47 protein-coding genes and 1 riboswitch (1 of these 48 running past the window's edge) are annotated in these 57,671 nt (G+C 69.7%); of the genes, 25 read left to right on the plus strand and 22 right to left on the minus strand.

Annotated elements, in window-relative coordinates; all coding sequences use genetic code 11:
* Nucleotides 1-712: 712 nt before the first annotated feature.
* From ftsZ to NBRGI_RS06770, 15 genes are all read right to left on the minus strand, one after another.
* Nucleotides 713-1,939: a cell division protein FtsZ gene (ftsZ, locus tag NBRGI_RS06700; protein ID WP_029893579.1), complete on the minus strand. Its 1,227-nt coding sequence runs from the start codon at nucleotides 1,937-1,939 to the stop codon at nucleotides 713-715.
* A 411-nt stretch (nucleotides 1,940-2,350) separates the two neighbouring features.
* A complete protein-coding gene (locus NBRGI_RS06705) occupies nucleotides 2,351-3,097 on the minus strand; it encodes a cell division protein FtsQ/DivIB (protein WP_081877948.1) in 747 nt (248 codons plus the stop codon).
* Nucleotides 3,098-3,152: 55 nt separating this feature from the next.
* Nucleotides 3,153-4,643 (minus strand): UDP-N-acetylmuramate--L-alanine ligase, encoded by a 1,491-nt coding sequence (murC, locus tag NBRGI_RS06710; RefSeq protein ID WP_029893583.1) that lies wholly within the window; start codon nucleotides 4,641-4,643, stop codon nucleotides 3,153-3,155.
* The gene (gene murG, locus NBRGI_RS06715) at nucleotides 4,640-5,737 is read right to left on the minus strand and encodes an undecaprenyldiphospho-muramoylpentapeptide beta-N-acetylglucosaminyltransferase (RefSeq protein WP_029893585.1); all 1,098 of its coding nucleotides are present in this window, start codon (nucleotides 5,735-5,737) and stop codon (nucleotides 4,640-4,642) included. Before murG ends, murC begins: the two co-directional genes overlap by 4 nt.
* Complete coding sequence (gene ftsW, locus NBRGI_RS06720) at nucleotides 5,734-7,197, minus strand: putative lipid II flippase FtsW (protein WP_029893587.1); 1,464 nt, start codon at nucleotides 7,195-7,197, stop codon at nucleotides 5,734-5,736. Before ftsW ends, murG begins: the two co-directional genes overlap by 4 nt.
* Before the next feature lie 58 nt (nucleotides 7,198-7,255).
* Nucleotides 7,256-8,698: a UDP-N-acetylmuramoyl-L-alanine--D-glutamate ligase gene (gene murD / locus NBRGI_RS06725; RefSeq protein ID WP_029893589.1), complete on the minus strand. Its 1,443-nt coding sequence runs from the start codon at nucleotides 8,696-8,698 to the stop codon at nucleotides 7,256-7,258.
* A gap of 49 nt (nucleotides 8,699-8,747) precedes the next feature.
* Entirely contained in the window at nucleotides 8,748-9,824 is a 1,077-nt protein-coding gene (gene mraY, locus NBRGI_RS06730) for a phospho-N-acetylmuramoyl-pentapeptide-transferase (protein WP_029893591.1), read from the minus strand.
* Nucleotides 9,825-9,980: 156 nt separating this feature from the next.
* Nucleotides 9,981-11,486, minus strand: a complete 1,506-nt coding sequence (locus NBRGI_RS06735; RefSeq protein ID WP_029893593.1) for a UDP-N-acetylmuramoyl-tripeptide--D-alanyl-D-alanine ligase — start codon at nucleotides 11,484-11,486, stop codon at nucleotides 9,981-9,983.
* Nucleotides 11,483-13,120 carry a UDP-N-acetylmuramoyl-L-alanyl-D-glutamate--2,6-diaminopimelate ligase gene (locus tag NBRGI_RS06740; RefSeq protein ID WP_029893595.1) on the minus strand — a complete coding sequence of 546 codons (1,638 nt, stop codon included), beginning with the start codon at nucleotides 13,118-13,120 and terminating at the stop codon, nucleotides 11,483-11,485. The genes NBRGI_RS06735 and NBRGI_RS06740 overlap by 4 nt, the downstream gene beginning before the upstream one ends.
* Nucleotides 13,121-13,211: 91 nt before the next feature.
* Complete coding sequence (locus NBRGI_RS06745; RefSeq protein ID WP_370627695.1) at nucleotides 13,212-15,104, minus strand: peptidoglycan D,D-transpeptidase FtsI family protein; 1,893 nt, start codon at nucleotides 15,102-15,104, stop codon at nucleotides 13,212-13,214.
* The gene (locus NBRGI_RS06750) at nucleotides 15,101-15,907 is read right to left on the minus strand and encodes a hypothetical protein (protein WP_029893599.1); all 807 of its coding nucleotides are present in this window, start codon (nucleotides 15,905-15,907) and stop codon (nucleotides 15,101-15,103) included. The genes NBRGI_RS06745 and NBRGI_RS06750 overlap by 4 nt, the downstream gene beginning before the upstream one ends.
* 238 nt (nucleotides 15,908-16,145) lie before the next feature.
* Nucleotides 16,146-17,135 (minus strand): 16S rRNA (cytosine(1402)-N(4))-methyltransferase RsmH, encoded by a 990-nt coding sequence (rsmH, locus tag NBRGI_RS06755; RefSeq protein ID WP_051727541.1) that lies wholly within the window; start codon nucleotides 17,133-17,135, stop codon nucleotides 16,146-16,148.
* A 196-nt stretch (nucleotides 17,136-17,331) separates the two neighbouring features.
* Nucleotides 17,332-17,763 carry a division/cell wall cluster transcriptional repressor MraZ gene (mraZ, locus tag NBRGI_RS06760; protein ID WP_014983152.1) on the minus strand — a complete coding sequence of 144 codons (432 nt, stop codon included), beginning with the start codon at nucleotides 17,761-17,763 and terminating at the stop codon, nucleotides 17,332-17,334.
* Between the two features lie 498 nt (nucleotides 17,764-18,261).
* A complete protein-coding gene (locus tag NBRGI_RS06765) occupies nucleotides 18,262-18,687 on the minus strand; it encodes a DUF3040 domain-containing protein (protein ID WP_029893604.1) in 426 nt (141 codons plus the stop codon).
* A 147-nt stretch (nucleotides 18,688-18,834) separates the two neighbouring features.
* The gene (locus tag NBRGI_RS06770; RefSeq protein ID WP_036557741.1) at nucleotides 18,835-19,275 is read right to left on the minus strand and encodes an SAV_6107 family HEPN domain-containing protein; all 441 of its coding nucleotides are present in this window, start codon (nucleotides 19,273-19,275) and stop codon (nucleotides 18,835-18,837) included.
* A 145-nt stretch (nucleotides 19,276-19,420) separates the two neighbouring features.
* Between NBRGI_RS06770 and NBRGI_RS06775 the strand changes: the two genes are divergently transcribed.
* The 5 genes from NBRGI_RS06775 to NBRGI_RS06795 all read left to right on the plus strand — a co-directional run bounded on the left by NBRGI_RS06775 (nucleotide 19,421) and on the right by NBRGI_RS06795 (nucleotide 24,689).
* Nucleotides 19,421-20,053 carry a GNAT family N-acetyltransferase gene (locus tag NBRGI_RS06775; protein WP_029893608.1) on the plus strand — a complete coding sequence of 211 codons (633 nt, stop codon included), beginning with the start codon at nucleotides 19,421-19,423 and terminating at the stop codon, nucleotides 20,051-20,053.
* A 7-nt stretch (nucleotides 20,054-20,060) separates the two neighbouring features.
* Nucleotides 20,061-21,626 (plus strand): phytoene desaturase family protein, encoded by a 1,566-nt coding sequence (locus tag NBRGI_RS06780; RefSeq protein WP_029893610.1) that lies wholly within the window; start codon nucleotides 20,061-20,063, stop codon nucleotides 21,624-21,626.
* Between the two features lie 194 nt (nucleotides 21,627-21,820).
* Nucleotides 21,821-22,645 (plus strand): carotenoid biosynthesis protein, encoded by an 825-nt coding sequence (locus tag NBRGI_RS43495; protein ID WP_051727551.1) that lies wholly within the window; start codon nucleotides 21,821-21,823, stop codon nucleotides 22,643-22,645.
* A 56-nt stretch (nucleotides 22,646-22,701) separates the two neighbouring features.
* A complete protein-coding gene (locus tag NBRGI_RS06790) occupies nucleotides 22,702-23,475 on the plus strand; it encodes an LppM family (lipo)protein (RefSeq protein WP_029893614.1) in 774 nt (257 codons plus the stop codon).
* A gap of 65 nt (nucleotides 23,476-23,540) precedes the next feature.
* Nucleotides 23,541-24,689, plus strand: coding sequence for a glycosyltransferase (locus NBRGI_RS06795; protein ID WP_370627696.1), 1,149 nt, complete (start codon nucleotides 23,541-23,543; stop codon nucleotides 24,687-24,689).
* Between the two features lie 102 nt (nucleotides 24,690-24,791).
* On the opposite strand, the gene NBRGI_RS06800 is transcribed toward NBRGI_RS06795, so the two are convergent.
* Entirely contained in the window at nucleotides 24,792-25,526 is a 735-nt protein-coding gene (locus tag NBRGI_RS06800; RefSeq protein ID WP_051727542.1) for a hypothetical protein, read from the minus strand.
* Between the two features lie 323 nt (nucleotides 25,527-25,849).
* A riboswitch (SAM riboswitch) is annotated at nucleotides 25,850-25,944 on the plus strand.
* A 259-nt stretch (nucleotides 25,945-26,203) separates the two neighbouring features.
* Here NBRGI_RS06800 and NBRGI_RS06805 point away from each other — a divergent pair.
* From NBRGI_RS06805 to NBRGI_RS06870, 14 genes are all read left to right on the plus strand, one after another.
* Nucleotides 26,204-27,211 carry an amino acid ABC transporter permease gene (locus tag NBRGI_RS06805; RefSeq protein ID WP_029893620.1) on the plus strand — a complete coding sequence of 336 codons (1,008 nt, stop codon included), beginning with the start codon at nucleotides 26,204-26,206 and terminating at the stop codon, nucleotides 27,209-27,211.
* Nucleotides 27,208-27,975 carry an amino acid ABC transporter ATP-binding protein gene (locus tag NBRGI_RS06810; RefSeq protein ID WP_029893621.1) on the plus strand — a complete coding sequence of 256 codons (768 nt, stop codon included), beginning with the start codon at nucleotides 27,208-27,210 and terminating at the stop codon, nucleotides 27,973-27,975. Before NBRGI_RS06805 ends, NBRGI_RS06810 begins: the two co-directional genes overlap by 4 nt.
* Nucleotides 27,975-28,949, plus strand: a complete 975-nt coding sequence (locus NBRGI_RS06815; protein ID WP_029893623.1) for an ABC transporter substrate-binding protein — start codon at nucleotides 27,975-27,977, stop codon at nucleotides 28,947-28,949. The genes NBRGI_RS06810 and NBRGI_RS06815 overlap by 1 nt, the downstream gene beginning before the upstream one ends.
* 4 nt (nucleotides 28,950-28,953) lie before the next feature.
* Nucleotides 28,954-30,066 carry an LLM class flavin-dependent oxidoreductase gene (locus NBRGI_RS06820; protein WP_029893625.1) on the plus strand — a complete coding sequence of 371 codons (1,113 nt, stop codon included), beginning with the start codon at nucleotides 28,954-28,956 and terminating at the stop codon, nucleotides 30,064-30,066.
* On the plus strand, nucleotides 30,063-31,682 hold the full coding sequence (locus NBRGI_RS06825; protein ID WP_029893627.1) for an ABC transporter substrate-binding protein: 1,620 nt from the start codon (nucleotides 30,063-30,065) through the stop codon (nucleotides 31,680-31,682). The genes NBRGI_RS06820 and NBRGI_RS06825 overlap by 4 nt, the downstream gene beginning before the upstream one ends.
* Before the next feature lie 2 nt (nucleotides 31,683-31,684).
* Complete coding sequence (locus tag NBRGI_RS06830) at nucleotides 31,685-32,695, plus strand: ABC transporter permease (RefSeq protein WP_036557745.1); 1,011 nt, start codon at nucleotides 31,685-31,687, stop codon at nucleotides 32,693-32,695.
* The gene (locus tag NBRGI_RS06835) at nucleotides 32,688-33,554 is read left to right on the plus strand and encodes an ABC transporter permease (protein WP_029893631.1); all 867 of its coding nucleotides are present in this window, start codon (nucleotides 32,688-32,690) and stop codon (nucleotides 33,552-33,554) included. Before NBRGI_RS06830 ends, NBRGI_RS06835 begins: the two co-directional genes overlap by 8 nt.
* Before the next feature lie 3 nt (nucleotides 33,555-33,557).
* Entirely contained in the window at nucleotides 33,558-35,252 is a 1,695-nt protein-coding gene (locus NBRGI_RS06840) for a dipeptide ABC transporter ATP-binding protein (protein WP_228836357.1), read from the plus strand.
* Nucleotides 35,252-35,506, plus strand: coding sequence for a hypothetical protein (locus NBRGI_RS47250; RefSeq protein ID WP_148310716.1), 255 nt, complete (start codon nucleotides 35,252-35,254; stop codon nucleotides 35,504-35,506). The genes NBRGI_RS06840 and NBRGI_RS47250 overlap by 1 nt, the downstream gene beginning before the upstream one ends.
* The gene (locus tag NBRGI_RS06850; RefSeq protein ID WP_029893636.1) at nucleotides 35,506-36,627 is read left to right on the plus strand and encodes an LLM class flavin-dependent oxidoreductase; all 1,122 of its coding nucleotides are present in this window, start codon (nucleotides 35,506-35,508) and stop codon (nucleotides 36,625-36,627) included. The genes NBRGI_RS47250 and NBRGI_RS06850 overlap by 1 nt, the downstream gene beginning before the upstream one ends.
* A gap of 73 nt (nucleotides 36,628-36,700) precedes the next feature.
* Nucleotides 36,701-38,092 (plus strand): NtaA/DmoA family FMN-dependent monooxygenase, encoded by a 1,392-nt coding sequence (locus NBRGI_RS06855; RefSeq protein ID WP_051727543.1) that lies wholly within the window; start codon nucleotides 36,701-36,703, stop codon nucleotides 38,090-38,092.
* Nucleotides 38,089-38,916, plus strand: coding sequence for a DUF1684 domain-containing protein (locus tag NBRGI_RS06860; RefSeq protein WP_036557747.1), 828 nt, complete (start codon nucleotides 38,089-38,091; stop codon nucleotides 38,914-38,916). Before NBRGI_RS06855 ends, NBRGI_RS06860 begins: the two co-directional genes overlap by 4 nt.
* A complete protein-coding gene (locus tag NBRGI_RS06865; RefSeq protein WP_029893642.1) occupies nucleotides 38,913-40,064 on the plus strand; it encodes an LLM class flavin-dependent oxidoreductase in 1,152 nt (383 codons plus the stop codon). The genes NBRGI_RS06860 and NBRGI_RS06865 overlap by 4 nt, the downstream gene beginning before the upstream one ends.
* 189 nt (nucleotides 40,065-40,253) lie before the next feature.
* Nucleotides 40,254-42,281, plus strand: coding sequence for a CocE/NonD family hydrolase (locus tag NBRGI_RS06870; protein ID WP_029893644.1), 2,028 nt, complete (start codon nucleotides 40,254-40,256; stop codon nucleotides 42,279-42,281).
* A gap of 12 nt (nucleotides 42,282-42,293) precedes the next feature.
* On the opposite strand, the gene NBRGI_RS06875 is transcribed toward NBRGI_RS06870, so the two are convergent.
* Nucleotides 42,294-43,295, minus strand: coding sequence for a methylenetetrahydrofolate reductase (locus NBRGI_RS06875; protein WP_081877950.1), 1,002 nt, complete (start codon nucleotides 43,293-43,295; stop codon nucleotides 42,294-42,296).
* A 105-nt stretch (nucleotides 43,296-43,400) separates the two neighbouring features.
* Between NBRGI_RS06875 and NBRGI_RS06880 the strand changes: the two genes are divergently transcribed.
* The 4 genes from NBRGI_RS06880 to NBRGI_RS06895 all read left to right on the plus strand — a co-directional run bounded on the left by NBRGI_RS06880 (nucleotide 43,401) and on the right by NBRGI_RS06895 (nucleotide 49,003).
* Complete coding sequence (locus tag NBRGI_RS06880) at nucleotides 43,401-44,552, plus strand: polyprenyl synthetase family protein (protein WP_029893648.1); 1,152 nt, start codon at nucleotides 43,401-43,403, stop codon at nucleotides 44,550-44,552.
* A gap of 72 nt (nucleotides 44,553-44,624) precedes the next feature.
* Nucleotides 44,625-46,217 carry a phytoene desaturase family protein gene (gene crtI, locus NBRGI_RS06885; protein WP_036557749.1) on the plus strand — a complete coding sequence of 531 codons (1,593 nt, stop codon included), beginning with the start codon at nucleotides 44,625-44,627 and terminating at the stop codon, nucleotides 46,215-46,217.
* A gap of 63 nt (nucleotides 46,218-46,280) precedes the next feature.
* Nucleotides 46,281-47,984, plus strand: a complete 1,704-nt coding sequence (locus tag NBRGI_RS06890; protein WP_370627697.1) for an alpha-(1->6)-mannopyranosyltransferase A — start codon at nucleotides 46,281-46,283, stop codon at nucleotides 47,982-47,984.
* The gene (locus NBRGI_RS06895) at nucleotides 47,981-49,003 is read left to right on the plus strand and encodes a phytoene/squalene synthase family protein (RefSeq protein WP_029893654.1); all 1,023 of its coding nucleotides are present in this window, start codon (nucleotides 47,981-47,983) and stop codon (nucleotides 49,001-49,003) included. Before NBRGI_RS06890 ends, NBRGI_RS06895 begins: the two co-directional genes overlap by 4 nt.
* Nucleotides 49,004-49,039: 36 nt before the next feature.
* Here the strand turns inward: NBRGI_RS06895 and NBRGI_RS06900 are convergent, their stop codons facing one another.
* A complete protein-coding gene (locus NBRGI_RS06900; protein WP_029893656.1) occupies nucleotides 49,040-49,408 on the minus strand; it encodes an Rv2175c family DNA-binding protein in 369 nt (122 codons plus the stop codon).
* Between the two features lie 161 nt (nucleotides 49,409-49,569).
* On the opposite strand from NBRGI_RS06900, the gene pknB reads away from it, so the two are divergent.
* The gene (gene pknB, locus NBRGI_RS06905; protein WP_029893658.1) at nucleotides 49,570-51,510 is read left to right on the plus strand and encodes a Stk1 family PASTA domain-containing Ser/Thr kinase; all 1,941 of its coding nucleotides are present in this window, start codon (nucleotides 49,570-49,572) and stop codon (nucleotides 51,508-51,510) included.
* A gap of 56 nt (nucleotides 51,511-51,566) precedes the next feature.
* Here pknB and NBRGI_RS06910 read toward each other — a convergent pair whose 3' ends face one another.
* Entirely contained in the window at nucleotides 51,567-52,499 is a 933-nt protein-coding gene (locus NBRGI_RS06910) for an undecaprenyl-diphosphate phosphatase (RefSeq protein WP_029893660.1), read from the minus strand.
* 219 nt (nucleotides 52,500-52,718) lie between these two features.
* Complete coding sequence (locus NBRGI_RS06915) at nucleotides 52,719-54,104, minus strand: class II 3-deoxy-7-phosphoheptulonate synthase (protein ID WP_029893662.1); 1,386 nt, start codon at nucleotides 54,102-54,104, stop codon at nucleotides 52,719-52,721.
* A 157-nt stretch (nucleotides 54,105-54,261) separates the two neighbouring features.
* Here NBRGI_RS06915 and NBRGI_RS06920 point away from each other — a divergent pair, with 157 nt between their 5' ends.
* Nucleotides 54,262-54,756, plus strand: coding sequence for a polyadenylate-specific 3'-exoribonuclease AS (locus NBRGI_RS06920; protein WP_029893664.1), 495 nt, complete (start codon nucleotides 54,262-54,264; stop codon nucleotides 54,754-54,756).
* A 57-nt stretch (nucleotides 54,757-54,813) separates the two neighbouring features.
* Here NBRGI_RS06920 and qcrB read toward each other — a convergent pair whose 3' ends face one another.
* A complete protein-coding gene (qcrB, locus tag NBRGI_RS06925; protein ID WP_029893666.1) occupies nucleotides 54,814-56,436 on the minus strand; it encodes a cytochrome bc1 complex cytochrome b subunit in 1,623 nt (540 codons plus the stop codon).
* A gap of 73 nt (nucleotides 56,437-56,509) precedes the next feature.
* Nucleotides 56,510-57,671: the 3' portion of a cytochrome bc1 complex Rieske iron-sulfur subunit gene (gene qcrA, locus NBRGI_RS06930; RefSeq protein ID WP_014983117.1), read on the minus strand. 47 nt of this gene lie beyond the right edge of the window; only the last 1,162 of its 1,209 coding nucleotides appear in the window; its start codon lies beyond the right edge, outside the window — the gene reads right to left on this strand; it ends in the stop codon at nucleotides 56,510-56,512.

A 57,671-nucleotide genomic window follows, 5' to 3' on the forward strand; every position in this document is an offset into this window, starting at 1 on the left:
CCGGCGACACCACGCACGAACCACAGCCATGCGCACGTTCCACCGCCACGCGCACGACCACGACCATGCGCACTTTCCACGACCGCGCGCATGAAATTGCCGACGAAAACCTGCGCGGCGCGCGAACACCTGCGCAGCGCGCGAACACCTGCACGGGGCGCGAACACCTGCGCAGCGCGAACACGGACGCGGGGTGCGCACGCCGCTGCGCGGGGCGCGAACACCTGCGCGGAGCGCGAACACGTGCGCAACGCGCACACGGACGCGGGGTGCGCACGCCGCTGCGTGGGGTGCGGACAGTGCACGGCTGGCCACCATCGACTCGGCGGAGACGACGGCTGAGACGGGGCCGTAAAGCACAGAGCGTCCGTGCGCTGCAACAGGGCTGTGCAGGGTACGGACGCTCTGTGGGGTCAGAGGCCGCGCGGGACGCGGGTGGCTCAGGGCCGCGCCGAACGCGGGTGGCTCAGGGCCGCGCCCGACGCGGGTGAGTCAGGGCCGCGCCCGACGCGGGTGAGTCAGGGCCGCGCCCGACGCGGGTGAGTCAGGGCCGCGCCCGACGCGGGTGAGTCAGGGCCGCGCCCGACGCGGGTGAGTCAGGGCCGCGCCCGACGCGGGTGAGTCAGGGCCGCGCGGGACGCGGGTAGAGCAGGGGCGCAGCGGGTGGGTCCGGGCCGCGCGGGACGCGGGTGGGTCAGGGGCGGCGGGTGGGTCAGCGGCGCATGAAGGACGGGACGTCGACGTCGTCGTCGTCATCGTCGGGGGGTTCGATGTGTGCGCGCGGGTTGTTGGCGACCGTGGGTTCGGCCAGCCGGGCGCGTTCGGAGTCGCGGTAGCTCGGCACGGCGCCGCGGGTCGAGGCGCTCGCGCCGGCGGCCGCGGTGTCGGTGCTGCGGGCGGCGACCTCGGTGCTGCGGCTCTGGCCGATCTCGCCGGAACGGGCCGAGCCGATGGTGCTGCGGCCGGTGGTGTCGAAGGTCCGCCGGGCGGGCCCGCCGCCGTCGAAGCCCGCGGCGATCACGGTGACGCGCACCTCGTCGCCGAGCGAATCGTCGATCACCGTGCCGAAGATGATGTTGGCCTCGATATGCGCGGCCTCCTGCACCAGCGAGGCCGCCTCGTTGATCTCGAACAGGCCGAGGTCCGAGCCGCCCGCGATCGACAGCAGCACGCCGTGCGCGCCGTCCATCGACGCCTCGAGCAGCGGCGAATTGATCGCGGACTCGGCCGCTTTCACCGACCGGCCCTCGCCGCGGGCGGAGCCGATGCCCATCAGGGCGCTGCCCGCCCCCGACATCACGCTCTTGACGTCGGCGAAGTCGACGTTGATCAGACCCGGCGTGGTGATCAGGTCGGTGATGCCCTGGACACCGTTGAGCAGCACCTCGTCGGCCGAGCGGAACGCGTCCATCAGGCTGACCGCCGCGTCGCCGAGCTGGAGCAGCCGGTCGTTCGGGATCACGATGAGCGTGTCGCAGGATTCGCGCAGCTGGTTGATGCCGACCTCGGCCTGGTTGCCGCGCCGCTTGCCCTCGAACGAGAACGGGCGGGTGACCACGCCGATGGTCAGCGCGCCGAGCTTGCGGGCGATCTGGGCGACGACCGGCGCACCGCCGGTGCCGGTGCCACCGCCCTCACCCGCCGTCACGAAGACCATGTCGGCGCCCTTGAGCACCTCTTCGATCTCGTCCTTGTGGTCCTCGGCCGCCTTGCGGCCGACCTCGGGGTCGGCGCCGGCCCCGAGACCACGGGTGAGTTCCCGGCCGACGTCGAGCTTGACGTCGGCATCACTCATCAGCAGAGCCTGCGCGTCGGTATTGACCGCGATGAACTCGACACCTTTGAGACCCTGTTCGATCATCCGGTTGACGGCATTCACACCGCCGCCGCCGATACCGACGACCTTGATCACGGCAAGGTAGTTGTGCGGGGGCGTCATGGGCTCTCGCCTTCCTTCGATCTAAAGCCTGTCGTTTTCGGATTCGAGACACTCCGCCGGTTTCGCCTGAGCGGCTGTACTCAGCGAACCGCCGCTCGGGCAAACCCTAAAGCTGAACCATAGGGTTAGCGTTATGTCAAGTATCCGACTGCTGCGGAACGCTATTCGCCGCCGCCGCAAACCGCGCGCAGGCGCGCCGAAACGAGACACAGAATCTTGTGTGATCCCTCTCGTTTCGCCGACCCACACGAAGTATGGTGAACGGTTGCCCCCCGGCGCCCCGCCCGCCGGCCTGTACAAGCGCGGCGGCGTGAGCGCCCGGCCCGAAGGCAGCGGCTCGCAGATCCACGAGGGGACCGCGAGCGCCGCCCGTCGAATACTGCAATTCGACGCGGGCGCAATGGGTATCGATCACTTTACCGTGACCAGATTAGGACTCGAAACATCGAACACCGTTCCGGGGCGGGTCAGCAGCGGCAGTACGACCGCCGACTTGCGCTCGGCGTCGTTCATCCCGCCCCAGAGTACCGTGCGCCCATCCTTCAGATTCAGCGAAATATCTGAAATGGACCGTGCCACAACCTCGTCCACCTGAATGCCCAGCGCAGGCGGCAATGCGGTGAGCACCGCGACCGCGGCCTCGGTGACCGGGTCGTCGCTCGCGGGATGATCGGTGATCAACTTCGGCACCCCGATCGGCGCCGGTTCGATCGCGAATTCCACGCTCTCCGCGTCCAACAGGTGCGCGCCCTGCGGACTCTCGAAAAACAACACCGGAACCCGCTCGACGACGGTCACTTTCACCGTCGACGGAAAAACCCGCTGCACCCGGGCCGTGCGTACCTTGGGAATACCGGCCACCCGCCGCGCGATCTCGGTGGTATCGATGCGCAACATCGAGCGCCCCGACGGAATTTCGAGAAGTTCGCGCACCTGCTGTTCGGGCACCGCGACCGCGCCGTCGATCTTGACGGTGCGCACCGAGAGCACCGGGGTGAACCACGCGACGGCCGCGACGATCGCAAGGACGCACACGCCCAGCAATCCCCACAACCAGAAGCGCCGGACTCCGTCCGCGCCGAACAGCGCACCGGCCGAACGCGCCACGGCGAATCCGCGCCGGGGCGCGCCGTCGCGCCTGCTGCCACGCCTGGCCATCACGACTCCGCTCCGCCGGGCCGCCGGTGCGTGCGCGGCCGCTTCGTCTCGGCGCTCATCGCCCGTACTGGGGCCGCGCCCGTAAACCGTCCAGGATCTGACTGCCCAGCATCGTCACATCACCCGCGCCCATGGTGATCACCACATCGCCGGGCAGCGCGAGCCGCGCGACCTGCTTGCCCACCCGCGACATATCGGGTTGGTAGTGCACGGGTTTGGTGACCGACTGGGCCACCAGTGCGCCGTTCACACCGGGCAGCGGCTTCTCGCGCGCGCCGTACACATCGAGCACCACCACTTCGTCGGCGAGGCTGAGCGCGGTGCCGAACTCCGCGGCGAACGTCGCGGTGCGGCTGTACAGATGCGGCTGGAACACCACGATGACGCGCCCCTGCCGCGACCGAGCACCGTCGCGGGCCTCCTGCTGCACCAGTTCGGCGGCGGCGCCGAGCACCGCGCGCACCTCGGTCGGGTGATGGGCGTAATCGTCGAAGACACGCACGCCGTTCTCCCGGCCCGCGAACTGGAATCGCCGGTGCACACCGCCGAAGCCCTCCAGGCCCTGCACGATCTCGTCCACGTCGGCCCCTGCGGCGCGGGCCGCGAGCAGCGCGGCGAGCGCGTTCAAGGCCATGTGCCTGCCCGGCACCGACAACCGCAGGGTGCGCGGCGCGGCCTCGTCGGCGAGCTGGAACTGGGCGATACCGCCGACGTCGCGCGGCTCCCAGCTGTGCAGTCGCACCCCGACCGGCACCGGCGCGTCGGCGAGTTCGCCGGAGCCGTAACCGAGTACCTGCACGTTCTTCTCGGCCAGGCGCGCGCCGACCCGCTCGGCCAGCGCGAACGAACCGGGATCGTCCAGACAGACGACCAGCAGACCGCCCGCGCTCAAACGGTCGGCGAAATCGTCGAAGACCTGCACGTAGGCCTCGTCGGTGCCGAAGAAGTCCAGGTGATCGGACTCGATGTTGGTGACCACCGCGACGTCCGGCTCGTATTGCAGCAGCGACCCGTCGCTCTCGTCGGCCTCGGCGACGAAGATGTCCCCGGTGCCGTGGTGGGCGTTGGTGCCCGCCTCGTTCAACTCCCCGCCGACCGCGAAGGACGGATCGAAGCCGCAATGCTGTAGCGACACGATGAGCATCGAGGTGGTGGAGGTCTTGCCGTGGGTACCCGACACCAGCAGCGTGCGATGCCCCTGCATCAGCGAGGCGAGCACGGCCGGGCGCAGCAGCACCGGGATCTCGCGCCGATTCGCTTCCACCAGTTCGGGATTGGTCTTCGGGATGGCCGCGTAGGTGGTGACCACCACGGTCGGGCCGCCGGGCAGCAGGTCCAGCGCGCTGGCGTCGTGCCCGATGCGCACCTGCGCGCCGCGTGCCCGCAGCGCGAGCACCCCGCGGCTCTCCTTGGCGTCCGACCCGGACACCGCGCCGCCGCGGGACAACAGGATCCGCGCGATACCGGACATCCCGGCACCGCCGATGCCGACCATGTGCACCCGTTCGAGCGCGGGCGGCAAGGCCGACAGGTCCTCGTCGGTCATCCGGCGACCTCCAGCACGATGCGCGCCACCTCGTCGGCGGCGTCGCGGTGCCCGGCACCGGCGGCGGCACGGCCCATCTCGATCAGCCGTGCGGGGTCCATGAGCAGCGGAATCACCTCGTCGATCACGTATTTCGGCGTCAGCTCCGAATCGGGGACAATTCTGCCACCGCCCTGCCGGACCACCGGTCCGGCGTTGAGCTCCTGCTCACCGTTGCCATGCGGCAGTGGCACGTAGAACGCGGGCAGCCCGACCGCCGACACCTCGGCGACGGTCATCGCGCCCGACCGGCAGACCACCGCGTCGGCGGCGGCGTAGGCGAGGTCCATCCGGGAAAGATACGGCACCGCGACATAGCGCGCCGCACCGTCGCCGGCCGCGACCTCGAGGGTGTTCTTGGGACCGTGCGCGTGCAGCACCGAGATACCGGCCGCGGCCAGCTGCGCCGCGGCGCCGGACACCGCGTCGTTCAGGCTGACCGCGCCCTGCGAGCCACCGAACACCAGCAGCACCGGTCCCTCGGCGGGCAGCCCGAAATGCGCCCTGGCCTCGGCGCGCAACGCGGCACGATCCAGCGTGGTGATGGCCGCGCGCACCGGGATGCCGACGACCTGCGCCCCGGCCAGTCCGGAGTCGGGCACCGCCGCGAGCACGCGGCGCGCGCGCCGGGCGCCGACCTTGTTCGCGATGCCGGCCTTGGCGTTGGCCTCGTGCACCACCACCGGCACCGCGCGCCGGCGGCGCAGCAGCCCCGGCCCGGCGGCCAGGTACGCGGGCAGCGCGACGTAGCCGCCGAACCCGACGATCACATCCGCCTCGACCCGATCGATCACCGCTCGGGCCTGCGCCACCGAGGCACGCACCCGGCCGGGCAATCGCAGCAGATCGGTGGTCGGCTTGCGGGGCAACGGAACCGGCGGGATCAGCTCGAGCGGATAGCCGCGTTCGGGGATCAGGCGGGTTTCCAGGCCGCGTTCGGTACCGAGCGCCGTCACCCGGATCGAATCGTCGAGCCGTCGCAGCGCGTCCGCCACCGCCAGCGCCGGCTCGATGTGGCCCGCCGTGCCGCCGCCGGCGACGATTACCGAGATCACCTAGATCTTCCCCGTTCTCTTGCGTGGTTGACCGGATAGCTGGGTTCCCATGCCCTGGTGGCCCGCAGCGAGCTGGTGCCGCGGCTTTCCGGCGAGCGGCGCCTGCCCGGTTCGCCCTGGCCGCGACGGCCGGGTGGCAACGCCGCCTGTCTGCCCGACCGCGGCGCCTTGCCCCGCTGTGCGGATTTCGCTCTGGCGGCACTGGCCCGGGCCGGCGAGTACACCTCGGGTTTGGGCAGGCGCAGCAGCCTGCTGAATCTACCGTCCTGCCCGGCGTGCAGCGCCGAAACCGCCTCGGGCTCATGCCGGGCGGCGTTGGCGATGATGCCGAACATGAACAGGGTGATCGCCAGCGACGAACCGCCCGCCGACACCAGCGGCAGCTGCAGCCCGGTCACCGGCAGCAGCCCGACCACGTAGCCGATGTTGATCAGGGCCTGGCCGGTGATCCAGGTCGTCGCGGTCGCGGTGAGCAGCCGCAGGAACGGATCCACCGACCGGCTCGCGATGCGCAGCCCGGTGTAGACGAACAGCGCGAAGAGTCCGAGTACCAGGGCACAGCCGAAGAAGCCGAGTTCCTCGCCGATGATGGCGAAGATGAAGTCGTTGTGCGAGTTGGGCAGATAGCTCCACTTGGCCCGGCTCTGCCCGAGACCGCGCCCCCAGATACCACCGTCGGCCAGCGAGTACAGCGCTTGGCGCGCTTGGTAGTTGATGCCCTGCGGGTCGTCACCGGGGTTGAAGAAGGCGCGCATCCGATCGGACCGGTAACCGGCCGAGAGCGCGAGCACCGCGGCGGCGATCAGGCCGGACACCGCGATGGTGACGAACAGGCGCAACGGCAGGCCGCCGAACCACAGCAGCGCCGCGAGCACGATGCCGAGCGCGATGGTGGTGGACAGGTTCGGCTCCACCACCACGAGCAGGCACACCAGCAGACCGGCGGGCACCAGCGGCATCAGGATGTCCTTGAGGGACGCGTGCTCCGACCGCCGCGACGCCAGCAGGTGCGCGCCCCAGACGACCAGCGTGACCTTGACGATCTCCGACGGCTGCACCGAGAAGAACCCGAGATCGATCCAGCGCCGGGCGCCCTGCACCTTGGAACCGATGCCGGGCACCAGCACCAGCACCAGCCCGAGCACCGACACCACGAACAGCGGGAACGACCACTGGCGCAGCCTGCGCAACGGAATCCGCAGCGCCAGATAGAACAGCACGGCACCGATCGCCGCGAACATCGCCTGCTGGATGAACAGCGAATACGCCGAGCCCCCATCGACATACGCCTCGACGCTCGATGCCGAGAGCACCATTACCAGACCCAGCACCGTGAGCAGCGTGGCGATGGTGACCACCAGATGGAAGGACGCGAGCGGCCGCGCGAGCCAGGCCACGAACCGGGCACCGGCGCGCGGGTCGACCCGCCGTGCGGTGTGCGTCTGATCTGCGCCGCTCACGAGCCCTCCACGGTTTCGCCGCGCTGCCGTCTCCGGGGCCGGAGCGCACGGCGCGAGGTCATAGTTGCCGCCCGACGTCACCGTCTTCCAGTGCGTGCACCGACGCCGCGAAACTGCGGCCCCGATGCGTGTAGTCGGTGAACATGTCCAACGACGCCGCGGCGGGGGCGAGCAGCACGGTGTCCCCGCGACGGGCGTACCCGGCCGCGGCCCGTACCGCCCGCGCCATCACGGCGTCGGCCTCATCGGTTCTCGACGCGTCCGCACCCATCCCTGCATCGTCTCCCGCGATCAGCTCGACGACCGGGACCTCGGGCGCGTGTCGCGCCAATGCGGCGGCGAAAACCGGCGCGTCGGCCCCGATCAGCACCACGGCGACCAGCCGGTCGGCGACCTCCTCCACGAGATCCTCGATCTGGGCGCCCTTGAGCTGCCCGCCCGCGAGCCAGACCACCTGCGGGTGCGCCAGGATCGCGGTGCGCGCGGCATGCGGGTTGGTGGCCTTGGAGTCATCGATGAAGTCGACGCCGCCCACCTCGGCGACGAACGCCGAACGGTGCGGGCCGACCTTGTGCTCGATCAGGCCTTCCCGGATGAACTGCGGGGCAACGTCGATGGCGCGGGTCAGCGCGGAGGCCGCGAGCGCGTCCGCGACGCCCGCCGGTCCCGGCGGGCTGATGTCGCCGACCTCGGCCAGGATCGCGGCCTTGGTGAACGCGCGGTCCAGCAGTTTGCCGTCCACCACGCCGAGTTCACCGTCTGCGGGTACGCCGATACGGAAGCCGACGGTCCGGCGCGCCTTGCTGCGCCGGGCCAGCGAGGCCGCCACCGGGTCGTCGAGCCCGACCACGCCGACCCGGCCGAACAGCGCGCGCGCCTTGGCCGCGGCATAGGCGTCGAGGCCGCCGTGCCAATCCAGGTGATCCTCGGCCACATTGAGCACCACGCCCGCCTCCGGGCGCACCGAGGGCGCCCAGTGCAGCTGGAACGAGGACAGCTCGACGGCGAGCACCTGCGGACCGGGGTTGCGCCGCAAGGCATCCAGGATCGGCAGGCCGATATTCCCGCACGCGACGCTGGGGATGCCCGCGGCGCGCAGGATGGCGTGCGTCATCTGCGTGGTGGTGGTCTTGCCGTTGGTCCCGGTGATCACCAGCCACTTGCGCACCGGCCCGTAGATCCTGGCTTGATCCACCCACCAGGCGAATTCGACGTCACCCCAGACCGGCGTGCCCTCGGCGACCGCCGCGGCCAGCACCGGCGAATCGGGCCGCCAGCCCGGACTGGTGATCACCAGCGCGAACCGGCTCCAGTCGGTGGATTCGAGTTCGACGCAGGTGGCGATGTCCAGGCCGAGCCCGGCCGCCTCGGCCAGCGCCGCGGCGCCGCCGTCGGTGACCACCGGGCGCGCCCCGATATCGCGCAGCGGCTCGACCAGCGAGCGCCCCGACACACCCCAGCCCGCGACGAGAACGTCACGGCCACGCAGGAATTCGAGCATGGGCCCTGGTGTACGCAGGGCCCGAGGAGAATGTTCGACCATCGCTAGTTCACCCGACCGCAGAGAGATATTCGCTGTAGAACAACCCGAGTCCGACCGCGGAAGCTATCGCGGCCAATAGCCAGAACCTGATGATCACCGTAGTCTCGGCCCATTTACTGAGTTCGAAGTGATGATGGAACGGCGCCATCTTGAACAACCGGTTGCGCGTGGTGCGGTACACCGCCACCTGCAGCACCACCGACAGCGTCTCGGCGACGAACAGCGCGCCGATCACGATCATCAGCAGTTCGGTGCGGGTGGTGATGGACAGGCCGGCCAGCAGGCCGCCGAGCGCCAGCGAACCGGTGTCGCCCATGAAGATCTTGGCGGGCGCGGCATTCCACCACAGGAAGCCGACGCAGGCCGCGGCGCCCGCGGCGCACACCAGCGCCAGATCGAGCGGGTCGCGCACGTTGTAGCAACCGGTCTCGGGCTTGGTCTCGCACGCGTGGTAGTACTGCCAGAACGTGATCACCACGTAGCCGCCGAGCACCAGGCTCATCGAGCCGGCCGCGAGCCCGTCCAGGCCGTCGGTGAGATTCACCGCGTTGGACCAGGCGACGACGACCAGGCAGACGAACACCAGGAACACGACGACACCCATGGTCACCGTGCTGATGTCGCGCACATAGGAAAGATGCCTGCTGGCCGGCGTGAGCCCGCTCGCCCCGCGGAACTGCAACGCGAGCACGCCGAAGACGACGGCGGAGGTCAACTGCCCGAGATACTTGCCCGCGGCGGTGAGACCGAGATTGCGCTGCTTACGGATCTTGATGAAATCGTCCACGAAACCGACGCCACCCAGCGCGGTGGCCAGGCCGAGCACCAGCAGACCGGACGCCGACGGGCCGTCGGCGTTGTAGCCGATGCCGATCAGGTGCGAACCCAGATAACCGGCCCACATGCCGACGATGATCGCGACACCGCCCATCGTGGGCGTGCCCCGCTTGGCCTGATGGCTGGCCGGGCCGTCGACCCGGATCTCCTGGCCGAAACCCTGCTTGGCGAACATCTTGATCAGCAGTGGGGTCAGCAGAATCGAGACGGCGAGCGCGATCGCCGCCGCGAACAAAATCTGTCTCACGACTCCGCCTCGCTGACGCTCGGCTCCGTCGTAAGACAAATGGTCGCTGCGCCCATGGTTCGCTCGCTACGCTCCCTCACGACTCCGCCTCGCTGACGCTCGGCTCCGTCGTAAGACAAATGGTCGCTGCGCCCATGGTTCGCTCGCTACGCTCCCTCACTCCAACGCCTCCGCCTTGTTGTGGTCGCGCTCGGTGTTGATCAGGTGTTCGGCGACCTCCCAGAGGCCCACCGACTTCGACGCTTTCACGAGCACCACGTCGCCGGGCTCGATTTCGTCGTCGAGCAACGCGATGGCGGCGCCGATGTCGGGCACCAGGATCGACTCCTCACCCCATGAGCCTTCCATCACGGCTCCCTGGTGCATCGCGCGGGACGGCCTTCCGGACCCGACGACGACGAGCCGGTCCACATCCAGGCGCACCGCGAGCCGCCCGATCCGGTCGTGCTCGAGCACGGATTCCTCGCCCAGCTCACCCATTTCGCCGAGCACCGCCCAGCTGCGCCGCGGGGTTTCGCCGGACCGCGACATGGTGACCAGCGCCTTGAGCGCGGCACGCACCGAGTCGGGGTTGGCGTTGTAGGAGTCGTTGACGACGGTGACCCCGTCGGTGGTGGTGCGCACGTCCATGCGCCGGGCCGACGCGGCGTGCGCCCCGGACAGGGCGGCGGCGATCGCATCCAGTTCGGCACCGCATTCCAGGGCGACCGCGGTCGCGGAAAGCGCGTTGCCGACCTGATGTTCGCCGTGCACGGCCAGTCGCACCGGCACACTGCCCGCGGCGGTGTGCAGGGTGAAACCGGCGCGCGCTTCGTCGTCGAGGCGAACGTCGGTGGCCCGGATGTCGGCGCCCTCGGCGAGCCCGACGGTCACCACGCGCGCGGTCGTGCGCGCGGCCATGGCGGCGACCTGCGGGTCGTCGGCGTTGAGCACGGCCAGGCCGGTCGGCGGAAGCGCCTGCACCAGTTCGCCTTTGGTCTTGGCGATGGCCTCGCGGCTGCCGAATTCCCCGAGATGCGCGGTGCCGACGTTGAGCACGACGCCGATCGCCGGCGGCGCGACCTCGGCGAGCGCGGCGATATGTCCCGGCCCGCGGGCCGACAGCTCGAGCACCAGGAACCGGGTCTCGGCGTTGGCGCGCAACGCCGTCCACGGGTGCCCCAGCTCGTTGTTGAACGAACCGGGCGGGGCGACAACGGGACCGAGCGGTGCGAGCACCGCCGCGAGCAGATCCTTGGTGGAGGTCTTGCCGGACGACCCGGTCACCCCGATCACCGTGAGACTGCCTGCCGCGGTGAGGCGTTGCGCGCTCGCGCGCGCCAGGTCGGCCAGCGCGGCCAGCACCGCGGCGCCCGATCCGTCCGAATCACCGCTCAGCGCAACCGAACTCGACGGCACCGAGCCGGGGTTCGGCGCGACCACGATGGCGGGCACTCCCACCGGGCGGGCGGCGAGCACGGCTGTCGCGCCCGCGGCGATCGCCGCGTCCGCGTAGTCGTGGCCGTCCACGCGCTCCCCCGGCAGGGCCAGGAACAGATCGCCGGAACCGATTCGGCGCGAATCGAATTCGACCGAACCGGTCACTCGCACCTCCGGGTCGGGTACGTCGTGCAGCGTGCCGCCCACGACGTCCGCGATCTCCCGCAGTGTCATCTCGATCATGAAACCGTCAAGTCCTCCGCGTCCGCGTGCTGCGGACTTCGCCTGTCCAGTGCCGCCGCGAGCACGTCGCGATCGTCGAAGGGGTACTTCACGCCCTGGATCTCCTGCCCTGTCTCGTGGCCCTTGCCCGCGACCAGCACCACGTCGCCGGGCTGCGCCCAATTCACGGCCGCCGCAATGGCTTCGGCGCGATCACCGAGCTCGAGCACGGTACCGCGCGCGGCTTCGGGCAGTTCCAGCGCACCCGCCCGCAGCGCCGCGCGGATGCTCGCCGGGTCTTCGCTGCGCGGGTTGTCGTCGGTGATGATCAGCAGGTCGGCGTGCGCGCCCACCGCGCCCATCATCGCGCGCTTGCCCGCGTCGCGGTCACCGCCGGCGCCGACCACCACGGCGAGCCGCCCCGGCACGTCGGGCGCGTCGTCCGCGAGATAGCCACGCAGAGTGGCGATCACCGATTCCAGCGCGGCAGGCTTGTGCGCGTAGTCGACGATCGCGAGGAAGTCCTGGCCGCGCTCCACCCGCTGCATCCGGCCCGGCACATCGACGGTCGCCAGCGCGGGCGCGGCCACCGCGGCGTCCACGCCGGCCGCCGCGCAGATCGCCACCGCGAGCAGGCCGTTGGCCACGTTGTAGCGGCCGGGCAGGCGCAGCCGCACATCGACGGCGCCGTTCGGACCGGCCGCGGTGAACTCCTGCTCGCCGCCGTGCGTGCTGATCGCACCGTCGAGCGACCAATCGCTGGCCGCGACGTGCTCCGGCTCGGCGGGCGCGTCCGGACCGGACGCGCGCAGTTCGACGGTGGACACCGTGATCGGCGCGTCGAGTCCGTCCGCGAGCCGCCGCCCCCACTGGTCGTCGACGCAGACCACCGCGGTGCGCGCGGCGATCGGCGAACTCGGCTCGAACAGCCTGCGCTTGGCCGCGAAGTAGTCCTCGAAATCGGCGTGGAAGTCCAAATGGTCCTGCGACAGATTGGTGAACGCGCCCACGGCGAACCGCACGCCGTCCACCCGGCCGAGCGCGAGCGCGTGGCTGGACACCTCCATCACCACCGCGTCCACGCCCTGCTCCACCATCAGCGCGAACATCGCGTGCAGCTGCGGCGCCTCTGGCGTGGTCAACGCGCTCGGCACCCGCCGGCCGCCGATCCGGGTCTCGATGGTGCCGATCAGCGCGGTGGACCAGCCCGCGGCGGCCAAGCCCGCCTCCACCAGGTACGAGGTGGTCGTCTTGCCCGAGGTGCCGGTGATGCCGACGATGCGCAGCCGCTCGCACGGATTGCCGTAGACGGCCGCGGACAATTCGCCGAGCACCGCACGCGGGTTCTCCCGCACCAGCACGGGCACCTCCAGCGGCCCCGCCAGCTCGGCGCCCGCCGCGTCGGTGAACACCGCCACCGCGCCCCGCTCGACCGCGTCCCGGGCGAACCGGGCGCCATGCGCCCGCGCTCCCGGTAACGCGACGAACAGGTCACCGGGCAGGACCGCCCCCGAGCGCTGTTCGATGCCGGTCACAGACACCGCGTCCATCGGCCGCGCGCCGCTCGGCTGTGCCCCGGCGGCGGAGGCCAACGCGGCCAGCGGCGTCACAGGGGGCTGGGCGGGCCGCAACGTACGCGGTTCACCGGACTGCACAGAAATCAGGCTCCTCTCGGCGGCGACGATCGACGTGTCAGGTTACCGGCGACCGATCACAGCGCGACAAGCACGGTCTTTACCGGAGGCATTACCCGGCTTGCAGGACGAACTTCTTGGACGGTTCCGGCGACGGCGGAATGCGGTCGCGCTGCAACGCCCAGGACGCGATGCTGTGGAACAGCGGCGCTGCCGACTGGCCGCCGCTGCCGTCCGAGCTGCGCACCGGATCGTCGAGCATGAGGCCGACGACGTAGCGCGGATTGTCCGCCGGGGCGATGCCGGCGAAGGTGATGTAGTAGCTGTCGCTGGAATAGCAGTGGCAGCGCGGGTCGGTTTTCTGCGCCGTGCCGGTCTTGCCCGCGATCTGGTAGCCCTCCACCGCCGCCGACGCGCCGGTGCCGTTCTGGTTGGCGTTCATCGGGTCACGCTGGGTCACGGCCTGGAACATGGTGCGCAGCGTGGCCGCGGTCTGCGGACTCACCACCCGGATGCCGTCGGGCTGCGGCTCGTCGCTGCGCTTGCCGTCCGGCCCGATCTTGGCCTTGACGATGCGCGGCGGAATCCGCACGCCGTCGTTCGCGATCGTCTGGTACATGCCGGTCATCTGCAGCGTGGTCATCGAAAGTCCCTGCCCGATGGGCAGGTTCGCGAAGGTGCCGCCGGACCACTGGTCCCGGGCGGGCACCCGCCCGCTGCTCTCGCCGGGCAGGCCGACACCGGTGCGCTGGCCGAGGCCGAACCGGCTGAGCATGTCCGCGTACCGGTCTTCGCCCACCCGCTGGGCCAGCATCAGCGTGCCCACGTTGGACGAGCGGCCGAAGATGCCGGTGGTGGTGTACGGCGCGACACCGTGCTCCCACGCGTCGTTGACGGTGACACCGGCCATCCGGATGCTGCCCGGAACCTGGTGCACCTCATCGGGAGTCGTCAACCCGTACTCGATCGAGGCGGCCGCGGTGACGATCTTGTTCACCGAGCCGGGCTCGAACGGGGCAGTGACCGAGGGATTGCTCATCCCGGCCGAATCCCAGGTGGAGGCGGGCAGTTGCGGATTGAAGGTGTTGTCGTTGGCCATGGCCAGCACCTGACCCGTCCTGGCGTCGAGCACCACCGCGGAGGCGCCCTGCGCGCCGGACATGTCCCTGGCCTGCTGCACCTGCTGCTGCACGTAGTACTGCAGATCCGAGTCGATGGTCAGCTCGACGCCGTTGCCGTTCACGGCATTCTGCTCGTCGCGCCAGCTGCCCGGAATGACCGCGCCGTCGGAACCGCGATCGTAGGTGTGCGATCCGTCGGTGCCGGCGAGCACCGAGTCCAGCGACGATTCGAGGCCGATCTGCCCGTGCCCGTCCCAGCCGGTGGCGCCGATCACGTTGGCCGCCAACGACCCACCGGGATACTCGCGGGGGTACTGCGCGTCCGCGCCCACCTCGGGGAACTGGGTGCGGATATCCGCGGCGATTCGCGGGTCCACACCGCGCGCCAGGTACACGAAATTCTCGTCACTGCGCAGCTTGGCCAGCAGGTCCGCCTCCGACGGCCCGGCCTTGCCGAGCTTCTCGTGCACCGTCTTGGCGATCGCCTTCAACCGCTCGTCCGGATCAGGAGCCTTGTCGCTCTTGGCTTTCGCGTCCGCCAGCTGCTTACGCACCGGAACCGGCCGGAAGCTCAGCTGTTTCGCCGCGACGGTGAAGGCGAGCGATTTGCCGTTGCGATCGGTGATCGGGCCGCGCACCGCGTAATCGAGTTCATGCATGACGCGCTGATTCGACGCCTGCGCGGAAAGGCCTGGGGCCTTGATGGTTTGGATCTGCAAGAGCTGCAACGCCACCACCCCGAGGGCGAGCAGCATCGCGATCCGACCGGCCCCGAGGCGTCGGCGCAGCGGCCCGCTCTTGCCGGGCCGGGCGGGCCGGGACCGGGCGGTCCGGGCCGGACCAGGCCCGCGGCGCTGACGCGGTGCGGGCCTGGTCTGCGTCACCGTTGGCCTCCGTCACCCGGAAGTACTTGCGGCTGCGGGCTTTCCAGCAGTGCTTGAGCGGGATCAACAGGCTGGTGCGGCGTTTCGGCCTGCGGCGCGGCCTCGCCCTGCGGCGCGGCCGGTACCGGCGACGGCGGCACCGGGCTGGCGGGCACGGGGCTCACCGGCGCGGCGTTGGCCTGAATGTTGGTGCCGGGAACCGGAAGTGGGGCAGCCGCGGGCGGCGTGGTCGTCACCGGCACCACCCGCTCACCACGCGCCTGGGCGTTGTCCGCGGGCGGCGGCACCGGCGCGGAGGGCGACACGTTCAACGGGGGCACCGGCGGCCCCTCGGCCGGCGTGGGCTTGCCGATCACGGTCACGGTACCGTCCGGGGCGACCACGAGGCGGGCCGGATCCTTGGCCGGGATCATGCCGAGCTCGCGGGCGCGCGCGGCCAGCTCGGGCGCGGAATCCGCGCCCTCCACCTCGCGCTGCAGGGCCGCACGCTCGTCGGCCAGGCGCTTGTTGGTGGCTCGGATGTCGCCGAGCTGGTAGCTGTCCTCGGCGGCCCGGGTGGTCAGCAGCAGCGTCAAGGCCAGGCCGCAGCCCAGCAGCGCGATGATCGCCACCACGAACGGAATGCGCGTGGCCATGACCGAACCCTGCCGCCGTGGCAGATCGGGTGCGTCCGAACGGCTTTCGGCGCGCGTGCGGCGCCGTGCATAGGCCCGCTGCGCGGCGCCCGACTTCACCCGCTCGGACTCGTGCGCCCGGCGCGCGATGCGCCCCGGCGTCTGGACGGTCCGCGTCCGAATACTCATGTTCCAGTCCCCTCGAGAGTCTGTGCGGGACGTCCGGCCTCCCTTGTCCAGGCCCCGCACCCGGTCCGCCGGAAGTCGACAGCGGCTGCGTGTCTCTCCCGACCTCCTGCGATCGATGCGGGACGGACCCGCATCGGCTCAGCCGAAGGAGCGCACGCTTGAGCGTGTCTCGATCGGCCACGTGTCCATGTGGGCCATCCGCGCTCGGCCACGAGGGCGAGCGCCACGGGTACGCGTCTCATCCCCGCTCCTGGATTCGCTCAGCGGCGCGCATCCGAACCGGAGCGGCGCGCGGGTTCTCCTCGATCTCCGCCTCGGTCGCCTTCTCGGCGCCACGGGTCAGCATCCGGAATTCCGGTCCCATGCCCGGCAATTCGACGGGCAGGTCCACCGGGGTCCGGGAGGCCGCGCGCGGCGCGAACTCCTGCTTGACCACCTTGTCTTCCAGCGACTGATACGACATGACGACAATCCGCCCGCCCACCCGCAGCGCGTCCAGGGCCGCGGGCAACGCGGCGCGCAGCGAATCGAGTTCGCTGTTCACCTCGACCCGCAACGCCTGGAAGGTGCGTTTGGCCGGGTGCCCGCCGGTGCGCCGGGTCGCGGCGGGGATCGTCGCGTAGAGCAGTTCGACCAGCTCGGCGCTGGTGGTGAACGGCTTCTGCTGACGACGGCGCAGCACCTCGGAGGCGATCTTGCCCGCGAAGCGTTCCTCCCCATAGGTTTTCAGCACCCGGGCCAGGTCGCCGTGGCTGTAGGTGTTGAGCACATCGGCGGCGGTCGGGCCGGTGGTCGGGTCCATCCGCATGTCCAGCGGCGCATCGATCGAATACGCGAAACCGCGGTCGGCCTCATCGAGCTGCATCGACGACACGCCCAGGTCCATCAGGATGCCGGAGACCGAGCCGACGGCGCTCAGCCCCGCCTCGCTCAGCGCGTCGGCGATGCCGTCATATCGGGTGTGCACCAACGTGATTCGGTCGGCGAACGGCGCGAGCCGGTCACCGGCCAGTTTCAGCGCCGTGGTGTCACGATCCAGCCCCACCAGCCGCAGACCCGGGTAGGTGCGCAGGAAATGTTCGGCGTGCCCGCCTAATCCGAGAGTCGCGTCGAGGTAGACGGCACCCGGCTCGGTGAGTGCGGGACCGAGCAACGCATCGGCGCGGCCGAGCAGAACGGGAATATGGCGAGGCTCACGCGGGTCGTCCAGGTGCTGTCCATGGTTCACCTCGACCTCCCGGGATCTGCCTCGCTTCGTCGCGCACCGCGCACGGGTCGCCTTGTTCCGCAATGCTTTTGCATAAGAAACCGTTGCCGGAGACGAATGCCCCGTGGTCTCTGACCGAGCCGCGGCACCTGGCGTCGGGGAAGTACGTCAGGGTCCGCGTCCGGGCAGAGGCCGCGCGGCACTCGTTCGCTCGGGGCTAGAAGATTCCGCCCAGCGACTCGTCTCTCGCTTGCGAGAAGTCCTCCTCGTGCTCGGCGAGGTAGGAGTCCCACGCCTGCTTGTCCCATATTTCGAGGAAATCGACCGAACCGATCACCACGCAATCCCGTTGCAGGTTCGCGTAGCGACGATGTTCGGCCGACAACACGATCCGGCCCTGCGCGTCCGGACGCTGTTCGTCCGTACCGGCCGCGAGTGCCCGGACGAACGCGCGGGCCTGCGGGTTACTCCGAGACGCCGCCGCGGCTCGCCGGGCGAGCGCGGTGAACTCTTCTCTGGGGTACACGGCAAGGCTGTGGTCTTGACCCTTCGTGACCATCAACCCTCCCGCCAGATCGTCTCGAAATTTCGCAGGCAACGTGAGTCGCCCCTTGTCGTCCAAGCGAGGTGTGTAGGTACCGAGAAACAACTCGATACCTCCCTAGTCGATCACCTCGATGGTCGGCCTTTCCTGTGGTGCGCGCTCCACATTACCCCACTTTCCCCCACTTTCAATCGAAACCGCCGGTGATCTGGCTCCCCGCCCAGACGATTCCGCAGGTCATCCCAGCTATCACCCAGGTGGAGAACTTTTTGCGTGTTCTGCCGACACGCACGGTCCGCCTGGACAAACGCCCGGAAACACCCAGCAAACACTCCAGGTGGGGTCCGGCTCGGCCGATGATGGGTGATGTGGAGGAACCGCGTGGGGCGGTGTGGGGAATCTTGGTGGGGCGAGGTGGGGGATCTTGGTGGGGCGAGGTGGGGATCTCGATGGAACAGTGGGAGACCCCATGGACGCGAGACGGCGACGCCGCACCTCGTCGGTGCGGCGTCGCCGTCTGTGCTGAAGTTGTCAGGCCACGAGCAAGCCGTTCGTCGCGGTGGGTGCGAACCGCATGACCCGCACCGAACCCGCCGGCGAGCGCTACTCCTGCTCGAACCGGCGCCGGAAGCGATCTTCCATGCGCTCGGAGAAGCCGCCCGACTTTCGTTGGCGGCTACGCCCGCTCGGTCCGCTGCTCGGACCACCGGGAGCGGCGTCGCCGCCGGACCGATTGTCCTTGGTGATGCCCTTGGATCCGCCGAGCAGCAGGAGCACGCCGGCGGCGAACATCACGATGAATCCGACCAGACTGATGATCGGAAAGCCGCCCGGCTTCACTGGAGCAGCGATGCCGGCGACGAGTAGAAACAGACCAAGGACGAACAGGGCTGCGGCCTGGAGTCTGCGACGACTCGAGGTCGAGCGAAGGCGTCCGCCGCGGACGGACGACGCGAACTTCGGATCCTCAGCATAGAGCGCGCTCTCGATCTGTTCGAGCATGCGCTGCTCGTGCTCGGAGAGTGGCACGGTACCTCCCCCGGCACTAGGCGTGGCTGTCGCCTCCGGGTAGGCGACAGATAGCCGACCTTGGCGGCTATCTGTCACCAATGATACGAGTTCGATCAGGGGCGTACCACCTAGTCGACCATAACTATGCGGTCGTGCCGCCTGTCACTATCCGGTCAAGCCGCCCGTCCAGCCCGGCGCAGGTCGCAAACGGGCTGATGCGGACAGCAGATCTTCCACGTCGTGCAGGAATGCGCCTACCCGCGAAGAGAACTCGTCGGCCTCGTCGTTGTCGACATCACGATCGAGTCCGGCCTCCAGCGCGGCGCGCAACTCCGAGCGCGAGCTGAAGTAATCGGCCCACATCGTGAACTCGGGCGCGGCGCCCTGCATGAGCACCCACGCGTTGCGCGAACGCGCCCGCGGCGCGTTGTCCGCTCCGGTGAGCGCGATCACCGCGCCCGCGCCCCGCAGCGCGGCGAGATAGGCGGTGCGGAATCGTTCCCGCGGGTCTCGCTCCCCCGCGGCCTGCATGAGCAGGCCATCCGCTCGCTTCAGGAGCTTGCCCGCACGACCGGGCTGCCCCGGATGTTCGATCCGACCAGACATCTCCGGAGTCCCTTCACGACCTGAGCACCTGGAGCCAACACAGCCTTGGTGTGACCGAACAGGTATTCGAACGTTTGAATTGAGATTGAATATAGAGACGCCCACCGACAAACTTCCGCGCCTGCGCTGTGGACCGACGAGAGTTATGACCGCCGTCAAGCCCAATCACACTCCCGCACCCGTCGTCGTCGACCTCTCCGTCGCGACCCTGCGCTCCCGGCTGCACGATGCGCTGGCGGTGTACGTCGCGGCGATGGACTATCCGCGCGGTACCGAACACCATCGCGCACCCATGTGGACCGAGCACACCACCCGGGCCGGGTGGCAGGCGGTCGCCGCGGTGGTCCCGGAGGATTCGGGCGAGGTCGACCTACGTTCGGCGCCCATCGTGGCGATCGCCTACGGCTACCGGGGCGCGGCGCACCAGTGGTGGCACCAGCAGGTGCACAGCGGGATGCGGCGCTCCGGCTGGCCGGAACACTCTGCGCGCGAGCTCCTTTCGGACTACTTCGAGCTGACCGAGCTGCACGTGCACCCCACCGCCCAGGGTCGCGGCATCGGCGCCATCCTGCTCGAACGGCTGCTGCGCGACCGCCCCGAACAAGCGGTGCTGCTGTCCACACCCGAGGTGGACGGGGAGGACAACCGGGCCTGGCGGCTGTATCGGCGCCAGGGATTCGGCGACGTGGTGCGGAATTTCGTGTTCGCGGGCGACAATCGGCCCTTCGCCATCCTCGGCCGGCGGTTGCCGCTCTACGGGACGACCGAGCAGCCGTGAGGGTCACGTGACGGTCATCGTCGTAGGTTCCGGCCACAACGCACTGGTCGCCGCCTGCTACCTGGCGCGCGCCGGGCACGCGGTCGAGGTGCTCGAACGCGACGACGTGCTCGGCGGCGCGGTGTCGACGGTCGAGCGGTTCCCCGGCCATCTGGTCGACCGCGGGTCCTCCGCTCACATCATGATCCGGCACACCGGGATCATCGAAGAACTCGAGCTGGCCGACTTCGGGCTGCGCTACATCGACTGTGATCCATGGGGTTTCACCCCGGCGGTCGGCGACCACGCGCCCCTGGTCTTCCACCGCGATCTCGACGCCACCTGCGCGTCCATCGCCGCGGCCTGCGGCGATCGCGAGGCCGCGGCGTACCGGCGTTTCGTCGAGGTGTGGGGTCCGCGCAGCGCCCGGGTGATGCGTGCGTTCCGCGGCGGGCCGACACCGGGCCGGCTGGTGCGCTCGTTCTGGGGGCTGGACGCGAAGAACGGCGGCAGCGCCCTCTCCCGCGAATTCCTGCAGTCCGGTGATGCCTTGCTGGACAGCTACTTCGACGACGAGCGACTCAAGGCGTCGCTGGCCTGGTTCGGCGCCCAGTCCGGGCCGCCGATGTCGGAACCCGGCACCGCGCCGATGGTGGGGTTCGCCGCGCTGATGCACACGCTGCCGCCCGGGCGCGCGGTCGGCGGCAGCGGCGCACTGGCCGCGGCGCTGATCGCGCGGCTGCGCGCGGACGGCGGCGTGGTGACGGCGGGCGACGCGGTGACCAGTCTGCGCCGCGCAGGCAACGGCTGGCGGGTGCGCACCGCCGCGGGCCGAGACCTGCACGCCGACAAGGTGATCGCGGGCACCCACGTGCTGACCACGCTGGACCTGTTGCGCGACGGCGGATTCGACGCGGCGGTGCTCGCGCAGTGGCGGCGGCGCATCCGGGTCGGCCCCGGCATCGGCATGGTGGTGCGGGCGGCCACCAGCGGGTTGCCGCACTACCCCGGCAGCTCCCCCGACGAATCGGCCCGGGGCCTGCAATTTCTCGTCTCCGATCGCAGGCAGCTCCGGCTCGCGCACGGCGCGGCCACCGCCGGTGACCTGCCGCCGCGCCCGGTGGTGCTGGCGATGAGCTTCAGCGCGCTGGACCCGAGCATCGCGCCCCCCGGCGAACATCAGCTCTCGCTGTGGGCGCAATGGCATCCCTACCGGCTGGCCGACGGCAGCGTGTGGGCCGCGCACGCGGAACGCGAGGCGGATCGGATCATCGCCGAAGTCGACTCCTACGCACCGGGTTTCGCCGGCTCGGTGCTGCGTCGCCACGTGCAGACGCCGGTCGATCTGGAGCGGGAGATGGGTCTGCTCGGCGGCAACGTGATGCACGTGGAGATGTCGCTGGATCAGATGATGCTGTGGCGGCCGCTGCCGGAACTGTCCGGGCAGCGGGTGCCCGGAGCGCCCGGTCTGTATCTCACCGGCGCCTCCACCCACCCGGGCGGCGGGGTCTCCGGTGCGAGTGGTCGCAGTGCGGCGGAGTTGCTACTGCGCGATCAGCGGCGCAGCCGATTCGCGCTGCCGCGCAAGCGATGAGCGGGTTGTCCGAGGCGGGCCAGGCGATGAGCGGGCCGCCGACACGGGTTCCGGTCGTCCCACCCGAGGTGTCCCGGAATCCCGGCGCGACATCGCAAGCACAGTCGCCGGACGAGGCACTCGGCACCGAAATCGCACGGGCGGGCGATCTCTGGTGGACGGCACGGTTCTCGGTGCCTGCCGCGTGCGCCGTGATGCTGGTGCTCGCACAGATCTGTTATCCGCTGACCTCGGGGATCGGTCGCGACCGGATCACCGTGGTCGTCGTACTGCTCTCGGCGGGTACGGCGTTGGCGCATGCCACGGCGACGCGCGGGCTCCGGTTCGCGCTCGGGTTCGCGGTGATCGTGTCGGGGCTCGGCCTGCTGGCCGAGATTTTCGGCACGGCAACGGGTTTGCCGTTCGGGTGGTACGAATACGCGACGGATCGGCTCGGACCCGCGCTGAGCGGGGTACCGCTGGTGGTCGCGCTGGCCTGGACCGGCGGGCTGTATCCGGTGTGGGTGGTGGCGGGATTGCTGACGCACCGGGCGACGGCACGCATCGGGCTCACCGCGATCGGCGCGGTGGGATGGGACCTGTTCCTCGACCCGCAGATGGTCGCCGACGGGCAGTGGACCTGGCGCGACACAGACTCCGGCTTGCCCGGACTCGCCCAGATTCCGTACACGAATTACCTCGGCTGGTTCGCGGTGGCGCTGGTGATGGGTGCGCTGCTCGCGGTCTGGGATCGGGCCGCGCCCGCGTCTGCGGGACTGGACAAACTGTCAGCAGGCCTGGACAGGAACCGGCGCAGATCGGCCACCGAGGCCGGCGTGCTGGTGCCCGTGCTGGTGTTCCTGTGGACCTGGCTCGGGTCCGCGCTCGCGCACGCGGTATTCCTCGGACTGCCGTTCTCGGCCGGCTACGGCGGACTCGGACTGGGCGTTCTCGGCGTAGCACTCCTGCGCCGGCTGCGCCGCGACACCGGTCCGCACCGGGAAATCCGGCGCTCACGCGCTGCCCGCACAGCCCGATGAACCTCGTTCCGCCCGTCGCGTGGGCATCTGGACGAACGGCCTGGCACGATGTCTGCGTGCAGCCGAGTCCCGTCACCACGATCCCCGATGCCCCGGTCCTACCGTCGCCGCGGACGCCCCGCCTCGCCAGGCGTATCGCCGCGGTCGTCTTGCTCACGGCATTGCTGGTTCCGGTCCTCGCGGGCTGCCTGCGCGTGCAGGTGTCGATGGGTGTCTCGTCCAACGATCGGGTCTCCGGACGGATCGTCGCCGCGGTCGTGCCGACCGACCCCAAGGACAAGGGCCCGCAGTTGAAGGCCCCCGATTCGCTCGCCGCGAAGGTGCGAGTGGAGCCCTACAGCCAGGACGGCTACATGGGCAGTCAGGTGTTCTTCGAAGACATGTCCTTCGGTGAAGTCGCCCAACTGGGCCAGCTGTCCGAACAGACCCAGGGCATGTTCCAGTTGCAGTTCCAGCGCACCGGCGACCTGGTCAGCCTCAGCGGCCGGGTCGACCTGAAATCCGTGCCGCCGCACGGCTCCGACGTCCAGTTCACCGTCGCGTTCCCGGCCCGCGTCGCCAAGACCAACGGCAACCGCGAGGGCGACAACATCGTGTCCTGGAAGCTGCCGCCCGGCGACGTCTCCACCCTGCGCGCCGAAGTCAGCTACGCCGACCCCAACACCCGCTCCTTCGCGGGCTGGGCAGGCATCGTCGGCGGCATCACCCTCGCGGTAGCCGCGATCATCGCCGCCATGGCCTACATGGACCGCAACCCCGCCGCCCCCGGCGCACCGACCGGATTCTCCTGGAGCCGCTGGTGGCGCACCGTCAAACAGAACCGCTGGTAGGTCTGCGAGCGTCCGCCGACCCAGGAGTGGGCCGTGCCGCGGAGAGTTGGGTTGCCTTGCGGCGGTTGACCGTACGTGGGGGGACGTTGCTGACGTCGGTGGGGAGTGGGGTGGCGCTGGTCGGTGCCGGGATTGCGGCGTTCAACTGGGTTACGGTGCGGCGGTTGACCGTTCAGGCGGACAGTGTGATCGAGCCGGTGACCGTGTGTGTTCCGGCGCGCGACGAGGCGACGCGGCTGCCGGGGTTGGTCGCGGACCTGCGAGCGCAGCGGGGTGTCGCGCGACTGCGGATATCGGTGCTCGATGACGCCTCGACCGACGACACCTATGGCGTGGCGCTCGAGGCGGCGGCGGGCGATCCGCGAATCACGGTGCTGCGCAACGACTCCGAGCCCGCGGACGGCTGGACCGGCAAGGCGGCGGCGTGTGCGCGGCTGGCCCAGGACGTGCGTACGCCGGTGCTGGTGTTCCTCGACGCGGATGTGCGGCTCGCGCCCGACGCCATCGCGGCGGCGGTCACCGAACTGCGCCGCCGCCGCGTCGCACTGCTGTCGCCGTGGCCGTTCCAGCGGGCCGAGTCCTGCGCCGAAGCGCTGGTGCAGCCGCTGCTGTGCTGGTCGTGGGCCGCGTCGCTGCCGATCACCGTGGCGAATCGGAGTCTGCGCCCATCCACCGCGGTGGCCTGCGGACAGTTCCTCGTCTTCGACACCGCCGCCTACCGCGCCATCGGCGGACACCGCGCGGTAGCCGCCAGCCCCACCGAGGATCTCGACCTCGCCCGCACCCTACGGCGCGCCGGCCACCCCACCGCCCTCGTAGCGGCGGGCCCGCTGGCCGCCACCCGAATGTACCGAAACGCAAGTGAACTCGAAGCCGGATACACCCGCTGGCTGTGGTCCGCGTACGGCGGCACAGCAACCGGCGGCTCCCTCATAGGAACCCTTGCCGCCCTGGCCTTTTGGATCCCACCCGCCGCGGTCCTCGTCGCCCGCGGCCGCACCCGCCGCACCGGCCTCCTCGGCTGCACCGCCGCCCTCACCGCGCGCCTGCTGGCCCGCTCCCTCGAACGCGGCGCACCGCCCACCCCCATCGACCTCGCCACCGCCGCAAGCCACCCCCTCGCCGTCGCCGCCTACCTCCGCCTCTGGGTTCGCTCCCACCGCACCCACCGCCACGGCCGCCTCGACTGGAAGGGCCGCCCCCTCCCCCACTGACGCCGCCCGACATCTGGTCAGTCGATCAGGAGGAATTGGTGGCGGTGGTCTCTCGGCCGATGCCGCCACCATTTCCTCCTGATCAACCGACCGAACAACGAGTCAGGGGACCTCCGTGATCCCCACGGTGGGGAGGAAGAGGCACGTGTTGGCGCCGTTTTCCACGGTGCCGAAGACGGCGGCGAGGACGGTGCCGGATCCGGTGTCGACCGGGACGGCGCGGATGCCGCCGACGGGGAGGGCGGCGGCGAAGAAGTCCTGGACGGCGCGTTCGGCGAGGGGGCGTAGGGCGGGCGGGATCTCAGGGGGCACCATCGCGCGGAAGACGTCGGAGAGCGAACCCATCGATGCCATGCCCGCGCGCCCGGTGGTCACGTTCATCCAGGCGACCCGCATCCCGCTGGTGTCCACACTGTCGCGACCGAGCCCGTACGGCATGAACGTGAACATCGTCTGCCCCGCCTTGACGGCAGACATATCGATCCCGGGCAACGTGATCGCCGTCTTCGGCCACGGGCCCGGCACGGCCCCCGCCACCGCCGGAGCCAGCCCTAGCGTCGTCCCCTCCAGGCAGAACGCCGCCGCGGTCGGATACAGAAACGGCTGCATCCCGAACGCCCGCAAGCCATCCACCGCCGCTTGATATGTCCCGAACAAGTCGGAGGCCGTAGCCCCGGACCGACCCGCACTGCCCCCGTGTCCGTTCGGCGCAACCGAATCCTGCGGCGCAACGGCGGGGTCAGGGGGCGGGGTGGCGGCGGCGGGGGCGGTGGCCGCGAGGGTGAGGGCGCAGGCCGCGGCTGTCGTGAGCATGGTCAGGCGGAGTGCTGCGGCCACGGGGACCTCTTCTCATCGTCGACACGACCGGGAGATGAACGGTACTCCGGCAAACGTCGGCACCACGAGAAATCCGACATCGCTACCTTCCGGCGTGTCGCTCGCACTTCCCGACCCAGCGCCTACCCCGCGCTGCCCTCACCTCTGTGCAGGTTCGCCTGCGCCGCGAACGCTCAGCACATGTTCGGCTATTGGTTATAGCGACGGTTGAGCGAGGCGGCAAGGTCTACGCTCACGGTGATCGGTTTCCTTGTGCCGGGGTTTGCGTGCTGGGCATGATAATTCGGCTCGACCCTGGCATCGCCCGATGTCCGGATCGGCGTCAACCATCCAGAGCGACCGAGAGACCTGGCTCGTCGACGTCGCAGCAACCCCCCGGTTCACCGGGTGCGGGTGCTTCCGCCGGGACCGATGGAGGAACCGAAGTGATCAGCTCTGCTGTCCGCACTACCCGTTGGGGTCGCCGACATATCGATCAGTGCAAGGTGACCGCCCAGAGCTGTCGAGGCTGACCCGCAGCCAGAGTGTGCACCCGTCGCTGGCCGGGTGATGCGACCGGCGCCCGACGCGGCGCGGTCACGTTCGTTCTTCCGAAGGACCCCGACCATGAGTGAGCGCAGCGAGCGACCAGCTGCCATGGCCGTCGAGACGCCGCCGAACCTCGGCGAGGCGGCGTCATGAGTGCGTCCACCGTCCCCGATGCCCTGGCCGGCGAACCCGCCACGGACGCGAAAGCACCCCGCGACGAACACGAAACCCCCTCGCAGACAACCACCCCGACCGTGGCCAAGCCCTGGCACCCGTGGCGGTGGGTGATCAGCGCGATCGCGTTGATCCTGCTCGCCCAGTTCGTGCACGGCCTGGTGACCAACCCCGGCTGGGATTGGCCGACGTTCGCGAAGTACATCACCGCGAAGTCGGTGCTGTCGGCTTTGCGGGTGACGCTGGAGCTCACCGCGTGGGGTACCGCGCTCGGCTTCCTGCTCGGCACCGCGCTGGCCATCGCGCGCCTGTCGAACAACCCGGTGCTGCGGGTGATCTCGTGGTGCTACATCTGGGCGTTCCGCTCGATCCCGCTGATCGTGCAACTGCTGTTCTGGTTCAACATCGCCTACCTCTACAACACGCTGTCGGTCGGGATCCCGTTCGGCCCCGCGTTTTTCACGTTCGAGGTGAACGGCGTGATCAGCGGTTTCACCGCGGCGGTGATCGGGCTCGCGCTGCATCAGGCCGCGTATTCGGCCGAGATCATCCGGGCGGGCATCATCTCGGTGGACGCGGGTCAACTGGAAGCCGCTGCGGCGCTGGGTATTCCGCGGGTGCGGCAGTTCCGCACGATCGTGGTCCCGCAGGCGATGCGGTCCATCCTGCCGAACGCGACCAACGAGGTGATCAGCCTGTTCAAGGGCACCTCGATCGTGTCGGTGATGGCGATCGCCGAGCTGTTCTATCAGGTGCAGGTGATCTACGGCCGCAACGGCCGGGTGGTGCCGCTGCTCATGGTCGCCACCGCCTGGTACATCGTGCTGACCACCGTGCTGTCGGTGGCGCAGTTCTACATCGAACGGCACTACGCCAAGGGCGCGCAGCGCACGCCTCCACCGTCGCCGCTGCAGCGCGTCCGGCTCGAGCTGCGTGAGATCGCCGAATCCGGTTCCGCCGCACCACGAGGAGCGACTCGATGACCGCCGCCACCGCCGTGGAGGTCCGCGGCGTCCGCAAGTCTTTCGGCGCGCACGAGGTGCTGCGGGGTATCGACCTGACCGTCCGATCCGGCGAGGTGGTGACGGTGATCGGTCCATCCGGTTCGGGCAAGTCGACGCTGCTGCGGGTGATCAACCACCTGGAGTCGCTGGACGCCGGCACCGTGCACATCGACGGCGAGCTGATCGGCTATCGCCTGCGCCGCAACACCTTGCACGCGCTGCCTGATCGGGAGGTGCGCAAGCAGCGCTCCCGCATCGGCTTCGTCTTCCAGCAGTTCAATCTGTTCCCGCATCTGACGGTGCTCGACAACGTCACGCTCGCACCGCTTTCCGCGCAGCGCCGCGACCGTAGGGAGGTCGAGGCCGAGGCACGGTTGCTGCTGGACCGGGTCGGCATCGGCGCGCTGGCCGACGCCTACCCGCGCACGTTGTCCGGCGGTCAGCAGCAGCGGGTGGCGATCGCGCGCGCACTCGCGTTGCGGCCCCGCGTGATCCTGTTCGACGAGCCGACTTCCGCGCTCGACCCGGAGCTGGTCGGCGAGGTGCTCGACGTGATCCGCGATCTCGCGCAGGGCGGCACCGCACTGGTGATCGTCACCCATGAGATCGGCTTCGCCCGCGAGATCGCCGACACCGTCGTGTTTCTCGACGCGGGCGCCGTCGTGGAACAGGGCCCGCCCGCGGCCGTGCTCGACCACCCCGAACATCCGCGCACCCGCGCGTTCCTCTCCAGAGTCCGCTGATGAACAGGTATCCGATGAAGCTTTCCGCCCTGGCCACCGCCGCCGCGACCGCCGTCGTGCTGCTGGCCACCGGTTGCACCGATCCCGAGGCCGAGTCGCAGGCACAGCCCGCCGGTGCGATCTCGTTCGATCTTTCGGCCGCCCAGGCCGGCCGCGTCCGCGCGCAAAAGGTGGACAGCATCGCCGCCGAAGTGCCGCAGGCGATCCGGGACCGGGGCACGCTGGTGGTGACCGGCGCGTCCGGCACCGCGCCGCCGCTGCGTTTCTACGCCGACGACGACAAGACCGTCGTCGGCTCGGAGGTCGATTTCGCCTCCTTGATCGCCGATATCCTCGGGCTGAAACTCGATGCGCAGGTGGCGGATTGGTCGCAGAACTTCGTCCGCATCGATTCCGGCGAGGTGGACGCCTTCATCTCCAACGTCACGGTGACCGAGGAGCGCAAGGAGAAGTACGACTTTGCCACCTACCGCAACGACACCGTCGCGCTGGAGGTGCCCAAGCAGAGCACCCTCGACTACCAGGACCGTAAGAGCCTGGCGGGCAAGCGGATCGGCGTCGGCACCGGCACCAACCAGGAGCAGTTGCTGGTGAAGTGGAACGAGCAGAACCGCGCGGACGGTCTGGCGCCCATCGATATCGCGTATTTCCAGCAGGTCAGCGACTACTACCTGGCGCTCGCCTCGCAACGGCTGGACGGCTACATCGGACCGAATCCGACGGCGATCTATCACTCCAGCACGGCGAACCAGACCAAGATCCTGGCCACCTTCTCCGGCGCGGGTGAGGCGCTGCAGGGCGAGATCGCGGTGCTCACCAAGAAGAACACCGGGCTGGTCACCGCGATCCAGCACGCGCTGAACTACGCCATCGAGCACGGCACCTATCAGCAGGTGATCGATCGGTGGGGCCTGAAGTCCGAGCAGGTCACCGAGTCCCGGATCAATCCGCCCGGCCTGCCGAAACAGCGGTGATCGCATGAAGTTCCTCTTGTTCACCCTGGTCACTCGCGTACCCGACCCGACCACCGGACGGCTGCCCGGCACCAGGGAACGCCTGTTGAATGTCGTCGAACAGGCCAAGCTGGCCGAGGATCTCGGCTACGACGGGTTCGCCGTCGGTGAGCGGCACGAGGATCCGTTCCTCTCGGCCGCACCGCCGGTGATCCTGAGCCACCTCGCCGCGGTCACTTCGCGCATCACGCTGTTCACCGCGGTCACCACGTTGAGCCTGCTCGATCCGGTGCGCGCGTTCGAGGACTACTCGACGCTGGACAACCTGTCCGGCGGGCGGCTGGAGCTGATCATCGGCAAGGGCAACGGGGCCGCGCAAGCCGAGCTGTTCCACGTCACCACCGACGACCAGTGGGACCGCAATCGCGAAGGCTACGAACTGTTCCGGGCGCTGTGGGACAGTGACAGCGTCACCTGGTCGGGCCGGTTCCGGCCGGAACTGAAGAACGCCAAGGCCTTACCGCGACCGTGGCAGCCGCGGGTGCGGATCTGGCACGGCAGCGCGACGAGCCGGGATTCGGTGGAACTCGCCGCGCGCAACGGCGATCCGCTGTTCTCGGCCAACGTCACCTATTCGATCGAACCGTACGCCGAACTGGTCCGGTATTACCGGGAGCGCTGGGCGTTCCACGGGCACGATCCGGCCGCGGCGCTGGTCGGTGCGGGCACGGCGGGCTTCCATGTGGCGCGCACCTCGCAGCAGGCCAGGGACGGCTACCGGCCGATCTTCGAGGCGCGACTGGCGTTGGCGCGCAAGCACGGCCTGCCGATCGTGTTCGAGACGCTCGACGATTTCCTCGCCCGCAGTTCGGCTCTGGTCGGCAGTCCGGAACAGGTGATCGACAAGGTGGGCAGGCAGCACGAGCAGTTCGGGCACGAGGTGATCCACCTGTCCGCCGAACGCGACGGCCGCTCCGAGATCGATTACCTGGACGGCCTCGCCCTGTTCCAGACCGAGGTGGCGCCGGAACTGCGCCGTCGCATTCCCAGCCGCCCCTTGGCCACCGGCACCGACACCGTCGATTTCGACCCGCGTGACGTGCTCGTCCGCACCGATACCTCTGGAGTTACCCCGTGATCCGATCCCGCCCCCGAATCGTCGCGCTGGCAGGCGCATTGGCCGCGGCGACCACGCTGGCCGCCTGCGGCGCCGATTCGGCCGCGCCCGGCGGCGACGCCGGCCCACCGCAGCCGGGCGGCACCCTGCGCTACGGCTTGTCCCAGGCGCCGACCTGCTCGGACCCGGCCCAGGCGGGCACCAACCAAACCCTCTACGTGACAAGGCAGATCGTCGATTCGCTGACCGATCAGGACCCGAAGACCGGCGAGCTGAAGCCGTGGCTGGCACAGAGCTGGGAGGTGAGCCCGGACGCGAAGGTGTTCACCTTCCATCTGACCGACGGCGTCACCTTCAGTGACGGCACCCCGCTCACCGCGGATTCGGTCAAGCAGACCTTCGATTCGGTGCTCCGGCTCGGGTCCGCCAAGGCTCCGCTCGCGGGCAGCTATCTCACCAACTACGTGGGCACCACGGCCGTCGACAAGCTGACCGCGCGGATCGAGTTCAGCAAGCCGAACGCGCAGTTCTTGCAGGCGTCCTCGACCACCCAGCTGGGCATCCTCGCCGCGGCCACCACGGCGAAGCCGGCCGAACAGCGCTGCCTCGGCGACAACATCGGCAGCGGGCCGTTCACCTACGCGAACTACCGCCAGGACGCCTCCGCGACACTGGCCAAGCGCACCGGCTACCAGTGGGGTTCGGCCGTGTTCGCGCATCGCGGCGAGGCCTACCTGGACAAGATCGAGTTCACGGTCGTGCCCGAATCCGGCGTGCGCACCGGCAGTCTCGCCTCGGGACAGCTGGACGCGATCAGCGATGCGCTGCCGCAGGACGCACCGCAGATCGAGGCGACGGGTGGCCGCATCCTGAGCACCGCGAATCCCGGTGTGCCGTTCGGCTTCCAGACCAACGTGACGCGCGGGCCGCTGCGCGATCCGGCGGTGCGCCAAGCCCTGCTGCCCGCGATCGACCGTAAGCAGCTGGTGGACACCGTGCTCGGGCCGCAGTTCAAGCCCGCGACCAGTGTGCTGGCCAGCAGCACACCCGGCTACCGGGACTTCTCGGCGCGACTGGCTTACGACCCGGCCAAAGCCGAAGGCATTCTCGATCAGGCGGGCTGGGTACCCGGCAGCGACGGCATCCGCGTCAAGGACGGTGCGCGCCTGTCCTTCTCGGTGCTGTTCAGTCAGGTGTTCGCGGGCAATCAGGCGATCATCGAACTGGTGCAGCAGCAGCTGCGGCAGATCGGGGTGGAGCTGAAGCTGGACCTGGTGTCGATCGCCGAGACCACGGCGCGACAGGGCACCAAGGATTTCGACACCAGCTATGGCAACACCACCCGCGCCGACGGCGACATCCTGCGTACCTCGTTCGGCCTGGACGGCCGCAACCTCAATGCGCGCGAGGCCGTTCCGGCACTGGACGACGCGTTGAACGGACAGCTGAGCACCGCCGACACCGCTACTCGCAACACCCTCATCGGCACCGCCCAGCAGCAGGTGCTCGACGCGGGCCTGTTGATTCCGACGGTGGAGCTGTCCCAAGCGATCGGTGCGAGCAGCACCACCCGGGATCTGAAGTTCGAAGCCTCGGCCCGGCTACAGTTCTTCGACACCTGGCTGAGCGGGCGGTAGCGATGGCGCGCTATCTGGCTTCGCGGGTCCTGCAGGCGATCTGGGTGCTGTGGGCGGCGTTCACCATCTCGTTCGTGGTGCTGTATCTGCTGCCCGCCGACCCGATCTCGATCGCGGCCGACGGCGCCGGTGCGGGCACCCCGGTGGACAAGGCCGCCATCGCCGAGTTGCAGGCCCGCTACGGGCTGGATCGTCCGCTGTGGGAACAGTATTGGACCGCGCTCGGGCACGCGGCGCGCGGCGATCTGGGCCATTCCATCGTGACCGGCCAGCCGGTCACCGGCGCGATCGGTGACGCGTTGCCCGCGACACTCGAACTGGCCGGGCTCGCATTGCTTTTCGCGACCGTCGGCGGGGTGACGCTGGCACTGGCGGCCGGCTACACGCGGCGGCCGTGGCTGCGCAGCGCGCTCGGCGCGCTCCCATCGCTCGGTGTGTCGGTGCCGACCTTCTGGACCGGATTGCTGCTGCTGCAACTGTTCTCGTTCCAATTGCGCTGGGTTCCGGCGTTCGGTGGGCACGGGATCGCGGGCACGATCCTGCCCGCCCTCACGCTCGGTCTGCCGATCGGCGCGGTGATCGCCCAGGTGCTCACCGCCGGACTGGCATCGACCTGGCGGCAGCCGTTCGTCGACGTGGCACTGGCCAAAGGCGGCTCGCGCTGGTGGGTGCAGCGCCGACATGTGCTGCGCCCCGCCAGCGTGCCCACCTTCACCATCGCGGGTGTGCTGGTCGGCAACATGCTCGCGGGCTCGGTGGTGGTGGAGACCGTCTTCGCCCGCCAGGGCGTGGGACGGCTCACCCAGACCGCTGTGCTGGCACAGGACATCCCGGTGGTGCAGGGCATCGTGCTGCTCACCTCGACGGTGTTCGTCACCGTGAATCTCGCGGTGGACCTGCTGTATCCGCTGCTCGATCCGCGGATCGCCGCCCGTTCCCGGCATGCGGCCGCCTCGGACGAGACACCGCGCCGCAGCACCGAGACCGCGGAGGTGGTCGCGAACCATGGTTGACGTCCTCGAGGAGGGCCGCCGCGCCGCCCTCCCCCGGCTGCGCCGACCGGCGCTGCGCTGGAAGTGGTTGCGCGACAACGCGGTACTGCTGCTGTCCGGCGTGGTCGCGCTGCTCGCGGTCGGCTGGGCGTTGTTCCCTTCGGTGTTCGCCAGCGGCGACCCGCTGGTCGGCGTGCCCGCGCAGAAATTCCAGAGTCCCAGCGCCCAGCACTGGTTCGGCACCGACAATCTCGGCCGCGACCTGTACACGCGGATGGTGCACGGCGCCGGGCTCTCGCTCACCGCGACACTGGCCGCGGTGGGCATCGCGCTGGTCGCCGGATCGATCCTCGGCCTGCTGTCCGGCGCCGCCGGCGGCGTGGTCGACACCGTCGTCATGCGCGTGATCGATGTGCTGCTGTCGATTCCGGCGCTGCTGCTGTCGCTGGCGCTGGTCACCGCGCTCGGTTTCGGCACCCGCAATGTGGCGATCGCGGTGGGTGTTTCGCTGGTCGCCAACTTCGCCAGGGTTATGCGCTCGGAAGTGCTGCGGGTGCGGCAGGCGGCGTTCGTCGAGGCCGCGCGGGCGGGCGGGGCCCGCTGGCACACGGTGCTGCTGCGCCACGTGCTGCCCAACTCCTACCAACCGGTGCTCGCGCTGGCCGCGGTCGAGTTCGGCATGGCGGTGCTGGCGGTCTCGGCGCTGAGCTTCCTCGGCTACGGCGCGAAACCGCCCACACCCGAATGGGGCTCGCTGATCTCGGAGGGCCGCAACTATCTCGCCACCGCCTGGTGGATGACCACGCTGCCCGGCCTGGTCATCGTCGCGGTCGTGCTCGCCGCGCAGCGCCTGGGGCGCGCGGCAGGAAGGAACGAATAATCCATGACCACCGCTTCTTCGCCCCGCACAGCGACCGTCGAGGACCGGCCGGGCGCTGCGTCGTGTGCCGAACCCGCGGAGCGGGAAGCAGATCCGCTGTTGCAGGTGCGCAACCTCCGGGTCCGGTACCGGACGGATACCGGCCCGGTGACCGCGCTGGCCGGCGTCTCGCTGAGCGTGGCGCGCGGCGAAGTGGTGGCCCTGGTCGGCGAATCCGGTTCGGGCAAGTCCACCCTCGCGCAGGCGGTGATCGGATTGCTCGGGAGCAATGCCGAGATCAGCGGCGGCACGGTGACGTTCGGTGGCCAAGTCGTCGACCTCGGATCGGAGCAGGCGCTGCGTCGGCTGCGCGGCGCCCGGATCGGTTTCGTGCCACAGGATCCCGGTTTGTCGCTGAACCCGGTGCGCCGCGTCGGCGATCAGGTGGCCGAGGCGCTCGTGGTGCATCGGCTGGCCGACCGGCGTTCGGCCCGGGTCCGCGCGGTCGAACTGCTGGCCGACGCCGGGTTGGACCGCCCGGAACTACGCGAGGTGCAGTATCCGCACGAGTTGTCCGGCGGACAGCGCCAGCGGGTGCTCATCGCGTCGGCGCTGGCTTGCGAACCGGAACTGGTGATCGCGGACGAGCCGACCAGCGCGTTGGACGCCACGGTGGCGCGCCGGGTGCTCGATCAGCTGGCCGCGCAGATCAGCGCCCGGGGCACCGCGGTGCTGCTGATCACGCACGACCTCGCCGTGGCCGCGGAACGCGCGGATCGGCTCGTGGTGCTCAACGGTGGCGAGATCGTGGAGAGCGGGCCGACCGCGACGGTGCTCGCCGCACCCCGGCATCCGTACACGAAACGACTGCTCGCCGCCGCGCCGAGCCTGGCTCCGCCGCGCGCGTACCGACCGCCCAGGCCGCGCGAGGGCGCTCCGCTGCTCGCACTACGCGAGGTGCACAAGCGTTTTCGCGCGCAGGCCGGCGGCTCGGTGACCGCGGTCGCCGGGGTGGGGTTCGAGCTGGGCCGCGGCGAAACCTTGGCGCTGGTGGGCGAATCCGGCTCGGGCAAGTCGACCACCGCGCGAATCGCGCTGCGCCTCACCGATCCCGACCGCGGCCGGGTTACCTTCGACGGCCACGAGCTCACCCGGGTGCGCGGCACCCGGCTGCGCACCCTCCGCAAGCGCTTTCAGGTCGTGTACCAGAACCCGTACTCGTCACTGGATCCGCGCTGGCGGGTCGGCACGATCATCGAGGAACCGTTGCGCGCCTATGGCGTCGGCGATCGGGCGGCGCGGCAGGCACGGGTGACCGAGTTGCTCGGGCAGGTGGCGCTGCCGGAAAGTTTCGCCCAGCGCCGGCCCGCGGAACTGTCCGGCGGGCAACGCCAACGCGTCGCGATCGCCCGCGCGCTCGCACTGCAGCCGGATCTGCTGGTGCTCGACGAGCCCGTCTCCGCTTTGGACGCCTCGGTGCAGGCACAGATCTTGGACCTGCTGGACCGGCTGCAGGCCGAGCTGGCCCTGAGCTACCTGTTCATCTCGCACGATCTGGCCGTGGTCCGGCGGATCAGCGACCACGTCGCGGTGATGCGGCACGGGCGCATCGTCGAATCCGGCCCCACCGCGGCGATTTTCGACGACCCGCAACACGAATACACCCGGGAACTGCTGTCCGCCATACCCACTCCCGCGCTCGCGAAAGGACAAGCCTGATGCCAGGTCCGACCTACCGCCACAGCCGGATACTCATCCGCACCGGACACCGGCCGCATTGCCGCAGCCAACCGGAGCCCGCCCAGCCGTCAGCCGGGCCGGTGCGACGCTGGTGGCGCCCGCGGTTGCGGGCCCCGGAACGCGCCGCCGCCACCGCACTGTGGCAGCACGCGTACTTCTTCGCCCCCGACATCGGCTGCGCCGGAACCCATCCCGCGGCGCGGCAGTGCATCGACTGGAAGGCACCCTTCTGATGGCCGAATCCGACTTCTTTCTCGCGGTGGAACTCGCGGGCACCGGCGCGCACCCGGCGTCCTGGCGTCGGCCGGACTCGCGGGCCGAGGAGCTGTTCACCGGCGGGTACTGGGTCGACGCGGTGACGGCGGTCGAAAAGGCCGGGGCCGACGCGGTTTTCCTGCCCGACTCGTTCGGCCTGCAGCCCGGTGGCCCCGGTGTCACCAGGGGCAGACTCGACGCGGTGGCGATCGCGGCACGGGTCGCCGCGCGCACCCGGCGCATCGGCCTGCTCCCGCAGGCTCCCGTGACGCACACCGAGCCGTTCCATCTGGCCAAGGCCATCCAGAGCCTGGATTTCGCCACGCTCGGCCGGGCGGGCTGGGAGGTCACCGTCTCCGAAGGCGCGGAGCAGGCCAAGGCTTTCGGCCGCAAGCAGGCCCAGGACGCGGCGTCGCTGTGGCACGAGGCGGACGAGGCGATCGAGGTGGTCACCCGGCTGTGGGACAGCTGGGAGGACGACGCGGAGATCCGCGATGTGCCCACCGGCCGCTTCATCGACCGGAACAAGCTGCACTACATCGACTTCAGCGGCGACAACTTCGCGGTGAAGGGGCCCTCGATCACACCGCGCTCGCCGCAGGGGCAATCGATTGTCGCGGTGCGCGCACACGATGACCCGAGCACGGGTGTCGCCGTGCGGCGGGCCGACCTGATCCGCATCACCGCGGCCGATCTGGACGCGGCGCGAAGCCATCGCACCGCGCTACGCACGGCGCTGCGAGCGGCCGATCGCGACCCCGACGCGGTTCGGGTGCTGCTCGACCTCGACGTGCACCTGGCCGAGTCGCCCGACGCGGCACGCGCGGAAGTGGCCGAACTGGACGGGTGGGCCGCCCCGCCCGCCGCGACCGGCGTCCGCCACCTCGGCACCCCCGCCGCGCTGCGCGAACTGCTCGCCACCGTGCACCGCTCGGCGGCGGCCGACGGCGTGGTGCTGCGTCCGCTGGCGGCCCCCGCCACTCTGCGGCACCTCCCCGCGCTGGGCCGTACCGCTGTGTCGTCCACCACATTACGAACCCGCCTCGGACTGTCCCGTCCCATCAGCCGTTACACCGAGAAGGAAGGAGCTTGCGCATGAGCTCTGCTGGATCCGCGGCCCGATCACCGCACCCGTGCCCGCGGGCACGACGATCAGCCGCGCACGTCACGGGATGGCACGAGGGGATGGCGTCGTGACCGGCAAACCACGCAAGCCCATCCACCTGGCGGCGCACTTTCCCGGCGTCAACAACACCACGGTGTGGGCCGATCCGGCGTCGAAGAGCCAGGTCGAGTTCGCCTCGTTCGTGCACCTGGCCCAGACCGCCGAGCGCGGGCTGTTCGACTTCTTCTTCCTGGCCGAGGGACTGCGCCTGCGCGAACATCTCGGGCGCATCCACGACTTGGATGTGGTGGGCAGGCCGGACACCTTCACAGTGCTCGACGCGCTGGCGGGGGTGACCGACAAGCTCGGCCTCGCGGGCACGATCAACAGCACCTACAACGAACCCTTCGAGCTGGCCAAGCAATTCGCCTCGCTGGACCACCTCTCCGGCGGGCGCGCCGCCTGGAACGTCGTCACCTCCTCCGACGCCTTCACCGGTGAGAACTTCCGGCGCGGTGGCTATCTGGAGCACAGCAAGCGCTATCAGCGCGCGGCCGAGGTCGTCGAGGTCACCCGCAAGCTGTGGGACAGCTGGGCCGCGGACACGCTCGTCGTCGACCGGGCGGCCGGCGTCTTCGCCCGGGAGATCCCCGAAACCCGCCATCGCGGTGCACAATTCGACATCGCGGGGCGGTTCGTGCTGCCGCCGAGCCCGCAGGGGCACCCGGTGCTGTTGCAGGCGGGCGATTCCGACGACGGCCGCGAGTTCGGCGCGGCGGCCGCGGACGCGATCTTCACCGTGCACGGCACACTGGAGGCCGGGCAGCGCTTCTACACCGATGTCAAGAACCGTCTCGCGAAATACGGCCGGACGCCGGACGAGCTGAAGATCCTGCCCGCCGCGACGTTCGTGCTCGGCGACTCCGCGTCCGACGCCGAAGAGCGCGCTCGCCACATCCGCCGGCAGCAGGTCGGCCCCCAGACGGCGCTCGCGTTCCTCGAACAGGTATGGGGCCGTGACCTTTCCGGCTACGACCCGGACGGCCCACTGCCCGACGTCGAGCCGGCCGACAACGCGGACATCACCCGTGGCCGGGTGCGCCACGCCAAGGATCCGCGCGCGGTCGCTGACGCGTGGCGGGCCCGGGCCGCGGCCGAAAACCTCAGCATCCGTGAGCTGATCATCGAGGTGACCGCGCGCCAGCAGTTCGTCGGCACGCCGGCCGCGGTCGCCGAGCAGATCGACGCCTACGTGCAGGCCGACGCCAGCGACGGTTTCATCCTCGTCCCGCATCTCACCCCGGGCGGGCTGGACGAGTTCGTCGACAAGGTCGTCCCGGAACTGCAGGAGCGCGGCAGTTTCCGCACCGAATACACCGGAACCACCCTGCGCGACCACCTCGGTCTGCGTCATCCCCACCACCGCACCACCGCCCACGAAGGAGCACGAGCGTCATGACGACCAGCATCAGCACCGTTTTCGAAACCGAGTGGGCACACTGGCATCACGCGCGCGAGGACCAGCTGCGTGACCCGCTCGGCTTCCTGAGCCTGACCGCGCTGCACTGGCTCACCGATCAGCCCGAGCGACTGCCGGACGTGCCGGGCACCTGGTGGGTCACCGACGACAAGGTGTTCATCACCGCGCAACCGGCCGACCGGCTGGACTACGACGGCGAGCGGATCGCCGGTGTGCAGATCATCACGCCCGCCGAAGGCGCGCCGGGACTCAGTGTGCTGCACGAGGATCGGGTGCTCGAGGTGATCCGCCGCACCGGCCTGTACGCGGTGCGCGTGCACGACCCGGCCGCGCCCACGCTGCTGAGCTTCACCGGCATCCCGAGTTACGCGCCGGACCCGCGCTGGGTGCTGAGCGGCAAGTTCACGCCGTTCGACGAGCCGCAGACGGTGACCACGGGCGCGGTGGTCGACGGACTCGAACACCACCACACCGCTTCCGGCACTATCGAATTCACCCTCGGCGAGGCCACCGAGCGGGTGCTCGCGTTCGGTGACCCGACCGATCTGCGCCTGCTGTTCACCGACGCCACCAGTGGCGTCACCACCTACCCGGCCGCGCGCTCGCTGGCGGTCGGCGCGCCGGACGCGGACGGCACGGTGCGCCTCGACTTCAACCGCGCGGCGAATCTGCCCTGCGCCTTCACCGATTTCGCGACCTGCCCGCTGGCGCCCGAGCAGAACCGCCTGCGGGTGGCCATCGAAGCGGGCGAGCAGCACCCCGGGTTGCAGCACGGCGAACTATCCGAGCGGAGGACCGCATGACGGTTCCGCTGTCCATCCTCGACCTGGCGCCGATCAGCGCGGGGTCCACCGCGCAGCAGGCGCTGCGCAACACCGTCGAACTCGCGCAGCGCGCGGAACAGTGGGGCTACCACCGGTATTGGCTGGCCGAACATCATTTCGTCTCGGTGGCCAGTTCCTCTTCGATCACCCTGATCGGCCTGGTCGCGGCGGCCACCTCGCGTATTCGAGTGGGCTCGGCGGCGGTTCAGGTGGGCCACCACACCTCGGCCTCGATCGTGGAGGCGTTCGGCACGATCGACGCGCTCTACCCGGGCCGGCTCGATCTCGGGCTCGGCCGGTCCGGGCACCGCCGCAGCCAATACGGTTCCGAGCCTGCGCATCCCAAGGGCGGGCAGCCCCGCGTCGACACCGCGACCGGCCGGACCGAGATCAAGGACGGCGTGGTGGTGCCGCCTCCGTTCGACCCCGGCCGGATCACCGACCGCTCGAAGTTTCTCGCCTCGATCAGTGCGCTGCAACAGCGCGGCGCGCAGGCGACGCCGTTCGACGAGCAGGTGGACGAGGTGCGGGCGCTGCTGGACGGCACCTTCGTCAGCCCCGAAGGTGTTGCCCTGCACGCTGTTCCAGGCGAAGGCGCACAGGTGCAGGTGTGGGTCTTCGGCAGCTCGGCCGGGGAGAGCGCCGAACTGGCCGGACGGCTCGGGCTGCCGTTCGCGGCGGCCTATCACGTCTCGCCGGGCACCGCGCTGGACGCGGTCGCGGCCTATCGGGACGCGTTCCGCCCCTCCGCGCAGCTCGCCGAGCCGTACGTGGTGGTTTCTGCCGACGTGGTGGTGGCCGCGGACGACGCCACCGCCCAGCACCACGCCGCCACCTACGGCCACTGGGTGCACAGCATCCGCAGCGGCGTGGGCGCGACCGACTACTTGGATCCGGACACCACACCGCCGCTGACCCCGGAACAGCACCGGCTGGTGGACGATCGCCTGGCCACTCAGTTCGTCGGCTCGCCGAGCACCGTCACGAGCCGCCTGGCGGCGTTGCAACACCACACCGGCGCCGACGAACTGCTCGTCACCAGCGTCACCCACCACCACGCGGATCGACTGGAGTCGCACCGACTCCTCGCCGACGCCTGGGGCCTGCGCACCGCCCGCGCCGCCTGAACCACGCGCACCGCGGGCGGGGCGGCGCTACCGAAGTAGCACCACCCCGCCCGCAGTTTCGTCGCTTTGCACAAGAACCACTAGCGGAATCGGTGCAACCGACGGTAAATCGGCGCACCCGCGGAAACTCTCCCAAAACATACAGACGTGCATGTATATTTCTGCGCGGTGGGATGAAGGAGGGTGTCGATGAGGACTGCTCTTGGCCGCCGCTGGGCCCGATGGATAGTCGGAGCGGTTGCGCTGCTTACTGTTTCGCAATCGGTCGTGGCCGCCCCTGGCGACGCGGCACCCGAGGGCGACGCGGCCTGGACCGCGCTGCACGATGGGCCGCAACGGTTCCCATCCATCCACATCGACTGGGACGTGCCCATCACGATGAGTGACGGAACCGTCCTGAAGGCGAACGTGTACCGGCCCGCCGACGCGAACGGTCCGATCGATACGCCGTTCCCGACCATCGTGAACATGACGCCGTACACCAAGCTCGGCTCGATGATCTTGCAGACCGCGCTGTCGGTGCCGGTGCTGTCCGACGCGGTGGTCGGGTTGCTGCGCGACTTCGAATTGCCGGGGACGCCACTGGAGGGCCTCACCGACGCGACCCGGGTCGCGGGCGGCGGGCTCGGACGGGTGTTCTCGGTGGACCCCAACCTGATTCGCAGCGGCTACACCCAGATCGTGGTGGACGTGCGCGGTACCGGCTTCTCGCAAGGCAGCTGGGAACCCTGGGGCCCGAAGGATCAGGCGGACACCCCGGAGGTCATCGCCTGGGCCGCGGCTCAACCGTGGTCGGACGGCAATATCGGGATGAACGGTGTGTCCTACTCGGGCATCAACCAGGTGCAGGCGGCCGAAAAGCAACCGCCCGCGCTGAAAGCCATCGTCCCGGTGGTGCCGGGCAACGATCTGGTCCGGGACATGATCGCGCCGGGTGGCGCGGCGATCGGCATCCTGCTGCCCTACCTGCTGGTGGTGAACGCGGCCAAACTCGTGCCGGACCTGATGTCGTTGCTACAGGGCAGGTTCGACACACGATGGCTGGCCGATCGCCTCGCCGACCCGCTGTCCTTCCTCGACGTCGGGCTGCAAACGCTGACCGCCGACTCCTTCGAAACGATTCCGCCGCAACTGGGCAACGTGCTCGACCCGGACAGCCCGATCCGGCAGGCCTGGCTCGGCCATCCCGAGCGGATCCAGGTGCCGACCATGGTGATCGGCGGCTGGCACGACAACTTCGTCAACGGCGAACCGCGCATCTACCAAGAGATTCCGCTGCCGCCCGGGCAGAAGCAGTTGGTGATGGGCAACGGCTACCACGTGAACACGGGCTTCGACATGCGCGGCAGGCCGGGCGAGCCGCCCCGCATCGACGTGCTGCAGCGCGCCTGGTTCGACAAGTGGCTCAAAGGCATCGACAACGGGATCGATCAGTGGGGCCCGGTGACGATGTGGCAGCAGGGCAGCGGCTGGACCACGGCCGAGCAGTTCCCGCGCCCGGAGGCCGAGCACCGGCGGATGTATCTGTCCGCGGCGCCGAGCGGCACCTCGGCGCTCAGCGCGCACGACGGTTCGCTCGTGACCGCGGCGACCGCGGACAACGCCCGCCTGACCGTCGCGCCCGGCCTGGCGAGCTTGTGCTCGGCCGACGGAACCCAGGGCACCGCAGGCATTCTCGTCTTCACCGGCTGCGGCAAGGACGCCCGGATCCAGGAGATTTCCGGGCTGACCTTCACCAGTCCCCCGGTGACCGCGCCGACGACGCTGTCCGGCCCGATCGCCGTGCATCTGAACACCGTGCACGACGCCACCGACGGCTACTGGACCGCGACGCTGAACGACGTTGCGCCGGACGGACGTTCGGTCACCCTGAGTACCGGCCAGCTGCTGGCGTCGATGCGCGCCGTCGACGACGCCAGGAGCCGCCGGTCCCCCGACGGGGCCTACACCGATCCGTTCCCGGTCATGTCGCTGGCCGCCCGGCGCGACGTCGTGCCCGGCCAGGCCACGCGACTCGACCTCGGGCTCGCGCCCACCGACGCGGTCCTCCAACCGGGACACCGGCTCCGGCTCGACATCTTCGCGGGCAACTATCCGAAAGGGCTGCCGATCCGGCCGATGCTCGACGGCACCGGCCTCAAACCGCAACACCTGCAATTGGATCCGGCGGAACCGAGCTACGTGAACGTCCCGCTGAGCGGCGACACCGGCTGGTGACCGGCCGCGGGGTCAGGCGCTGATCGGCGCGGCGGTGACGCCGTAGCCGAGGTTGGTGAGCACCTCGGTGGTCGCCTTGGCGAAGTTCAAGGTGATGAAGTGCAGGCAGGGCGCGCCCTCATCGATGAGCCGCTGGGCCATCTCGGTGGCGATCTCGATGCCGGCCTCGCGGACCGCGGCCGGGTTGCCGTCGGGGGCATCGCCCGCGGCCTTGTGCAAGCGCGCCAGCACCGCGGGTGGCAGCGTGCGGCCGCAGAGTTCCTCGGCCCTGGCCACCGTGCGCAGCGAGGTGATCGGCATCAACTCGGGAATGATCGGTTTGGCGCCCTCGACCGGATCGAACTTCCGCACACGATCGCGCAGCCGCAGGTAGTGCTCGACGTCGAAGAACATCTGGGTGATCGAGTACTCGGCGCCCGCACGCAGTTTCGCGGCAAGGAAGGCGGTGTCGGAGTCGAGGTCGGGCGAGCGGTGATGGCCCTGCGGGAAGGAGGCGACACCGACGTGGAAGTCGCCGAGATCGCGCACGATGCGCACCAATTCCTCGGCGTACTCGACACCTTCGGGATGGCGCTGCCAGGCGCCGAGCGGATCGCCCGGCGGATCGCCGCGCAGCACCAGGATGTTGCGAATCCCGGAGTCGGCGTAGGAACCGACCAGCGAACGCAATTCGGCCACGCTGTGCTCGACGGCGGTCAGATGCGCCACCGGCAGCAGGGTGGTCTCCTGCGCCAGCGCGCCGGTGACCCGCACGGTGCGGTCGCGGGTGGATCCGCCCGCGCCGTAGGTCATCGAGACGAACGCCGGATGCATCCGCTCGAACTGGCGCACCGCACGCCACAGCCGCGCCTCGGCGGGCGCGTCCCGAGGCGGATTGAACTCGACGGAGAACGGCACAGCGGTACCGGAGTGCGTCCGCAAACTCTGTACCACCGAGGGTGTCGCAGAGACGTTCGGCTGCGTCCGGGGCGGACCGCCAGGGGTCGAGCTGCCCCGCGCATTGTCGAAAGTCACCGATCCAGTGTAGAGGTGAGCTGCGGTAGCCCCGACCGGTCGGCCGCCGACCGCCGCGTATTCTCGCAGCGAAGAGGGTGTGAGCGAGCGCCCGGCAACCCGACCTTGGAGGCCACGCTGTCTGCCGGAACCGGTACCCAGACGCCGCACCGCACCTCGGCGGCCGAGCTGATCGCGCCGATCCCGGGGACGCCGGCCTTTGTCGCGGCCGTGGAAGGCGCGCTGACCAGGTTCTTCGCCGACCGCCGGGCGACCGTCGAGGAACTGGGCCCGATCTTCGTCGAGGCCGCGGACGCGCTGGAACTGTTCGTGCTGCGCGGCGGCAAACGCACCAGGCCCGCGTTCGCGTGGACCGGCTGGCTCGGCGCGGGCGGCGACGCCGCGGGCCCGGACGCCGCCGCCGTGCTGACCGCGTGTGCGGCCCTGGAACTGGTACAGGCGTGCGCGCTGATCCACGACGACATCATCGATTCCTCGCGCACCCGCCGCCGCTTCCCGACGGTGCACGTCGACTTCGAAAACCGGCACCGCGACCGCGGCTGGGCGGGTGATTCCGCTCACTTCGGCGCCAGCGTGGCCATCCTGGTCGGCGACCTGGCGCTGGCCTGGGCCGACGACATGGTGCACGCTTCCGGGCTCGAACCGACGGCGATCGCCCGGTTCGCCCCGGTGTGGGCCGGCATGCGCACCGAGGTGCTCGGCGGCCAGCTGCTCGACATCAACGGCGAGGCGGGCGGCGACGAGTCGGTCGAGGCGGCGCTGCGCATCAACCGGTACAAGACCGCCGCCTACACCGTCGAGCGTCCGCTGCACCTCGGCGCGGCCATCGCCGACGCCGACGCCGACCTGGTCGCGGCCTACCGCACCTTCGGCACCGATATCGGCATCGCGTTCCAGCTGCGCGACGATCTGCTCGGCGTCTTCGGCGACCCCGCGATCACCGGCAAACCCTCCGGCGACGATCTGCGCGAAGGCAAGCACACGGTGCTGCTGGCGGAGGCCCTGCGTCGTGCCGACGAGTCCGACCCGGCGGCCGCGAAACTGCTGCGCACCAGCGTCGGCACCGACCTCGACGCGGACGAGGTGGCCCACCTGCGCACGGTGCTCACCGATCTCGGCGCCGCCGACGAGGTGGAGCGCCGGATCGCCGAGCTGACCGACGCGGGCCTGGCCGCCATCGAGACGAGCACCGCGACACCAGCCGCGAAGGAACAATTGCGCGCCATGGCCTTGGCCGCGACCAAGCGCACCGCGTGAAAGTAGCCGCGGCACCGGCCGATCGGGTACACCTGGTCGCGTCGATCGTTGCCCGGCACCGAGGAGAGTTACATGACTGACGTGAAAACCGTTGCCGGACCGACGGATCGCGTGGTCGTCGTCGGAGCGGGACTGTCCGGACTGTCCGCGGCCCTGTATCTGACCGGCGCCGGACGGCAGGTCACGCTGCTCGAACGGGCCGATCACCCGGGCGGCCGGGTCGGGCGCTACCAGGGGGCGGACTACGAGATCGACTCCGGCGCCACCATTTTGACGCTGCCCGAGCTGGTCGCCGACGCGCTCGCCGCGGTCGGCCGCACACCCGAGACCTGCAAGCCCGCGCTGCGCATCCATCAGCTCGCGCCCAGCTACCACGCCCGCTTCGCCGACCGCACCGAACTGCGGGTGTTCGCCGACGCCGACGCGATGGCGGCGGAGGTCGCGGCGGTCTGCGGCCCCGCCGAAGCCCGGCGCTATCGGCGGCTACGGGACTGGCTGGCCCGGATCTACGCCGCCGAGTACGCCGAATTCCTGGACACCAACTTCGATTCGCCGCTGGACCTGGTGCGACTGCCCGAAAAGCGCCGTGCCCTGGCGACTTTGGTGCGCCTCGGCGGGTTCGGCAGGCTCGGGCCGCGGGTCGGGCGCTTCCTGCGCGACCCACGACTGGCCCGGCTGTTCACCTTCCAGGCGCTGTACGCGGGCCTGCCGCCCGCCGCGGCGCTCTCGGTGTACGGCGCGATCCCGCACATGGACACCTCGCTCGGCGTCTACTTCCCCGAAGGCGGCATGCGCTCGATCGCGGCGGCCATGGCCGAGGCGTTCACCGCGGCGGGTGGCACGCTCGAACTCGGCACCGAGGTCACCGGCGTGGACTACACGCGCCGGCGCGCCACCCGGGTCCGCACCGCGGACGGCCGTGGCTTCGACTGCGACGCCCTCGTACTCACGGTCGATCTCGGCACCATCGACCGGTTCGGCGTGCGCCGCCGCCGCGGCCTGCGCGCCGCGCCGTCGGCCGTGGTCGCGCACGGGACGGTGCCTGCGGCGCTCGCGCGGACCTGGCCGGTGCAGGCCCATCACATCATCGAGTTCGGGCAGGCGTGGCGGCAGACCTTCGCCGAGATCACCGGACGGCGCGGCCGCGGACGGCTGATGAGCGATCCGTCGCTGCTGCTGACCCGTCCCGCGCTCACCGACCCCGGGCTGCACATCACCCGGGCCGACGGTGCGTACGAACCGCTGTCCGTGCTCGCCCCGTGCCCGAACCTCGACTCGGCCGCGCTGGATTGGCGTCGCATGGGACCCGCGTATCTGCGCGAGGTGCTCGGGGTACTGGAAGCACGCGGCTACCACGGCATCGCCGAGCACTTCACGGTCGACCATGTGGACACTCCGCACACGTGGCAAGCACAAGGAATGCTCGCCGGAACTCCCTTCTCCGCGGCACACGTGTTCCGTCAGACCGGGCCATTTCGCCCGCGCAATTTTCCGCATGGCAGCGACAACGTGGTTATCGCAGGTTGCGGCACCACCCCCGGGGTCGGCGTGCCGACGACACTGCTGTCCGGAAAACTGGCGGCAACCCGGATAACCGGTGAACAAGCCCCAGCTCGAGATGAAACCCCGAGGACCAGCGGGATAGGGTTCGATGCGACGCCGTAAACTAGGCGCCGACCTATTCACTCGCGGTTGCGACCGCTGACCACTCGGGGGGACCGACACCAGATGGCATCCCCCGAAACGCGCGCCGCAAAGGCCACAGTGACAGATATCGACGGCCACGCACCGAAAACCGCAGCGCAGCGCGAATCGGCCGCCACCGACACGTCGGGTGTGCGGTCCTGGATGCGTACCAGTGCCGTCTTCCTGCGCACCCCCGAGGGACACGCGGCGCTGCTCGGGTTCTACGGCGCGATCATGATCACCCTCGGCGGGTTCGGCGCGGGCAGCACCCGCAAGCGCGACCCGCTGCTCGAGGCGCTACACCTGTCCTGGCTACGTTACGGCCACGGCTACGCGCTCTGCACGATCGTGATCTGGATCGGCGTGCTGCTGATGATCACCGCGTGGGTCCGGCTGGGCCGCGCCACGATCGGCAAGGGCGACAGACCCGATACACCCGTGACGTTGAACGAACTGCGGGCCATCGTCGGAATCTGGATCACCCCTCTGCTTTTCGCGGTGCCGATGTTCAGCCAGGACGTCTACTCCTACCTGGCGCAGGGCGCACTGCTGCGTGACGGTTTCGACCCGTATGTCGACGGCCCGGTGAAGAACCCCGGCGTGCTGCTCGACAACGTGAGTCCCGTCTGGAAGAACACCACCGCGCCCTACGGGCCGATATTCCTGCTGCTCGGTCGCGGTATCACCAGCATCACCGGCGAGAACGTCGTCGCGGGCACCATCGCGATGCGGCTGGTGATGCTGCCCGGCCTCGCGTTGATGATGTGGGCGGTGCCGTATCTGACCAAACACCTCGGCGGCAAGCCGACGGTCGCGCTGTGGCTCGCGGTGCTCAACCCGCTGGTGCTGATCCACCTGTTCGGCGGCGTGCACAACGAGATGCTGATGGTCGGCCTGATGTGCGCGGCCATCGCGCTGGTGCTGGAGCGCCACCACGTCGCGGGCATCGTGGTGCTCGCGATCGGCGTGGCGATCAAGGCGACCGCCGGTGTCGCACTGCCGTTCCTGGTGTGGATCTGGATGCTGCACGAACGCGAGCGGCGCGCCGCCCAGCGCACCCGCCGCGAGCCGGACCAGTTACCGGAGAGCGAACGCCCGCACGATGCCGCGGAACCGACCGAGGACATGCCGCACCCGGCACTGATGTTCGCCAAGATCGCCGGACTCGGCCTGAGCGTGTTCGCGGCGGTGTTCGTCGCGGCCTCGGCCATCGCGGGCGTGGGCATCGGCTGGCTGACCGCGCTGTCCGGCTCGAAGAAGATCATCAACTGGCTCTCGCTGCCGACCATCATGATGCACATGGTGGGCTGGGTGACCACCCTGGACGGCGGCAAGGTGCTCAACGTGACCCGGCTGCTGTGCATGCTCGCGCTCGTCGCGCTGCTCGCCTGGACCTGGTGGCGGTTCCGGCACAGCGAGCGCGAGGCGGTGTTCGGCATCCTGATCGCCTTCGTCGCGATCGTCATCCTTTCCCCCGCCGCACTGCCCTGGTACTACTCGTGGCCGCTCGCGCTGGCCGCCGGATTCGCGCTGTCCACCACGACCTTGATGGTGCTGGTCGGATTGTGTACCTGGCTGATGCTGGTGTTCCAACCCGACGGCTCGATCGGGCTCTACTCCTTCGGGCATGTCGCGGCCGCGACGTTCGCCGCCGTGGTGGCGGCCATGTCGTTGCGCAAGGTCGACCCGCTGCGTCTGCGGGCCGCGGCACCGAGCACCGAACCGGCCACGCCCGCCCGGACATGACCGGTTTCGCGCCGCCCGCGGTCGAGCACGCGCGGCGCGGCACGGCCGCCGAACTCGCCGTGGCGTATCGCGCGTGCCGGCAGATCGCGGCGCGGTACGGACGCACCTATTTCCTGGCGACCCGGCTGCTCTCGGCCGAACGCCGACCGGCGATCCACGCGCTCTACGCGTTCGCCAGAGTAGTGGACGATATTGTCGACCACACGGAAAGCGGTGCGGTGCAGCGGTTTCCGGGCGACACCGGATGCGAGGGGAATGCGCTCGCCCCGGCGGCGCAACTCGACCTGATCGAAGATCAGCTGCGCGCGCTGCTGGACGGCACCGCCGCCGCACCGGATGCCCTGTCGCACAAAGCCTTCGAAACGCACCGTCTGGCGCTGCTCGCGCTGGCCGACACCATCGATCGCTACGACATCGCGGCAGGGCATTTCTGGACGTTCCTCGACGCGATGCGGATGGACGTGCCCGGCACCGCGCGGTTCCGCGACCGCTACGCCACGATGACCGAACTCCGCGAGTACATGCGCGGCTCGGCCGCCGCCATCGGACTACAGGTGCTGCCGGTGCTCGGCACCGTCGTCCCGCTCACCGAGGCCGAACCCGCGGCCGCGGCCCTCGGCGAGGCGTTCCAGCTCACCAACTTCCTGCGCGACGTCGCCGAGGATCTCGACCGCGGCCGCATGTATCTGCCCGCCGACGAACTCGCCCCCTTCGGCGTAGACCACGATCTGCTCACCCACTGCCACCGCACCGGGCACACCGATGCCAGGGTGCGCCGCGGGCTCGCCCACCTGATCGCGGTCAACCGGGACATCTACCGCCGCGCGGACGCGGGCATCGACCTGCTGGAACCCCGCGTGCGGCCCGCGATCCGCACCGCCTCGCTGCTGTACGCGGGCATCCTCGACCGCATCGAGGAGTCTGGCTACGCCGTGTTCACCCAGCGCGCGGTCGTCCCACGGCCACACCGCCTGCGCGTCGCCGCGACACAGTTCGCCACTGCCCTGGCCGGACGCTGACGCCCGGCCGGGCCGTGCGCACGCCTGCGCGGCCGGTCAGAACGGATCGGCGGCCGCTCTGCGGACCACCTCGCGGGCGAGCGGGCCGTGCAGGGCGTCGATCGGCTTACCGGGCAGGCTGTCGTCGTCGGTGAAGATCCACTGCAGGATCTCCTCGTCGGTGTATTTGGCGTCCTTCATCACGGTGATCAGGCCCGGCAGGGGCTTGACCACCGCGCCCTCCTTGTCGAAGAACCGCTCGGGGACACCTGCCACGCCGTCTCGGCGGATGGCGAGCAGTTGGTGGTCGCGCAGCATCTGATGGACGCGGGTCACCACGAGCCCGAGCCGGTCGGCCACCTCGGGCAGCGGCACCAGCGCCACGGACTCCGGAAGAACATCATCGCTGCAGGGAAATGCACTCACGCCGATAACGGTAGACCGTCCGCCACCGCACGTCGTGAGACACCCGGGCGCGTTTCGCCGATACCATCGTGAGGGCCGCACGGGGCGGTCGATCGCTTGTGGGCGCAACCGCGAGGGGTGAGAACTTTGTGAAAGCCGGAGGACATCAATTGATCGGCCAAATGCTGGAAGGGCGCTATCGCATCGATGCGCCGATCGCCCGCGGTGGCATGTCGATGGTCTTCCGGGGGGTCGATACCCGGCTGGATCGCCCCGTCGCCATCAAGGTGATGGATCCGAAGTTCGCCGGTGACCCGCAGTTCCTCACTCGATTCGAGTTCGAGGCCCGCGCGGTCGCCAAGCTCAAGCACCCGTCGCTGGTCGCGGTGTACGACCAGGGCGTGGACGGCGAATATCCGTTCCTGATCATGGAGCTGGTGGAGGGCGGCACGCTGCGCGAACTGTTGCGCGAGCGCGGCCCGATGCCGCCGCACGCGGTGCGCGCGGTGGCCGAGCCCGTGCTCGCGGCGATCGGCGTGGCGCACAGCGCGGGGCTGGTGCACCGCGACGTGAAGCCGGAGAACGTGCTGATCTCCGACGCCGGCGAGGTCAAGATCGCCGATTTCGGCCTGGTCCGCGCGGTGGCGGCGGCCAACACCACCTCGGCCAGCGTGATTCTCGGCACGGCCGCGTACCTCTCCCCCGAACAGGTGACCAGCGGCACGGCCGACGCGCGCAGCGACGTCTACTCGTTCGGCGTGCTGATCTTCGAACTGTTGACCGGGCGCGTCCCGTTCACCGGCGATACCTCGATCTCGATCGCCTATCAGCGGATCGAGAACGATGTGCCGAGCCCGAGCCGATTCATCTCCGGCGTGCCGCCGGAGTTCGACGAGCTGGTCGCGAAGGCCACCGCGCGCGAGCCGGCGCATCGGTTCGCCGACGCGAACGAGATGGCGGCGGCGCTGCGGCAGATCGGCGCGAAGCTGAACCTGCCGCCGTACCGGGTGCCCGCGCCGCAGGAGTCGGCCGAGCACCTGAGTGCCAGTTACAAGGTGGCCACCCCGGCCGCCCAGCAGCCCGCCGCGACTCCCGCGCCGCCGTACACGCCGCCGACGGTGCAGCACACGCGCGTGGTCACCGCGCCGCGCCCGCGCGCGGACTACGGACCCGACGGCTACGACGAGCAGCCCGTACGCCAGCAGCACGCGTCGGCCCCGTACCAGTCCTACGCACCGGATCCCAGCAGGTCGCGGCGCACTGCGTGGATCTGGATCGCCGTCGTGGCGATTCTCACGCTGGTGGTCGGTGCCGGCGGCTGGTGGCTCGGGTTCGGCCGGTTCTCGCCCGTGCCCGCGATCGCCGGACTCGACACCGACCGAGCGGTCGCGACCTTGCGGGATGCCGGATTCGAGACGGAGTTGCGGCAGAAGGCCTCCGACACCATTCCGGTCGGCGGCGTGGTCGGCAGCGACCCCTCCGCCGGATCACGGATCACCAAAGGGTCGACGGTCGCGGTACTGGTCTCCAGCGGCAAACCGAAGGTGCCGGACCTCAATCCCGGTGACGACATCTCGAAGGTCAATCAGCTGATCCGCGACGCGGGCCTGCAACCGGTGGACTCCGGCGAAGAAGGCAATCCCGCGCCCAAGGGCACCCTCGCCAGGGTCGAGCCCGGCCCCGGCACCGTGCTGCCGACCGGCGCGCAGGTCAAGGTGTACCGCAGCAACGGCGCGAAGCCGATCAAGGTGCCCGACGTGCGCGGCAAGACGGCCGACGAAGCGGTGAAGCTGCTCACCGACGCGGGCATCAAGGTCCGCGACCGGCAGACCAAATTCGACAAGTCCGTCGAGGCGGACAAGGTGATCGGCACCGATCCGGTCGCCGGGACCACCGTCCAATCCGGCAGCGGCGTCACCCTTTTCGTCTCCAACGCGCTCAAGATGCCGAACCTGATCGGGTCGAGCGTCGGCAACGCCAGATCCAAGCTGGAAAGCCTCGGCCTGCAGGTCGAGGTCAAACAGCTCACGCCCACCGACGGCTCGGTGGTGATCGGCCAGGTGCCGGGGATCAGCGCGAACGTCGAGCCGGGATCCACCGTCCAGCTGACGGCGCTGCCCTAGCGCGACAACAGACTTCGGCTGTCGCGATCGCCGCGCTGCTCGAACGACATACGGAATCAGAGGAATCGGACGATCGATACCGTTCCCGCGACCAGGCAGTAGACCGCGAACGGGAGCAGGGTGCGGGTCCGGAAGTAGCGCTCCAGGAAGCGCACCGCCAACCACGACGACACTCCGGAGACGATCGCGCCGACCAGCACCGGCCCGCGGATTCCGGCGGTGTCCGGCCCGGCCAGCTCCGGGATCTCCATCAGGCCCGCACCCAGGATCGCCGGAGTGGCCAGCAGGAAAGCGAATTTCGCCGCCTGCTCGTGCTGCAGGCCGCGCCACAGTCCGCCGACCATGGTCAGTCCCGCTCTGCTGAATCCGGTCAGCAATGCGCCGACCTGAGCGAATCCGATGGCGAGGGCGTCCTCCGGCTCGAGCGCGGCCAGGCGTCGATCCGACCGGCGCTTACGGGCTTCCGCGGTGCGCACGCCCGCCCGGCCGTGCAGCGCGAAGCTTCGCCCGTACTGTGCGAGCGTCGGCTCGTTGCGGCGGCGCAGCCCCTCGCCGATGATCAACACGATGCCGTTGAGCACCAAAAAGATTGCGGCACAGATCGGCGCCGCGAACAGCACGTGCAGCGGATGTTGCAGGAACGGCCCCAAGGCCGCGATCGGCAAGCTGGCGATCACGATCAACAAGGCCAACCGCTGGGCGACCGTTTCGGCCCGGCCGGTGCGCAGCAAGCCGGCGAAGCCGACGGCGATGGCCCGCCAGTCTCGCCAGTAGTAGCCGAGCAATGCCACCGCGGTCCCCACGTGCAAGGCCACCACGAAGGCCAAATACGGTGTGCCCGTGCCGGACTCGCCTTGATCGACCAGCCGCTGCCAGTCACCGCCGAGCCACGCCGCGAGCAGCACCGAATGCCCCAGGCTGGAGATCGGGAACAGCTCGGTGACCCCCTGCACCACACCGATGACCGTCGCTTCGAAGTAAGTGAGCATCGCGAAGAGTTTCGCACGGCCACAGCGACCTGGATCACCCGCCACGCCTCACGACCGATATGCCCGAATGGCCTATCTCCCAGCGACTTTCGTGCGCCGGCGCAGACTACGTCACGGCGCTGCAGGCGCTCCCGCAGATGATCCGGAAACGTCGGCGGGGCAGCACAATAGCCGGAGGGGACGTACCCGGACGGGTACGTCCCCTCTGGAAAGCCTTGTTCAGCGCAGCATTTCGGCGACCAGGAACGCCAGCTCCAGCGACTGCTGGGTGTTCAGGCGCGGGTCGCAGGCGGTTTCGTAGCGACCGGACAGGTCCAGGTCGGAGATGTCCTGGGCGCCGCCGAGGCATTCGGTGACGTCCTCGCCGGTGAGCTCGATGTGCAGGCCGCCCGGGTGGGTGCCGAGCGCGTGGTGCACCTCGAAGAAGCCCTGCACCTCGTCGACGATGCGGTCGAAGTGCCGGGTCTTGAAACCGGTGGACGCCTCGTGCGTGTTGCCGTGCATCGGATCGCACTGCCAGATCACCTGGTGGCCGGTGGCCTGCACCTTCTCGATGATGGGCGGCAGCACGTCCCGGACCTTGCTGTTGCCCATCCGGGACACGATGGTCAGCCGGCCGGGCTCGTTGTTCGGATCGAGCCGCTCGACGTACTCCACGGCCTGCTCGGGCGTGGTGGACGGGCCGATCTTCAGGCCGATCGGGTTCGCGAGCAGTTCGGCGAGGGCGATATGCGCGCCGTCGAGCTGCCTGGTCCGCTCGCCGATCCACAGGAAATGCGCGGACAGGTCATAGAGCACCGGCTCGCCCGCCGCGTTCTCGCTCAGCCGCAGCATCGCCCGCTCGTAGTCGAGGACGAGCGCCTCGTGGCTGGCGTAGATCCGCGCCGACTTCAGGCTCGGGTCGTTCACCCGGCAGGCGGTCATGAACGCGAGACCGCGGTCGATCTCCTCGGCCAGCGCCTCGTAGCGCGCACCGGCGGGCGACTTCGCGACGAAGTCGCGGTTCCAGTCGTGCACCTTGTGCAGGTCGGCCATGCCCGCACCGGTCAGCGCGCGCACCAGGTTCATCGCGGCGCTCGCGTTGGCGTACGCGCGCACCAGCCGCGACGGATCGTGTTCGCGCATCGCGGCATCGGCGACGAGCGCGTTGACCATGTCGCCGCGGTAGGACTTGAGCCCGAGCGAATCGGTGTCGGAGGAGCGCGGCTTGGCGTACTGCCCCGCGATCCGGGCCACCTTGACCACCGGCATGCTCGCGCCGTAGGTGAGCACCACCGCCATCTGCAGCAGGGTTCGAATGTTGCCGCGGATATGCGGCTCGGTGTTGTCGGCGAACGTCTCCGCGCAGTCACCGCCCTGCATGAGGAACGCCTCGCCGCGGGCCACCTCGGCGAGCTGTTCGCGCAGCTCCTCCACCTCGGCGGGCACGCAGATCGGCGGCACGCTCTCCAGCACGGTGCGCATCACCGCCGCCTGCTCCGGATCCCACGACGGCTGCTGTAGCGCAGGGCGGGCCAGCGCTTCGTCCAACCGCCTGCGCAGCTCCGTGGGCAGCGGCGGCAGTTCCGGCAGGCGATCGATGGGTACGTCGACGGTCCAGTTCACTCGTTCAGAATACGGACCCTTCGGACGGCCGTGATACCCACCATAGGGGTGGTGACCACCACCACCCTGCCCCGATACGAATCCGGCGCCCGCCCCGCTTAGGGTGATTGACCGAGACATATCCGGGGGCAACACCGAACTGCGGAGGAGTAGAGCGATCTCGCTTCGATATTTTTACGACTGCGAATTCATCGAGGACGGGGTGGTCATCGACCTGGTCTCCATCGGTGTGGTCTGCGAGGACGGCCGCGAATATTACGCGGTGTCCACCGAATTCGACCCGGGCCGGGCCGGGCCGTGGGTGCGCAGGCATGTGCTGCCGCAGCTGCCGTCCCCGTCCTCGCCGCTGTACCGCAGTCGCAAGCAGATCCGCGACGAGCTGTACAAGTTCCTGGTGCCGCGCTCGTCGGTGGTGCCCGAACTGTGGGCCTGGGTCGGCGCCTACGACCACGTGGCGCTGTGCCAGCTGTGGGGCTCGATGGTCGACCTGCCCAGCGCGCTCCCCCGCTACACCAATGAACTGCGCCAGCACTGGGACGCGCACGGCCGCCCCGAACTGCCCCCGGTCCCGCCGGACGCGCACGACGCCCTGGCCGACGCCCGGCACAACCTGGCCAAGTTCGAAGCCATCGAAGCGGCGCGCCGGCGCTGACCGCGAACGACAAAGGCCCCGAGTCGGATCCGACTCGGGGCCTTCGTTTTTCAGCTGTCAGTGGCTGTGCTTGCCACCGTTTTCGAGCTCCTGGCGCTGCTGCAACACCGCGAGCTGGCGGTGCTCCTCGGCGTGCTCGATCTCGAAGTGCTTCTCGCTCTCCTGCCACGGGTCGGGCCGCAGGAAGCTACCGGTGCCCGGCTTGCCCGCCGAACCCAGCTTGTTCATCTTCTTCGGGACCGGAGCGCCCTGGTACTCCAGCGGCAGCGGGTGGCCGTGGTCGTCGACCGGGCCGAGCGGCTGGTGCACCTCGATGTACTCACCGTGCGGCAGCCGCTTGATCACACCGGTCTCGATGCCGTGCTCGAGCACCGCACGGTCACTGCGCTGCAGGCCGATGCAGAACCGGTAGGCGACGAAGTACGCCACCGGCGGCACCACGAGCAGACCGATGCGACCCATCCAGGTGGTCGCGTTCAACGAGATGTCGAACTTGAGCGCCAGGATGTCGTTGACGCAGGACAGCGTCAGCACCACGTAGAAACCGATCGCCATGGCGCCGATCGCGGTACGGACCGGCACGTCGCGCGGGCGCTGCAGCAGGTTGTGATGCGAACCCGCGTCGCCGGTGAGCCGCTTCTCGATCCACGGGTAGGCGATCAGGACGGTGAACACCAAGCCCATGATCAACGCGACCCAGAACACCGCGGGCACGGTGTAGCGACCCAGGTACAGCTCCCACGGCGGCATGAGCCGGGCCAGGCCGTCGGTCCACATCATGTAGAAGTCCGGCTGCGAACCGGCCGACACCTGAGACGGGTTGTACGGGCCCAGGTTCCAGATCGGGTTGATCTGGAAGACGCCGCCCATGATGCCGACGATGCCGAGGGTGAACGCGAAGAACGCGCCCTGGTCCGCGGCGAACACCGGCACGATGCGCGCGCCGACCACGTTGTTCTCGGTCCGGCCCGGGCCGGGGAACTGGGTGTGCTTCTGGTACCAGACCAGCGCGACGTGCGCGGCGATCAGGGCCAGGATGATGCCGGGGAACAGCAACACGTGCGCGATGTAGAGACGCGGGATGATGATGTCGCCGGGGAAGTCACCGCCGAAGATCAGCCAGTGCAGCCAGGTGCCCGCGATCGGCACGCTCATCGTGATACCGCCGAACGCGGCGCGCAGGCCGGTGCCGGACAGCAGGTCGTCGGGCAGCGAGTAGCCGAAGAAGCCCTCGAACATGGCCAGGATCAGCAGCAGGCAGCCGATCACCCAGTTCGCCTCACGCGGCTTGCGGAACGCGCCGGTGAAGAAGATGCGGAACAGGTGGATGATGATCGACGCCGCGAACAGCAGCGCCGCCCAGTGGTGCACCTGGCGCACGAACAGACCGCCGCGCACCTCGAAGGTGATGTTCAGCGACGACTCGTAGGCCCGCGACATGGTGACACCACGCAGCGGCTGGTACGCGCCGTTGTAGACGACCTCGGTCATCGACGGATCGAAGAACAGGGTCAGGTAGACGCCCGACAGCAGCAGAATGATGAAGCTGTACAGCGCGATCTCACCGAGCAGGAACGACCAGTGGGTCGGGAAGACCTTGTTGATCGACCGCTTCATGAACGCGGCGGCGCGATAGCGCTCGTCCGCCTCGTTCGCCTGAGCTGCAACGGAAGGGCTCATGACTGCACCTCGCTGGCGCTCGGTTCCGTCATGTGCCCTGCACGCTGGCACATGATTCGCTCACTACGTTCACTCATGAACGACGCTCCCAGAAGGCCGGTCCGAGCGGCTCGATGTAGTCGCCGTTGGCGACCAGGAAGCCCTCGGAGTTGACGGTGATCGGCAGCTGCGGCAGCGCGCGGGCGGCAGGACCGAAGACCGGCTTGCCCCACTCGGTCGCCAGGAACTGCGACTGGTGGCAGGGGCACAGGATCTTGTTGGTCTGCTGCTCGAACAGCGATGTCGGGCAACCGAGGTGGGTGCAGATCTTCGAGTAGGCGAAGTAGTCGCCGTAGTTGAAGCTCTCCTGACCCTTGCGCTTGATCGCCTTCTGCGCGTCTTCGGTGCGCAGGCGAATCAACATGACCGGGTTGCGGATACCGCGCAACGACTGCAGGGTGGCGTGCTCGTCGCCGCGCCACTTCTCTTTCCAGGGGAACACCGTCTCCATGGCGCCCGCGTCCAGATCCTCGGGACGCACCAGCACGATGTCCTCCGGGCGACCGGTGTCGCGCCGGATGTAGATGGTCTCGCCCTCGTAGTCGGGGGTCCAACCGGACACCCACAGCGGCGACTTGTCGCCCTTGGCCCACGGGTTCTTCACCATGCCGCCGACGAACACCAGCAGCGCGCCGATGCCGAGCACACCGACGCCGGCACCGGCGGTGCGGGTGATCAGCTTGCGGCGGGCGAGCGTGGAGGTCTCCAGCGCGTCACTGAGTTCGGCGACCAGCGTGCGGCGCTCGACCTCGGGCGACGGGCCGTCGTGCCGGTCCTGGATGGACAGCTCGGCCGGGATGAACAGCTTGCGGATCAGCACCACCGCGATGCCGATGACCAGCACCGAGACACCGAAGGTGATACCGACCAGCGGCGTGAACAGCGAGTAGGCGGCGTGGCCGTCTTCTTTGTTGGCCTTGAACTCCCACGGCCAGAACAGGAACACACCGACCAGCGCGGCCGCGGCGATCCCGGACACGGCGAACCAGAACGCGACCGCACGCTCGGCCCGCTTCTCGGCGCGGGTGCCCGGCACCGGGAACCGCTCGCGCCGGTAGGCGACGTCGACACCGTCGCGCTCGGTGCCGAGCTTGACCAGCTCGTCGCGGCTCATCGCGTCGAGTTCGGCCTCGGTCGGCTCCGTCAGCGCATGGCCGTCAGTCTTGGCCACATGGGCGCCGGCCCCTGTGACCTGC

Source organism: Nocardia brasiliensis IFM 10847, assembly GCF_000710915.1.
In the GTDB taxonomy this organism is placed as follows: domain Bacteria; phylum Actinomycetota; class Actinomycetes; order Mycobacteriales; family Mycobacteriaceae; genus Nocardia; species Nocardia brasiliensis_A.

Bases quoted from the DNA above. Each gene is read 5' to 3' on its own strand.
- NBRGI_RS06805 (WP_029893620.1), top strand. From the start codon at position 26,204: ATGAGTGCGTCCACCGTCCCCGATGCCCTGGCCGGCGAACCCGCCACG.
- NBRGI_RS06910 (WP_029893660.1), bottom strand. From the start codon at position 52,499: ATGCTCACTTACTTCGAAGCGACGGTCATCGGTGTGGTGCAGGGGGTC.
- NBRGI_RS06865 (WP_029893642.1), top strand. From the start codon at position 38,913: ATGACGGTTCCGCTGTCCATCCTCGACCTGGCGCCGATCAGCGCGGGG.
- NBRGI_RS06855 (WP_051727543.1), top strand. From the start codon at position 36,701: ATGGCACGAGGGGATGGCGTCGTGACCGGCAAACCACGCAAGCCCATC.
- qcrB (WP_029893666.1), bottom strand. From the start codon at position 56,436: ATGAGCCCTTCCGTTGCAGCTCAGGCGAACGAGGCGGACGAGCGCTAT.
- NBRGI_RS06860 (WP_036557747.1), top strand. From the start codon at position 38,089: ATGACGACCAGCATCAGCACCGTTTTCGAAACCGAGTGGGCACACTGG.
- NBRGI_RS06770 (WP_036557741.1), bottom strand. From the start codon at position 19,275: ATGTCTGGTCGGATCGAACATCCGGGGCAGCCCGGTCGTGCGGGCAAG.
- NBRGI_RS06895 (WP_029893654.1), top strand. From the start codon at position 47,981: ATGACCGGTTTCGCGCCGCCCGCGGTCGAGCACGCGCGGCGCGGCACG.
- ftsZ (WP_029893579.1), bottom strand. From the start codon at position 1,939: ATGACGCCCCCGCACAACTACCTTGCCGTGATCAAGGTCGTCGGTATC.
- NBRGI_RS06705 (WP_081877948.1), bottom strand. From the start codon at position 3,097: ATGGCCAGGCGTGGCAGCAGGCGCGACGGCGCGCCCCGGCGCGGATTC.
- NBRGI_RS06890 (WP_370627697.1), top strand. From the start codon at position 46,281: ATGGCATCCCCCGAAACGCGCGCCGCAAAGGCCACAGTGACAGATATC.
- NBRGI_RS06735 (WP_029893593.1), bottom strand. From the start codon at position 11,486: ATGATCGAGATGACACTGCGGGAGATCGCGGACGTCGTGGGCGGCACG.
- NBRGI_RS06815 (WP_029893623.1), top strand. From the start codon at position 27,975: ATGAACAGGTATCCGATGAAGCTTTCCGCCCTGGCCACCGCCGCCGCG.
- NBRGI_RS47250 (WP_148310716.1), top strand. From the start codon at position 35,252: ATGCCAGGTCCGACCTACCGCCACAGCCGGATACTCATCCGCACCGGA.
- NBRGI_RS06775 (WP_029893608.1), top strand. From the start codon at position 19,421: ATGACCGCCGTCAAGCCCAATCACACTCCCGCACCCGTCGTCGTCGAC.
- murC (WP_029893583.1), bottom strand. From the start codon at position 4,643: ATGACCGACGAGGACCTGTCGGCCTTGCCGCCCGCGCTCGAACGGGTG.
- NBRGI_RS06870 (WP_029893644.1), top strand. From the start codon at position 40,254: ATGAGGACTGCTCTTGGCCGCCGCTGGGCCCGATGGATAGTCGGAGCG.
- pknB (WP_029893658.1), top strand. From the start codon at position 49,570: ATGCTGGAAGGGCGCTATCGCATCGATGCGCCGATCGCCCGCGGTGGC.
- NBRGI_RS06830 (WP_036557745.1), top strand. From the start codon at position 31,685: ATGGCGCGCTATCTGGCTTCGCGGGTCCTGCAGGCGATCTGGGTGCTG.
- NBRGI_RS06820 (WP_029893625.1), top strand. From the start codon at position 28,954: ATGAAGTTCCTCTTGTTCACCCTGGTCACTCGCGTACCCGACCCGACC.
- NBRGI_RS06750 (WP_029893599.1), bottom strand. From the start codon at position 15,907: ATGAGTATTCGGACGCGGACCGTCCAGACGCCGGGGCGCATCGCGCGC.
- NBRGI_RS06850 (WP_029893636.1), top strand. From the start codon at position 35,506: ATGGCCGAATCCGACTTCTTTCTCGCGGTGGAACTCGCGGGCACCGGC.
- NBRGI_RS06835 (WP_029893631.1), top strand. From the start codon at position 32,688: ATGGTTGACGTCCTCGAGGAGGGCCGCCGCGCCGCCCTCCCCCGGCTG.
- murD (WP_029893589.1), bottom strand. From the start codon at position 8,698: ATGCTCGAATTCCTGCGTGGCCGTGACGTTCTCGTCGCGGGCTGGGGT.
- NBRGI_RS43495 (WP_051727551.1), top strand. From the start codon at position 21,821: ATGCTGGTGCTCGCACAGATCTGTTATCCGCTGACCTCGGGGATCGGT.
- NBRGI_RS06810 (WP_029893621.1), top strand. From the start codon at position 27,208: ATGACCGCCGCCACCGCCGTGGAGGTCCGCGGCGTCCGCAAGTCTTTC.
- NBRGI_RS06840 (WP_228836357.1), top strand. From the start codon at position 33,558: ATGACCACCGCTTCTTCGCCCCGCACAGCGACCGTCGAGGACCGGCCG.
- crtI (WP_036557749.1), top strand. From the start codon at position 44,625: ATGACTGACGTGAAAACCGTTGCCGGACCGACGGATCGCGTGGTCGTC.